49 protein-coding genes and 4 riboswitches are annotated in these 56,673 nt (G+C 69.9%); of the genes, 20 read left to right on the top strand and 29 right to left on the bottom strand.

What is annotated here, in order from left to right:
- Window positions 1-434: 434 nt before the first annotated feature.
- Complete coding sequence (locus HLK59_RS17105) at window positions 435-1,025, top strand: HD domain-containing protein (protein ID WP_346779748.1); 591 nt, start codon at window positions 435-437, stop codon at window positions 1,023-1,025.
- Window positions 1,026-1,135: 110 nt separating this feature from the next.
- Here HLK59_RS17105 and HLK59_RS17100 read toward each other — a convergent pair whose 3' ends face one another.
- Window positions 1,136-1,879 (bottom strand): methyltransferase domain-containing protein, encoded by a 744-nt coding sequence (locus HLK59_RS17100; protein ID WP_171142294.1) that lies wholly within the window; start codon window positions 1,877-1,879, stop codon window positions 1,136-1,138.
- 57 nt (window positions 1,880-1,936) lie between these two features.
- Here HLK59_RS17100 and HLK59_RS52390 point away from each other — a divergent pair, with 57 nt between their 5' ends.
- Window positions 1,937-5,017 (top strand): glycoside hydrolase family 18 protein, encoded by a 3,081-nt coding sequence (locus tag HLK59_RS52390; protein WP_171142293.1) that lies wholly within the window; start codon window positions 1,937-1,939, stop codon window positions 5,015-5,017.
- Window positions 5,018-5,095: 78 nt separating this feature from the next.
- Here the strand turns inward: HLK59_RS52390 and HLK59_RS17090 are convergent, their stop codons facing one another.
- Window positions 5,096-6,184, bottom strand: coding sequence for a lytic polysaccharide monooxygenase (locus HLK59_RS17090; RefSeq protein WP_171142292.1), 1,089 nt, complete (start codon window positions 6,182-6,184; stop codon window positions 5,096-5,098).
- A gap of 680 nt (window positions 6,185-6,864) precedes the next feature.
- Here HLK59_RS17090 and HLK59_RS17085 point away from each other — a divergent pair.
- Together HLK59_RS17085 and HLK59_RS17080 are read left to right on the top strand one after the other, a co-directional pair.
- Entirely contained in the window at window positions 6,865-7,722 is an 858-nt protein-coding gene (locus tag HLK59_RS17085; RefSeq protein ID WP_171142291.1) for a helix-turn-helix transcriptional regulator, read from the top strand.
- A 45-nt stretch (window positions 7,723-7,767) separates the two neighbouring features.
- Window positions 7,768-8,199: a hypothetical protein gene (locus HLK59_RS17080; protein ID WP_171142290.1), complete on the top strand. Its 432-nt coding sequence runs from the start codon at window positions 7,768-7,770 to the stop codon at window positions 8,197-8,199.
- 265 nt (window positions 8,200-8,464) lie between these two features.
- Here HLK59_RS17080 and HLK59_RS17075 read toward each other — a convergent pair whose 3' ends face one another.
- The 4 genes from HLK59_RS17075 to acnA all read right to left on the bottom strand — a co-directional run bounded on the left by HLK59_RS17075 (window position 8,465) and on the right by acnA (window position 14,053).
- Window positions 8,465-8,707 (bottom strand): DUF397 domain-containing protein, encoded by a 243-nt coding sequence (locus tag HLK59_RS17075; protein WP_171142297.1) that lies wholly within the window; start codon window positions 8,705-8,707, stop codon window positions 8,465-8,467.
- 253 nt (window positions 8,708-8,960) lie between these two features.
- Window positions 8,961-10,457, bottom strand: coding sequence for a HAMP domain-containing sensor histidine kinase (locus HLK59_RS17070; protein WP_171142289.1), 1,497 nt, complete (start codon window positions 10,455-10,457; stop codon window positions 8,961-8,963).
- Complete coding sequence (locus HLK59_RS17065) at window positions 10,454-11,179, bottom strand: response regulator transcription factor (RefSeq protein WP_171142288.1); 726 nt, start codon at window positions 11,177-11,179, stop codon at window positions 10,454-10,456. Before HLK59_RS17065 ends, HLK59_RS17070 begins: the two co-directional genes overlap by 4 nt.
- Window positions 11,180-11,338: 159 nt before the next feature.
- A complete protein-coding gene (gene acnA / locus HLK59_RS17060; protein ID WP_171142287.1) occupies window positions 11,339-14,053 on the bottom strand; it encodes an aconitate hydratase AcnA in 2,715 nt (904 codons plus the stop codon).
- A 279-nt stretch (window positions 14,054-14,332) separates the two neighbouring features.
- Here acnA and HLK59_RS17055 point away from each other — a divergent pair, with 279 nt between their 5' ends.
- From HLK59_RS17055 to HLK59_RS17045, 3 genes are all read left to right on the top strand, one after another.
- Window positions 14,333-15,124 carry a hypothetical protein gene (locus tag HLK59_RS17055; RefSeq protein WP_171142286.1) on the top strand — a complete coding sequence of 264 codons (792 nt, stop codon included), beginning with the start codon at window positions 14,333-14,335 and terminating at the stop codon, window positions 15,122-15,124.
- Window positions 15,125-15,162: 38 nt separating this feature from the next.
- Window positions 15,163-15,360: a DUF4236 domain-containing protein gene (locus HLK59_RS17050; protein ID WP_171142285.1), complete on the top strand. Its 198-nt coding sequence runs from the start codon at window positions 15,163-15,165 to the stop codon at window positions 15,358-15,360.
- A gap of 73 nt (window positions 15,361-15,433) precedes the next feature.
- The gene (locus HLK59_RS17045) at window positions 15,434-16,963 is read left to right on the top strand and encodes a UDP-N-acetylglucosamine 1-carboxyvinyltransferase (RefSeq protein ID WP_171142284.1); all 1,530 of its coding nucleotides are present in this window, start codon (window positions 15,434-15,436) and stop codon (window positions 16,961-16,963) included.
- A 143-nt stretch (window positions 16,964-17,106) separates the two neighbouring features.
- On the opposite strand, the gene HLK59_RS17040 is transcribed toward HLK59_RS17045, so the two are convergent.
- The 4 genes from HLK59_RS17040 to HLK59_RS17025 form a co-directional block, all read right to left on the bottom strand.
- The gene (locus HLK59_RS17040; protein ID WP_171142296.1) at window positions 17,107-18,327 is read right to left on the bottom strand and encodes a site-specific integrase; all 1,221 of its coding nucleotides are present in this window, start codon (window positions 18,325-18,327) and stop codon (window positions 17,107-17,109) included.
- 83 nt (window positions 18,328-18,410) lie between these two features.
- Window positions 18,411-18,713 carry a helix-turn-helix domain-containing protein gene (locus tag HLK59_RS17035; RefSeq protein WP_171142283.1) on the bottom strand — a complete coding sequence of 101 codons (303 nt, stop codon included), beginning with the start codon at window positions 18,711-18,713 and terminating at the stop codon, window positions 18,411-18,413.
- Window positions 18,714-18,835: 122 nt separating this feature from the next.
- Entirely contained in the window at window positions 18,836-19,537 is a 702-nt protein-coding gene (locus HLK59_RS17030) for a tyrosine-type recombinase/integrase (RefSeq protein ID WP_171142282.1), read from the bottom strand.
- Between the two features lie 616 nt (window positions 19,538-20,153).
- Complete coding sequence (locus tag HLK59_RS17025) at window positions 20,154-21,563, bottom strand: XRE family transcriptional regulator (RefSeq protein ID WP_171142281.1); 1,410 nt, start codon at window positions 21,561-21,563, stop codon at window positions 20,154-20,156.
- Between the two features lie 382 nt (window positions 21,564-21,945).
- Between HLK59_RS17025 and aceA the strand changes: the two genes are divergently transcribed.
- The 7 genes from aceA to folP all read left to right on the top strand — a co-directional run bounded on the left by aceA (window position 21,946) and on the right by folP (window position 31,632).
- Window positions 21,946-23,226, top strand: coding sequence for an isocitrate lyase (gene aceA / locus HLK59_RS17020; RefSeq protein WP_171142280.1), 1,281 nt, complete (start codon window positions 21,946-21,948; stop codon window positions 23,224-23,226).
- 106 nt (window positions 23,227-23,332) lie between these two features.
- The gene (gene aceB, locus HLK59_RS17015) at window positions 23,333-24,931 is read left to right on the top strand and encodes a malate synthase A (RefSeq protein WP_171142279.1); all 1,599 of its coding nucleotides are present in this window, start codon (window positions 23,333-23,335) and stop codon (window positions 24,929-24,931) included.
- Window positions 24,928-25,797 (top strand): 3-hydroxybutyryl-CoA dehydrogenase, encoded by an 870-nt coding sequence (locus HLK59_RS17010; RefSeq protein WP_171142278.1) that lies wholly within the window; start codon window positions 24,928-24,930, stop codon window positions 25,795-25,797. Before aceB ends, HLK59_RS17010 begins: the two co-directional genes overlap by 4 nt.
- A gap of 802 nt (window positions 25,798-26,599) precedes the next feature.
- Window positions 26,600-26,835: riboswitch (cobalamin riboswitch) on the top strand.
- 169 nt (window positions 26,836-27,004) lie between these two features.
- Window positions 27,005-29,323, top strand: coding sequence for a 5-methyltetrahydropteroyltriglutamate--homocysteine S-methyltransferase (gene metE, locus HLK59_RS17005; protein WP_171142277.1), 2,319 nt, complete (start codon window positions 27,005-27,007; stop codon window positions 29,321-29,323).
- An 86-nt stretch (window positions 29,324-29,409) separates the two neighbouring features.
- Window positions 29,410-29,817, top strand: a complete 408-nt coding sequence (locus tag HLK59_RS17000) for a hypothetical protein (protein ID WP_171142276.1) — start codon at window positions 29,410-29,412, stop codon at window positions 29,815-29,817.
- A 59-nt stretch (window positions 29,818-29,876) separates the two neighbouring features.
- Window positions 29,877-30,788 (top strand): methylenetetrahydrofolate reductase [NAD(P)H], encoded by a 912-nt coding sequence (gene metF, locus HLK59_RS16995; RefSeq protein ID WP_171142275.1) that lies wholly within the window; start codon window positions 29,877-29,879, stop codon window positions 30,786-30,788.
- 25 nt (window positions 30,789-30,813) lie between these two features.
- Window positions 30,814-31,632 carry a dihydropteroate synthase gene (gene folP / locus HLK59_RS16990; protein ID WP_171142295.1) on the top strand — a complete coding sequence of 273 codons (819 nt, stop codon included), beginning with the start codon at window positions 30,814-30,816 and terminating at the stop codon, window positions 31,630-31,632.
- 34 nt (window positions 31,633-31,666) lie between these two features.
- On the opposite strand, the gene HLK59_RS16985 is transcribed toward folP, so the two are convergent.
- The 3 genes from HLK59_RS16985 to HLK59_RS16975 are packed head-to-tail and all read right to left on the bottom strand — an operon-like array spanning window position 31,667 to window position 35,250.
- The gene (locus HLK59_RS16985; protein WP_171142274.1) at window positions 31,667-32,803 is read right to left on the bottom strand and encodes a bifunctional 2-methylcitrate synthase/citrate synthase; all 1,137 of its coding nucleotides are present in this window, start codon (window positions 32,801-32,803) and stop codon (window positions 31,667-31,669) included.
- A gap of 21 nt (window positions 32,804-32,824) precedes the next feature.
- Window positions 32,825-33,733 carry a methylisocitrate lyase gene (prpB, locus tag HLK59_RS16980; protein WP_171142273.1) on the bottom strand — a complete coding sequence of 303 codons (909 nt, stop codon included), beginning with the start codon at window positions 33,731-33,733 and terminating at the stop codon, window positions 32,825-32,827.
- Entirely contained in the window at window positions 33,733-35,250 is a 1,518-nt protein-coding gene (locus tag HLK59_RS16975; RefSeq protein ID WP_171142272.1) for an MmgE/PrpD family protein, read from the bottom strand. Before HLK59_RS16975 ends, prpB begins: the two co-directional genes overlap by 1 nt.
- A 224-nt stretch (window positions 35,251-35,474) precedes the next feature.
- Between HLK59_RS16975 and HLK59_RS16970 the strand changes: the two genes are divergently transcribed.
- Window positions 35,475-36,917: a short-chain fatty acyl-CoA regulator family protein gene (locus HLK59_RS16970; RefSeq protein WP_171142271.1), complete on the top strand. Its 1,443-nt coding sequence runs from the start codon at window positions 35,475-35,477 to the stop codon at window positions 36,915-36,917.
- Entirely contained in the window at window positions 36,914-37,495 is a 582-nt protein-coding gene (locus HLK59_RS16965) for a histidine phosphatase family protein (RefSeq protein ID WP_171142270.1), read from the top strand. Before HLK59_RS16970 ends, HLK59_RS16965 begins: the two co-directional genes overlap by 4 nt.
- 48 nt (window positions 37,496-37,543) lie before the next feature.
- Here the strand turns inward: HLK59_RS16965 and HLK59_RS16960 are convergent, their stop codons facing one another.
- The 11 genes from HLK59_RS16960 to HLK59_RS16910 all read right to left on the bottom strand — a co-directional run bounded on the left by HLK59_RS16960 (window position 37,544) and on the right by HLK59_RS16910 (window position 47,000).
- A complete protein-coding gene (locus tag HLK59_RS16960) occupies window positions 37,544-38,416 on the bottom strand; it encodes a CbtA family protein (protein WP_171142269.1) in 873 nt (290 codons plus the stop codon).
- A gap of 27 nt (window positions 38,417-38,443) precedes the next feature.
- Window positions 38,444-38,662 carry a CbtB-domain containing protein gene (locus tag HLK59_RS16955; RefSeq protein ID WP_171142268.1) on the bottom strand — a complete coding sequence of 73 codons (219 nt, stop codon included), beginning with the start codon at window positions 38,660-38,662 and terminating at the stop codon, window positions 38,444-38,446.
- Between the two features lie 43 nt (window positions 38,663-38,705).
- A riboswitch (cobalamin riboswitch) is annotated at window positions 38,706-38,852 on the bottom strand.
- Between the two features lie 48 nt (window positions 38,853-38,900).
- On the bottom strand, window positions 38,901-39,167 hold the full coding sequence (locus HLK59_RS51055; RefSeq protein ID WP_171142267.1) for a hypothetical protein: 267 nt from the start codon (window positions 39,165-39,167) through the stop codon (window positions 38,901-38,903).
- 151 nt (window positions 39,168-39,318) lie between these two features.
- On the bottom strand, window positions 39,319-40,080 hold the full coding sequence (locus tag HLK59_RS16945) for a CbtA family protein (protein WP_171142266.1): 762 nt from the start codon (window positions 40,078-40,080) through the stop codon (window positions 39,319-39,321).
- A gap of 22 nt (window positions 40,081-40,102) precedes the next feature.
- Window positions 40,103-40,324: a CbtB-domain containing protein gene (locus tag HLK59_RS16940; RefSeq protein WP_171142265.1), complete on the bottom strand. Its 222-nt coding sequence runs from the start codon at window positions 40,322-40,324 to the stop codon at window positions 40,103-40,105.
- A gap of 42 nt (window positions 40,325-40,366) precedes the next feature.
- A riboswitch (cobalamin riboswitch) is annotated at window positions 40,367-40,496 on the bottom strand.
- Between the two features lie 77 nt (window positions 40,497-40,573).
- Window positions 40,574-41,356, bottom strand: a complete 783-nt coding sequence (locus HLK59_RS16935; protein ID WP_171142264.1) for an enoyl-CoA hydratase — start codon at window positions 41,354-41,356, stop codon at window positions 40,574-40,576.
- Complete coding sequence (gene mmsB / locus HLK59_RS16930) at window positions 41,353-42,234, bottom strand: 3-hydroxyisobutyrate dehydrogenase (protein WP_171142263.1); 882 nt, start codon at window positions 42,232-42,234, stop codon at window positions 41,353-41,355. Before mmsB ends, HLK59_RS16935 begins: the two co-directional genes overlap by 4 nt.
- A complete protein-coding gene (locus HLK59_RS16925; protein WP_171142262.1) occupies window positions 42,231-43,298 on the bottom strand; it encodes an enoyl-CoA hydratase/isomerase family protein in 1,068 nt (355 codons plus the stop codon). The genes mmsB and HLK59_RS16925 overlap by 4 nt, the downstream gene beginning before the upstream one ends.
- The gene (locus HLK59_RS16920; protein ID WP_171142261.1) at window positions 43,295-44,434 is read right to left on the bottom strand and encodes an acyl-CoA dehydrogenase family protein; all 1,140 of its coding nucleotides are present in this window, start codon (window positions 44,432-44,434) and stop codon (window positions 43,295-43,297) included. Before HLK59_RS16920 ends, HLK59_RS16925 begins: the two co-directional genes overlap by 4 nt.
- A 3-nt stretch (window positions 44,435-44,437) precedes the next feature.
- Window positions 44,438-45,961 (bottom strand): CoA-acylating methylmalonate-semialdehyde dehydrogenase, encoded by a 1,524-nt coding sequence (locus tag HLK59_RS16915; RefSeq protein WP_171142260.1) that lies wholly within the window; start codon window positions 45,959-45,961, stop codon window positions 44,438-44,440.
- Window positions 45,962-46,141: 180 nt separating this feature from the next.
- A riboswitch (cobalamin riboswitch) is annotated at window positions 46,142-46,330 on the bottom strand.
- Between the two features lie 22 nt (window positions 46,331-46,352).
- Complete coding sequence (locus HLK59_RS16910; protein ID WP_171142259.1) at window positions 46,353-47,000, bottom strand: GntR family transcriptional regulator; 648 nt, start codon at window positions 46,998-47,000, stop codon at window positions 46,353-46,355.
- Between the two features lie 63 nt (window positions 47,001-47,063).
- Here HLK59_RS16910 and HLK59_RS16905 point away from each other — a divergent pair, with 63 nt between their 5' ends.
- From HLK59_RS16905 to HLK59_RS16890, 4 genes are read left to right on the top strand one after another with little or no spacing between them, the layout of a single operon-like run.
- A complete protein-coding gene (locus tag HLK59_RS16905) occupies window positions 47,064-48,428 on the top strand; it encodes an LLM class flavin-dependent oxidoreductase (RefSeq protein ID WP_171142258.1) in 1,365 nt (454 codons plus the stop codon).
- Window positions 48,421-49,623: a CoA transferase gene (locus tag HLK59_RS16900; protein WP_171142257.1), complete on the top strand. Its 1,203-nt coding sequence runs from the start codon at window positions 48,421-48,423 to the stop codon at window positions 49,621-49,623. Before HLK59_RS16905 ends, HLK59_RS16900 begins: the two co-directional genes overlap by 8 nt.
- A gap of 24 nt (window positions 49,624-49,647) precedes the next feature.
- A complete protein-coding gene (locus HLK59_RS16895; RefSeq protein WP_171142256.1) occupies window positions 49,648-50,580 on the top strand; it encodes a CoA ester lyase in 933 nt (310 codons plus the stop codon).
- Entirely contained in the window at window positions 50,561-51,040 is a 480-nt protein-coding gene (locus tag HLK59_RS16890) for a flavin reductase family protein (RefSeq protein ID WP_171142255.1), read from the top strand. The genes HLK59_RS16895 and HLK59_RS16890 overlap by 20 nt, the downstream gene beginning before the upstream one ends.
- A 1-nt stretch (window position 51,041) precedes the next feature.
- On the opposite strand, the gene HLK59_RS16885 is transcribed toward HLK59_RS16890, so the two are convergent.
- From HLK59_RS16885 to HLK59_RS16865, 5 genes are all read right to left on the bottom strand, one after another.
- On the bottom strand, window positions 51,042-51,797 hold the full coding sequence (locus HLK59_RS16885; protein WP_206327227.1) for an ECF transporter S component: 756 nt from the start codon (window positions 51,795-51,797) through the stop codon (window positions 51,042-51,044).
- 41 nt (window positions 51,798-51,838) lie between these two features.
- A complete protein-coding gene (locus HLK59_RS16880; RefSeq protein ID WP_171142253.1) occupies window positions 51,839-53,446 on the bottom strand; it encodes an ABC transporter ATP-binding protein in 1,608 nt (535 codons plus the stop codon).
- Window positions 53,443-54,585, bottom strand: coding sequence for a CbiQ family ECF transporter T component (locus tag HLK59_RS16875; RefSeq protein WP_171142252.1), 1,143 nt, complete (start codon window positions 54,583-54,585; stop codon window positions 53,443-53,445). The genes HLK59_RS16880 and HLK59_RS16875 overlap by 4 nt, the downstream gene beginning before the upstream one ends.
- Entirely contained in the window at window positions 54,582-55,475 is an 894-nt protein-coding gene (locus HLK59_RS16870) for a hypothetical protein (protein ID WP_171142251.1), read from the bottom strand. Before HLK59_RS16870 ends, HLK59_RS16875 begins: the two co-directional genes overlap by 4 nt.
- Window positions 55,472-56,673: prenyltransferase/squalene oxidase repeat-containing protein (locus HLK59_RS16865; RefSeq protein WP_171142250.1), on the bottom strand; the 1,202-nt coding region annotated here is incomplete at its 5' end. The genes HLK59_RS16870 and HLK59_RS16865, both read right to left, overlap by 4 nt.

The raw sequence follows: 56,673 nt of genomic DNA, 5'->3' as shown, positions 1-56,673 counted from the left end.
GTGAGGGGGGGGGGCGGGAGGCAGGCGACAAAGGTGGAGGGGGGGGAGGGGGCCGGACGGGCGGTGGGCTGGGAGGTGGAGGTGGGGGCGGGGTGGCGGGCGTGGGGGGTGGGGGGGGGCGCCAGGGCGGCCCGGGGGGCGGGGGGCGGCGGGGCGGGGGTTCTGCCACGCGGCGACGCCACCCGGTCGGGCCAACTCCAACTCGCTTGACTTCGCCGTCCATTGACACGATAGAGTGAGGTTTAGACCACTAGACAACGTTGTCCGAGGACGCGGTGTCTGTCGCCACGGACCAACCGACACCCGGGCAGGGACTCCCCCCGTTCTCCTGCCCGGCCGGCGGACCCGGTGGAGCTGTCCACCGGGTCCGCACAGGCCACCCCGCCTTCACGGGTCCGGACCCCTAGGTGCGCCCGCGCCCCTACCCTGTGCGGGTGACTTCCACCGGCCTCCTCCTCCGCGCCCTCGGCGACCCCGGCCGTCCACCGCTGCGCCCGCTGCCGGACCGGGCGGCGGAGCTGCTGCGGAAGGTCGACGCGCCGCCGCGACTGGCCGCCCATCTGAGGGCGGTGCACGACGTGGCGTACGAGATCGTCGAGTGGGTGTCGCCACGGCATCCGGCGCTTCCCCTCGACCGCGACGCGGTGCTGTTCGGCGCGGCCACGCACGACATCGGCAAGACGCTCCACGCCGCCGAGCTCTCCGGCCCGGGCTCGGCCCACGAGGAGGCCGGCCGCGAGCTGCTCCTGTCCCACGGCATCGCCCCTCACCTGGCCCGCTTCGCCGCCACCCACGCCTCCTGGACCCTGCCGGACCTCGACACCGAGGACCTGTTGGTGAGCCTCGCCGACAAGATCTGGAAGAACAAGCGGGTCCCGGAACTGGAGGACCTGCTCGTCAGAAAGCTGGCCGAGGTGAGTGGCCGGACGGTGTGGGAGGAGTTCCTGGAGCTCGACGACCTGCTGACGTCGGTGGGCGAGGGGGCGGATGCGCGACTGGCGTTCCAGGCGTCCTATCCGGTGTGAGACCGGTCGCCGACCTCGGGCGGCCGGTGGCAGCCGATCCCCCGGATCGGGCCGCTGATCGCGCGGGGTTCCGGCCCGGTCAACTCCCGTAGCCCGCGCGGGGACGTTTCTCAGTGGTCCGTCACCAATAGTCGGTAACCGACGTCGATGGCCTCGCGGTTGAGGAGGTCGGTGTGGTGGGTGTGCCAGTGGCCGGTGGTCAGGTCGTCGGCGAGGCGGGCCAGGCCGGGGGCGAGGGTGTCCTCGCCGGGTTGGGACAACAGGGAGATGCCCGCGCGCACTTGGGGGTCGAGATAGGCGTCGGGGCGGCGCCAGTACGCGGCGGCGAATCCGTCCACGCAGTCGTGGGGCACCGGCACCGGCAACTCGCGGGCCCCGCCGAGCAGTTCGGACAGCCGGTCGATCGGGATCGCGCGGTCGTCGTCGAACGCGGCGGCCTCGGGGAGGTACTCCCGGACGAGCCAGAACCGTTCCCGGAACACACGCTGGTCCCAGGTCAGTACGAGGACGCGTCGGCGGGCGACCCTGCGCAGTTCGGCGATCCCGGCCACCGGGTCGGTCCAGTGGTGGACCGTGAGCAGAGCCATGACCGCGTCGGCGGCGCCGTCCCGCAGCGGCAGGTGTTCGGCGACGGCCCGCACGACGGGGGCGGCACCCGGCGGACGTTGGGCAATCATGACCTGGCTGGGCTCGACCGCGAGGACGGTCCGTGACGGTTCGTAGGATCCGGTGCCCGCACCGACGTTGACCACGTCCGTGGCGTCGCCGAGGGCGGCGTGGATCCGTGCGGCGATGCGCGGATCGGGGCGCCGGGTGCGGGCGTAGGTCGTGCCGAGGGTGTCGTAGGTGGCCATGCCGGTCCTTGTCCGCTGAGCAATAAAGCGACAACACACCGCCGTTAGGCTCTGGCAGTGATTTTTCCCCCACGAAGAACAGACGATGCGTCAAGCATCTCCCCCTGGCGCCGGCATGCTCGAACCGGCCGAATACTGACCCTCGTCGCGACCCTCACGACCGCCGCCCTGCTGCTCGGCGGCATCGATCCGCCTCCGGCTCGGGCAGAGACGACGGCCACCGAGCAGGTCATCACCTTTGACGTCGAGGACACGGAACTGGCCGACGCGGTCCGCGAGAAGTTCACCGAGATCGACACGTCGGGAGACACCCTCAGCGATGTGCTGGAGGCACAGACCGAGGGTCGGCTGCACGACGTCCTGCCCGATCTGAGGTACGTCGACTTCGAGCACGACTGGACGGTCGAGGGCACGGTCGTGACCATCACCGCCAAGGCGCCCGAAGTCGAGGCGGACGCGTCGTTCTGGCAGGGTGTGGGCATCGTCGCGGGTGCCATCGTGATCGGTGTCGCCGCGGGCAAGCTCTGCTCGCGGATGGGCGGTCCGGTCCCCGCGTGTGCCGGTGTCGGCGCGTTCATGGCGGAGTTCTCGAACGGCTTCTTCAACCAATGGGCCGACGGCAAGCTGAACGACTCCGAAGAGTGGAGCAAGAACATCGGGAAGTCCATCACCGCGGGCATGACGGTGTTCCTGATCACTTGGGCCGGCACGGACCAGGCTCTGGTGTGGTTCAGAACGGTCAAGAACTTCATCGTCAAGGTGGCTCGGACCATTGAGGCCCTGATCGGTCGTTCGGGAGGAGCCGACAAGGTCGAGGAGGTCCTCAACAAGATCGAGGGATACCTTCCGGAATGGCTGCGCTCCGGCGTCGACGCCACCGGCATCTGCCGTGACCCGGCAGGCGAAGGATCGGCGAGTGAGTGGACCTCGCTGGGGCAGATCGTGGACAGCGCGGACAGTTCGCAGACCCGGTTCATGGATCTCGACGGTGACGGTGACGGCGACCGCACCATGAGCGGAGCGGACGGCCGGCTCTACACCTGGGTGAACGCCGGATGCGGGTCGGGGGGCGAGCGGGTGTGGCATCCGCTCGGCGACACCGCACCGACCGCCGCCACCGAGCTGCCGAAGACGGCGTACTTCGGCGACCTCGACCGCGACGGCCGCGACGACCTCGTCAACTTCCTGAGCGCGAGCGAGTCCGGCACGGGCTTCGCCGCCATGCGCGTCTGGCGCAACGAGTCCACCAGCACCGACATCAAGTGGGCCGCCCCGGTCATCGTCGCCAACGACCTCGGTGTGGGCGAGCCGATCTTCGCCGACATGGACGGCGACAAGGACGACGACCTCCTCCTCGTGGACCGGAACAACTTCGTCACCGCCTGGGAGAACACGGCGACCGGGATCCCGAGCCCCGGCGACTGGGACGAGATCTCCGGCTTCACACACCCGGCCGAGGGCCCGGTCGGGCAGCTCTACTTCACCGACATCACCGGCGACGGCCTCGCCGACACGGTCGTCGTCCAGTACATGACCGGCGACGTGCTCGCGTGGAAGAACACCGGCGACGGCTCCTGGAGCTCCACGTCCTCGGTGTCGACCCAGCTGGTCCGTACGGCGGACACGGCGGACACGGCCGAGACGGCCGCCGCGGCCGACATCGCCGGCTGGGAGTCGCTCGGCACCGTGCGCTCCGGCGACGCGTTCGGCGGTTCCGTCGGCGCTTTCGCCGACCTCGACGTCGACAAGGTCTCCGACTTCCTGCTGTTCAACAGCACCAGCAACGGTGTCGACGCCTGGCGGCTGCCCAACGTCGGTGACACCAGCACCGAGGCCCTCGACTGGGACGAGTCCGGCTCCGAGGCGGGTGTGCCGGGTGAGCGGGTGGCGTACTTCAACTCCTGGTCGATCTACGCCAACAACTACACCCTGAAGACGATGGACCAGAACGGCACCGCCGCCAAGCTGACCAAGCTCAACTACGCCTTCCAGAACATCGATCCGGTCAACCTGACCTGCATGGCGGCGAACAAGGCCGGTTCGAGCGACGAGAGCAACGGCGACGCCAACGACGGCGCGGGCGACGCCTGGGCCGACTACCAGAAGGGCTTCACCGCCGAGGAGAGCGTCGACGGCGTCGCCGACTCGTGGGGCGACTCGCTGAAGGGCAACTTCAACCAGATCAAGAAGCTCAAGGCGAAGCACCCGAACCTCAAGGTGCTGGTCTCGCTCGGTGGCTGGACGTACTCGAAGTACTTCTCGGACGCCGCCGCGACCGACGCCTCGCGCAAGAAGTTCGTCAAGTCCTGCGTCGACATGTTCATCAAGGGCGACCTGCCCAAGCTCGGTGACGACCCGGCCGGTGGCGACGGCGCCGCCGCGGGTGTCTTCGACGGCATCGACGTCGACTGGGAGTTCCCGGCCAGCGCCGACGGCCACACCGGCAACCACTACAGCGCCGCGGACACGGCCAACTTCACCGCCCTGCTCGCCGAGTTCCGCCCGCAGCTCGGTTCCGGCAAGCTGCTCACCGCGGCGCTGCCGGCCGGTCCGAGCAAGATCAGCAAGGTCGAGGTGGGGCAGATCGCCTCGTACCTGGACCTGGGCAACATCATGACCTACGACATGCACGGCGCCTGGGAGGGAGCGGGACCGACCAACTTCAACGCCCCGCTGTACCGCTCCTCGGCGGACCCGGCCGACGGGACCGGCATGACCTCGGACGACGCCATCACGACGTACCTCGGCAAGGGCTTCCCGGCGAGCAAGATCACCCTCGGGGTGCCCTTCTACGCCCGTGGCTGGGCCGGGGTGGCGAACGGCGGCAAGAACGGGCTCTACCAGCCGGCGACCGCATCTCCGGCGGCGTATCCGTACTCGCAGGCGCCGGGCGTCGCCTTCTACAAGGAGCTCAAGACGGCGGGCAAGCTGACCGACAGCACCGTCTTCTGGGACAGCAGGACCAAGACGACCTGGATGTACGACGGCAGCACGTTCTTCAGCATCGAGACCCCGAAGTCGATGACGGCCAAGCGGCAGTACATCAAGAACAAGGGTCTGGCCGGCGTGATGATCTACTCCCTTGAGGGAGATGACGCCGAGACCACCCTGCTCGAGTCGTCGACCGGCCTGAACTGAGCCGACTCCGCGCTGACTTGAGGTCACCTGAAGCGCCGGAACCGTCACCACGGTTCCGGCGCTTCTGTGCTGGGGCGTTCAGCCGACCCGGCAGGGCAGGGCCGTCGCCGTATCACCGCCGGTGCCGGAGACGACGTAGCCGAACGTCGTACTCTGCCCCGGACTCAACGAGCCGTTCCAGTCGGCGTTGTGGACCATCACCGCCTGGCCGTTGTACGTCGGGTTGCCGTTCCAGAGGCTGTTCACCGTCTGGCCCGCGGGAAGGGTCCAGTCGACCATCCAGCCCAGCATCGGGACGTCACCGGAGTTGGTGACGGTCACCTCGGACTGGTAGCCGCCGTTCCAACTGCCGGTCGTCCTACGGGTGGCGGTGCAGGTGCCCGGTACGGGCTCGGTCGGGTTTCCGGGCTCGTGGATCCCCGTCACCTCGCCGTTGCCGCCGTCGAAGACCACGTCGGAGCAGGAGTAGAAGGTCTCCGCGCTGTCCGAGCGCTGCCACACCATGTAGATGATGTGACGGCCCGACTTGTTCGCCGGAAGCTGCCCGGACCAGGAGTAGTTGGCCTCGACCGTGCCCGGGCTGCCGTTGAGCGGCGGGTGGTCGACGGAGAGGAAGGGCTGGGCCTCCATGTCGTTCCAGGTGAGGGTCCGGGTCGCGTCGAAGCCGTCCTTGGTGACGTAGACGTAGAACCAACCCGGGTGCGCGGCCCAGGCGTTGTAGGAGAAGTCGACGGTCGCGCCCGAGGTGAGGTGGGTCAACGGCCAGTCGTTGCGGGCGGCGTTGAAGCCGGTGAAGTTGGTGTTGCCGCCGCTGCACAGCTCGCCGTCCGGCACGAAGCCGCGGGTGCGGCCGGCGCCGTCCGAGCGCAGTACGGAGAACCAGTTGTAGAACGGCGTGGTGCCGCTGACCGCCTGCGCGTTCTTGCAGGCCGGGTTGACCGGTTTGATCTCACCGGTGTCGGTCAGCCCGTCCTGCCAGCACAGGAAGGTACGGCTGCCGGGCTTCATGGGGGTGCCGTGGGCCTCCGCCTCGCCACCGGTCGACATCACCAGCGTGATGGCCGGGATCGTGGCGAGCAGCGAGACCAGGACGAGGAAGAGGGCTCTGGCGCGGGTGGGGAGCGCTAATCGGCGCCGCGGGGACGCCGCTGACTTTGTCAGGATCATGACAGTCCAGTCCGTTCCTTGAGGTACGGGCCGTGCGGATGCGTGTGTGCGGATGAGCGGGGTGGGGATTCCTTGGGGGTGGGTTCCGGTCCATCCGCATGGGAGCGCTCCCACCCCGCCTGTTGCGGAAGTTAGCGCGGATGGGGGCGGCTGTAAACGGGTGGCGCGTGAGGGTGGACTGTCGATAGCGCGCCCCCGCACGTTCGGGTGACTGTGTCTCCGTGCGGACAATCACGTCATGTGTCGGCGTCCGGGCCGGCTCCTTGAACAGCGGTCGCCTTCCGTCTCGATGGCCTCACCGGAAGTGCGCGAACCCCTCGGTCTCAGGTCGTACACCTCGAGCGCCGTTTTCGTGCGCCTAGCGCAACTCGGCGCACCTGGAGGGGATTTCGTGCGCCCTTCGAGCCCCCACGCTTCGACACCTCGGAACCGGAGTACGCCTCTTCGGAGCACACACACCCGTTCCGACGTTCTCTCCTACGCGGAGTCCGGATCGCACGGCCGCAGCTCAAAGGTCCTCATGGAGCCGACGCCGCCTCATCGGCACCACCCCGCGAACGCGCCAGGGGCTTTCAGCTCTATCCTCTTTGCTAGAGGCATAATGGGAGGAGCCAAGAGCTAGGAACTTTCTGTGCATGGCCGATCAGGTTCAGGGTACGTGCACGGGCGAAGGAGCGGCGATGACCCCCGTGGACCCCAGTCTGAACCGGCGCAAACTACGTCTCGCACTGCGACAGGCGCGCGAGCGCGCCGGTCTGACTCAGCGCGAGGCAGCCGAACAGGTGGAGTGGTCCCAGTCGAAACTGATCCGGGTGGAGACGGGTACGGTCAGCGTGTCTGTCAGCGATCTGCGCGCGTTGGTGACGCTCTATCACATCACCGACCCTGGCGAGGTGGACGAACTCGAGCAGGCGGCCCGGGGCAGCAAAGGGGCGAGTTGGTGGTCGAAGTACCACGACGTGGTCACCCCGCAGTTCGCCCAGTACCTGGGCTACGAGAGCGCCGCCGTGTCCCTGCACACGTACCACCCCATCGTCGTCCCCGGCCATCTGCAGACCCGTTCGTACGCTGAGGCGCTCCTGGCCCCCCGCGGCCTCGCGCCCGAGCGGGCCGAGCGGGTCGTGGACCTGAGGATGGAACGGCAGGAGCGGATGTTCGACGCCTCCGGCGGCCCGGTCACCACGTTCGTCCTGGACGAGGCCGCGGTGCGACGACAGATCGGCGGAAAGGAAGTCCTGGATGGGCAGTTGGATCAGTTGCTCGACTTCGGCACCCGTGACGGCATCACGCTCCGCGTCCTGCCGTTCGAGGCCGGGGCGCACTACAGCACTCTGGGCAGCTTCGTTCTGCTGAGCTTCCCCGACGACGACGATCTGCTGTATCTGGAGCATGCCGCCGGCAGCATGACCGGCGGCGAGGACCTGGAACTGCTGGCCCGTTACCAGGAGTGTTTCCACACGATCGCGGAACTGGCGCTCGGCGACGCCGAGTCCCGTGACCTGATCGATCGCATCAAGCAAGACCTCGGGGCCCGCTAGATCTGCGGCGCCCATGGCTGGCGGTGAAGCCAGGGGAGGACCGACGTGGTCGTCAGGTCGATATCTCAGGGCCTACAGCAGTGGGTCACCACTCTGCTCGGCGGAGCGGCAGGACTGAACGACGAGGAGCTCAAAGCACAGGCCATCAAGAACCAGTCCGAGACGGACCGCCTGGTCCAGATCGAGAACGCCCGCGGCGCCGTGAAGCTGAGGCTCATGACGCGGCTCGGCATACTCGCACTGGTCGCCCTCGCGATCGTGGTCGGGGCGATGGTGGTGATCATCCAGGCGGCCGGAGACCTGGAACTGCCGTGGTCGCGAATAGGCACAGCCGTGCTCACGTTCCTCTGCGCGTCCGGACTCACCGGCCTGGCGACACGGTGGTTCAAGCGCCGCCGCGCGGCCGGCACACCTACCGCGGCGTCCGCGTCCCAGACCCCTCCGGGAGGCGACCCGAACCAGATGACGTCACCATGACGTGACCGGCCTTCCACACTCCCGCCCCCACGGACACGCCGACTGCCACGGTCACCCACAGGATCCGCTTGGCGAGCAGGCTGTCGACGAGCAGGGAGGCGAGGGCGGCAGCCAGCGTCGCCAGCGCACCGGCAGCGAGCGCGAAGGCCAGGGCGCCACCGATGAGCGCCTCCCGTTTCCCCCTCTTCTTCCCCGAATGTTGCACCGCAGATGCCTCGGCTCCCATACAGGCCCCCTACCTAATGCCGATGGCTGTTCAACAACATCACGAACCCTCTAACGCCCCTTGGTTCACCGCACGAAGGAACCGCGTCCAGACGGGAGCGGTGAATCGCAGAGGCGAACGACGGGGTTCCTTGGAGTCACGGGCGAGCACTCGGTCCTCACACACAGCGACCTCCACGCACTCCGACTCATTGCCACACCTGCTGCTCCTGCGCCACAAGGGTTTCCCCCTATGCACCACCTCAGCCCTCCCGCTCCCCCGATACGCCTGGGCAGTGCCCATCCATGCTAGTAGGCGGTCGAGCACCACCGCAGGCAAGTGCCCCCGAACGTCAAGCCAAAGAACCACACATGGCACCCGCAAGACTACGCACAGCTACTAATTGTTCAGCGTAAGTGATCCCAGCCCGCCACAGCCATACCCGAACCTGTCGATATGCCATACGTCATTGCGACCGCCACGTCTCACATCAAGTGGCCGCTTCGTCGGCGTTCCCAACTACCCTCCCCACAAACCATCTTGAGTATCTGTTGGCTCAAGTGCTCACAGTTCTTGGCGAGTTGACATGGCTCAGCACCCCCACGCTCTCGCCCGCGAGCGGCAGCTCGATGCGGAACTCCGTACGCCCCGGCTCGCTCCGCACATCGATCCGCCCCCCGTGCGCCGCCGTGATCGCCGCCACGATGGCCAGCCCCAGACCCGAACCGCCCTCCAGCCCTCCGCTGCGGGTCCGGGAGACGTCCGCTCGGGTGAAGCGTTCGAAGACTGTCGGCAGGAGGGTGGGCGGAATGCCCGGGCCGTCGTCGCGGACGCGAACGACGCAGGTGTCGCCGCTCGCCTCGACGACCGCCACCACCCGCGTCCCCGCCGGTGTGTGCACCCGCGCGTTGGCCAGCAGATTGGCGATCACCTGGTGGAGGCGGCCCTCGTCGCCGACGATCAGGGGCGGGGCGTCGAGGCACAGTTCCAGCTGCCAGTCATGGTCACCGCCCGCGGCCCGCGCGTCCCAGACCGCCTCGGCGACCAGCGCGGCCACATCGACCTCGGCGGACTGCAGGGGGCGGCCCTCGTCCAGCCGGGCCAGCAGGAGCAGGTCCTCGACCAGCCCCGTCATCCGCGCCGACTCGGCGGAGACCCGGCGCCAGGCCAGTACCGGTTCGATCCGGTCCGTGCCGCGGTTCATCAGTTCGGCGTAGCCCGCGATGGAGGCCAGGGGCGTACGCAGCTCATGGCTGGCGTCGGACAGGAAGCGGCGCATGCGTTCCTCGGTGCGCTGGCGTTCCGAGAGGGAGGACTCGACGTGGTCGATCATGCGGTTCAGCGCGGCACCGACCTGGCCCGCCTCGCTCCCGGGGTCCGTGTCCCCGGCCGGGACCCGGGTGAGCGCGGCGACCTCGCCGCGGTCCAGGGGCGCCCGGGAGACCTCGACCGCGGTGGCGGCGACCCGGCCGAGGGGGCGCAGCTGGCGGCGGATCACCACGGCGCAGACGCAGCCCGCGACAGCGAGGCCCGCCGCCGCCACGACCGCTTCGACCACGACCAGGCCGTTGATCATCTGCTGGACGTCGTCCATGGGGAGGCCGGCCAGGACCCGTACCCCGTCGCTGTCGACCGCCGTGATCCGGTAGGTGCCGAGGCCCGGAACGTTCACGGTGTGCATCGAGCCGTCCGCCGCGATGCCGTCGAGGGCGGTGCGCTGGGTGTCGCTCAGGGCCGTCGGCGCGGCGTCCTGGCCGACCACCTCGGCGGTGAGGACGCCGCCGCCGTCGTCGAGGCGGGCGGCGAGCATGCCGGAGGGGTGGCCGCTCTCCATGAGGAAGGCGAGGCTGCTCTCCTGGTCGGGGTGGAGCCGGGCGCCGCCGAGGCTGCGCTGGGCGGCGTTGTCGACCCGGTCGTCCAAGTTGCCGAGCAGGTAGGAACGTTGGACGAAGACCGTGGTCAGCGCCATCGCGACGCACACCACCGCCAGGGTGACGCCGATGAAGACGAGCAGGCGGGTGCGCAGGGAGCGCAGGCGCCGGCGGGCGGTCATCTGCCGTCCTCCACCGGGCGGATGGTGTAGCCGAGGCCGCGCACGGTGTGGATCATCGGGGCCCGACCCTTGTCGATCTTCCGGCGGAGGCTGGAGATGTAGACCTCGACGAGGTTGCCGCCGCCGTCGAAGGAGGTGCTCCAGACGTGGTCGAGGATCTGCGCCTTGCTGAGCACCTGGCGCGGGTGGCCCAGCATCAGGCTGAGCAGGTCGAACTCCTTGGCGGTGAGCCGGACCGGCGTACCGGCGCGGTGCACCTCGCGGGTCTCCTCGGTCAGCACGAGGTCGCCCAGGACGCGCACCGAGTCGTCTGCGCGGGCGTGTTCGGCCCCGGCCCGGCGCAGCAGTCCGCGCAGCCGCACGACGACCTCCTCCAGGGAGAAGGGCTTGGTGACGTAGTCGTCGGCGCCCGCCTCCAGGCCGTCGAGCCGGTGTTCCAGGGCGTCGCGGGCGGTGAGCATCAGGACGGGGAGCTTGGGGTTCTCGTAGCGCAGGCGGCGCAGCACCTGGAGGCCGTCCAGGTCGGGCAGCATCCCGTCGAGGACGACGGCGTGCGGGGCGCAGCCGCGCGCGGTCCGCAGCGCGCTCTGTCCGTCGAGCGCCGGATAGGCACGCCAGCCCGCCTCCTCGACGGCCACGGAGAGCACGTCGGTGAGCGCGGGCTCGTCGTCGACGATGAGCACGCGGACGCGGCCGTTTCGGTACCCAGCGGTGCCAGTCATGTCCCGATCGTGTCCCGGTGGGCTGAGGGAATCCTGTGCTCCACCTGAGGATGGGTGATGACCTGGGGCTTTCGCGGGCGGGTACGGCGAAGGGCCGTGCCCCCGTCACCGGGTGCACGGCCCTCACAGGCCCCTTGGGACTACTTGGGGCTACTGGGACTACTTGCGGATCAGGCTGCGCAGCACGTACTGCATGATGCCGCCGTTGCGGTAGTAGTCGGCCTCACCGGGGGTGTCGATGCGGACGACCGCGTCGAACTCGACGCCCGTGTCGGTGGTGACCTTGACCGTGCGCGGCGTGGTGCCGTTGTTGAGCTCCTCGACGCCGGTGAAGGAGAAGGTCTCCTCGCCGGTCAGACCGAGGGACTCGGCGTTCTGGCCCTCCGGGAACTGGAGCGGCAGGACGCCCATGCCGATGAGGTTCGAGCGGTGGATGCGCTCGTACGACTCGGTGATGACGGCCTTGACGCCGAGGAGCGCGGTGCCCTTGGCGGCCCAGTCGCGGGACGAGCCGGAGCCGTACTCCTTGCCGCCCAGGATGACCAGCGGGATGCCCTGGTCGATGTAGTTGCGCGAGGCGTCGTAGATGAAGGAGACCGGAGCACCCTCGACCGTGAAGTCGCGGGTGTAGCCGCCCTCGGTGCCCGGCGCGAGCTGGTTGCGCAGGCGGATGTTGGCGAAGGTGCCGCGGATCATGACCTCGTGGTTGCCTCGGCGGGAGCCGTAGGAGTTGAAGTCACGACGCTCCACACCGTGCTCGGTGAGGTACTTGCCGGCCGGGGTGTCGGCCTTGATCGCACCGGCCGGGGAGATGTGGTCGGTGGTGACCGAGTCGCCCAGCTTGGCGAGGACGCGCGCGCCGGTGATGTCGGAGACCGGGGTGGTCTCCATCGTCATGCCCTCGAAGTACGGGGGCTTGCGGACGTACGTCGACTGCGGGTCCCACTCGAAGGTGTTGCCAGTCGGGATCGACAGCGCCTGCCACTGGGCGTCGCCCGCGAAGACGTCCTGGTAGGACTTGTTGAACATGTCCTCGCCGATGGCGTTGGCCACGACGTCGTTGACCTCGGCCTCGGTCGGCCAGATGTCGGTCAGGTAGACCGGCTTGCCGTCCTGGTCGACACCGAGCGCGTCGCGCGTGATGTCCACCTTCATGGAGCCGGCGAGGGCGTAGGCGACGACCAGCGGCGGGGAGGCCAGGTAGTTCATCTTGACGTCGGGGTTGATACGGCCCTCGAAGTTCCGGTTGCCGGAGAGGACCGAGGTCACGGCGAGGTCGTGGTCGTTGACGGCCTTGGAGACCTCCTCCGGCAGCGGGCCGGAGTTGCCGATGCAGGTGGTGCAGCCGTAGCCGACGAGGTTGAAGCCGACCTTGTCGAGGTAGGGGGTGAGGCCCGCCTTGTCGAAGTAGTCGGTGACGACCTTCGAGCCCGGGGCGAGGGTGGTCTTGACCCACGGCTTGCGGGTCAGGCCCTTCTCCACGGCCTTCTTCGCGACGAGCGCGGCGGCGACCATGACGTACGGGTTCGAGGTGTTGGTGCAGGAGGTGATGGCCGCGACCGTCACCGCGCCGTGGTCGATCTCGTAGGTCGAGCCGTCGGGGGCGGTCACGGTGACCGGGTTGGACGGGACGCCGTTGCCGGCGGCCGGGGCGTCGGAGGCGGGGAAGGACTCCTTGCCGGCCTCGTCGGCGGTGTCGACGTAGTTGCGTACGTCGGACTTGAACTGCTCGGCGGCGTTCGCGAGGACGATACGGTCCTGCGGGCGCTTCGGGCCGGCGATCGACGGGACGACCGTCGACAGGTCGAGCTCCAGCTTCTCGGAGAAGTCCGGCTCGGCCTGCGGGTCCAGCCAGAGGCCCTGCTCCTTGGCGTACGCCTCGACGAGCGCGAGCTGCTGCTCGGAGCGGCCGGTGAGCTTGAGGTACTTGATGGTCTCGCCGTCGATCGGGAAGACCGCGGCGGTGGAGCCGAACTCCGGCGACATGTTGCCGATGGTGGCGCGGTTCGCGAGGGAGGTGGCGGCGACGCCCTCACCGTAGAACTCGACGAACTTGCCGACCACGCCGTGCTTGCGGAGCATCTCGGTGATGGTGAGCACGAGGTCGGTGGCGGTGGTGCCGGGGGTGAGCTCACCGGTCAGCTTGAAGCCGACGACGCGCGGGATGAGCATGGAGACCGGCTGGCCGAGCATCGCGGCCTCGGCCTCGATGCCGCCGACGCCCCAGCCCAGCACACCGAGGCCGTTGACCATGGTGGTGTGCGAGTCGGTGCCGACGAGGGTGTCGGGGTACGCCTGGCCGTTGCGGACCATGACCGTACGGGCGAGGTGCTCGATGTTGACCTGGTGGACGATGCCGGTGCCCGGGGGGACGACCTTGAAGTCGTCGAAGGCGGTCTGGCCCCAGCGCAGGAACTGGTAGCGCTCCTTGTTGCGGCCGTACTCCAGGTCGACGTTCTGCTTGAAGGCGTCGTTGGTGCCGAACTTGTCGGCGATGACGGAGTGGTCGATGACCATCTCGGCCGGGGAGAGCGGGTTGACCTTCGCCGGGTCGCCGCCGAGCGCCTTGACGGCCTCACGCATGGTGGCGAGGTCCACGACACAGGGCACGCCGGTGAAGTCCTGCATGATCACGCGGGCGGGCGTGAACTGGATCTCCTGCGACGGCTGGGCCTGGGAGTCCCAGTCGCCGAGGGCGCGGATGTGGTCGGCGGTGATGTTCGCGCCGTCCTCGGTACGGAGCAGGTTCTCCAGCAGAACCTTGAGGCTGTACGGAAGGCGAGCCGAGCCTTCCACCTGGTCCAGCCGGAAGATCTCGTACGACTCGTCGCCCACGCTCAGCGTGGCACGGGCGTCGAAGCTGTTCGCCGACACGACAGTCTCCTTCATTGATGTGCGCGTACTCACCACGATCCTGCCGCTACGGCATCTTGGCCGATCCGCTAAGGTAAGGCTAAGTTAGGTAAGCCTTACCCCTGCGAGGGTGATGCGGGCGGCTGCGGTGCGCCAGGCAGATATCTCGATGTCGAGATAACTCTAGTACACGGGCGCGGAATGGTCATGCCCCGCCTCCGTTTGTGATGTCCCACACGGCTAGGCTCACTCGGTGATTATCTGGCCGAACGCGACCTTCGGCGCGGGCAGGGGCTCGGCGTGACCGGACCCGACTTCTCCTGGGACGAGGACGCGTACGCCTGGACGGCACGGATCACCCTGCCGCCGGAGGCCTGGGCGGCCCCGACGGAACCCGTCCCGCTCCACTACGCACCCGAGGGCCGGGAGGAGCACCCTCTGGACGACGCCGAGCTCGCGTCGGCGACCTGGGCGGTCGAGCGTCTCCCCGCCCTGCTGGGCGCCGCACGGCGGACGGTCCACGCCCACGCGGTCCGCACCCTGGAGCCGCAGGACCAGCCGCAGGACCTGGCTGCCGCCTCCGCACTCGACGACGGCGTGCGCGTCGACGCCGTGTACGTCCACCCGGTCTCCCGAGACCGCGTCCCCTATGTGGGCGTCGCGTTCTCGTGCCCGTGGGACGAGGAGCACGGCCTGGGAGTGCTTCTGCACGGCACCCGCGTCGTCGACATCGGCGGCGCCGACACCGCGTTCCTCCTCTGGATCGCCGAACGGGACGCCACGGATCCGCGCACCGGCCTGGACGAAGCGCTCCTCGGCCACTGGGACAGCTCCCCCTTCGAGTACGGGGTGATGGAGGCGTCCGAGTTCGAGCTGCGCGCCGACGGCAGGGGATGGAGCCTGCTGGCCAACCTCGCCGGGGAGTACGTCACCCGGTTCTCCTGGCGGTGCCCGGACGCGGGAGTGCTGGAGTTGCGGGACGAGGACGGTCTCGTGTCACGGCACCCGTACGTCGTCACCACCGCACCGGTGACGTCGGTCACCTTCGAAGAGCCCGTCGAGTTCGGCCATCAGTACGCCAAGTCGGGGTAACCGGGAGGTACGTTCCGCCACTCGGACAGGAGGCACAGATGCCCCTCACATTCCGCAAGAGCTTCCGGATCCTCCCGGGCGTCCGGCTGAACATCAACCGGCGCTCCTGGTCCCTCACCACCGGCGGCAGGCACGGGCCGAAGCACACCCACAGCAGCACAGGACGTCGTACGACATCGGTGGATTTGCCCGGACCTTTCGGATGGCGTCGCACCCGTAACGCCAGGCGGCGTTGACGCACCATCAGATCCGTCACCCGGACGGACCCCCCGGAATGCGCCATCTCATATCTGAGATAGCCTCAACCCCATGGCAGACGATTACCTCGTACGCATCGGCAAGCTCATCCGTGACGCCCGGCAACACCGGGGCTGGACACAGTCGCAGCTGGCGGAAGCTCTCGGCACCAGCCAGAGCGCTGTGAACCGCATCGAGCGTGGCAACCAGAACATCAGCCTTGAGATGATCGCTCGAATCGGTGAAGCCCTGGAGAGCGAGATCGTCTCCCTGGGCTACGCGGGCCCGATGCATCTGCGGGTGGTCGGCGGCCGCCGGCTCTCCGGCGCCATCGACGTCAAGACGAGCAAGAACGCGTGCGTGGCACTGCTGTGCGCCTCGCTGCTCAACAAGGGGCGCACGGTGCTGCGTCGCGTCGCCCGCATCGAGGAGGTCTACCGCCTTCTGGAGGTGCTCAACTCCATCGGGGTGCGCACCCGCTGGATCAACGACGGCGTCGACCTGGAGATCGTGCCGCCGGCCGAGCTGGACATGGGCGCCATCGACGCGGACGCGGCCCGCCGCACCCGCTCGATCATCATGTTCCTCGGCCCGCTGCTGCACCGCATGGACAGCTTCAAGCTGCCCTACGCCGGTGGCTGCGACCTCGGTACGAGGACCATCGAGCCGCACATGATCGCGCTGCGCCGGTTCGGTCTGGACATCGCCGCGACCGAGGGGCTCTACCACGCGCAGGTGGACCACTCGATCTCCCCCGACCGCCCGATCGTGCTGACCGAGCGCGGCGACACCGTGACCGAGAACGCGCTGCTCGCCGCCGCCCGCCACGACGGCGTCACCGTCATCCGCAACGCGTCCTCCAACTACATGGTCCAGGACCTGTGCTTCTTCCTGGAGGCGCTCGGCGTCAAGGTCGAGGGCGTCGGCACCACCACGCTCACCGTGCACGGAATGCCGACCATCGACGTCGACGTGGACTACTCCCCCTCCGAGGACCCGGTCGAGGCGATGAGCCTGCTGGCCGCGGCGGTGGTGACGGAGTCGGAGCTGACGGTGCGCCGGGTGCCGATCGAGTTCCTGGAGATCGAGCTGGCGGTCCTGGAGGAGATGGGCCTCGACCACGACCGTACGCCCGAGTACTTCGCGGACAACGGTCGTACGCGTCTGGTGGACCTGACGGTCCGCCCCAGCAAGCTCGAAGCCCCGATCGACAAGATCCACCCGATGCCGTTCCCGGGCCTCAACATCGACAACGTCCCGTTCTTCGCGGCCATCGCGGCCGCCGCGCAGGGCAAGACGCTGATCCACGACTGGGTCTACGACAACCGCGCGATCTATCTGACGGACCTCAACCGCCTCGGCGGCCGCCTCCAGTTGCTGGACCCGCACCGCGTCCTGGTCGAGGGCCCGACCCGCTGGCGCGCCGCCGAGATGATGTGCCCACCGGCCCTGCGCCCCGCCGTGGTCGTCCTCCTGGCGATGATGGCCGCGGAGGGCACGTCCGTGCTGCGCAACGTGTACGTCATCAACCGCGGCTACGAGGACCTCGCCGAGCGCCTCAACTCGGTCGGGGCGCAGATCGAGATCTTCCGGGACATCTGATACGGCGATGCCGCCGCACCCCGTCTGACCTGCTACTTAGCGGGTCAGGGAGGGGTGCGGCGGCTTCTCTGGGACTTCTCTGGGACTTTGGGCCTGCGGCGGGCTACGGGCCACACTCCACGGCCTCTGCCGAGCGGCCGTCGCTACGCGAAGATCGCGTCGATGGCGGCACTGCCTCGTGCGCCGGCTCGGGGCAGGAAGTGGGAGTACTTCCGCAGCGTGAACCCGGGGTCGGAGTGCCCCAGCCAGCGTGCCAGGGAGACGATCGATTCGCCAGCCTCCAGCTCCTCAGAGGCGAAGAAGTGACGCAGGGCATGGAAGCCGTGCTCCCGGGACGGCTCCCACACACGAACACCGTCAGCGCCGCCCTCGTCCAGCGGGGCGATCACGCCCGCTGCGGCCAGCGCGGGCTTCCACACGTAGGAGTTGAAGTAGTTCCGGTTGATGGCTTTCCTCTCGCGTCCGGTCACCAGGAGGTTGTAGGTCCTCGGCCGCCGGTGCTTGGCCTCCACCGGCGTCTCGGCCGGAGTCGGGTCGTCCCAGGGCAGCGTGACCGGCACCGGCGCGAACTCCTTCATGTGCTGCCGGATGGCCCGTGCCACGCTGGCCGGCAGCGGTACGTCCCGCACTTTGCGCCCCTTCGGAAGCGCGAAACACAGCTTCGCCCGCACCATCTTGACCTGCCGCCGGACGTGGACGACTTCCTTCTCGAAGTCGATGTCGTCCGCTGAGAGCCCGAGCGCCTCTCCTTGACGGAGCCCGAGACCTGCTCCGATCACGAGGAGGAGCCGGTAACGGTCCGGCAGGACCTCCCGTACCGCCAGGACCCGTTCGGGCGGCCACGCCTCGACCCTGCCAGGCGCCGCGGGCGGAGGCCCGACCGTGCTGGACCGGCATGGGTTACGTCCGAGGCGACGGTCCTCGACCGCGGCCTGGAGGATGCTGGAGAGCGTCGCCCAGACCAGACGGATCGAGGTCGGACCGAGGTCCTTCTCCAGCCGCTTCTTCCAGTGACGCAGGACTTCCGTACCGATAGCGTTGAGCGGCTGAGCCCCCAGGTGGGGAACGATGTGCCGGCGGACCCTCTGTTCGATTCGCTCGATGGTGGACGGGTCACCGCTCTGGGTAGGCCACCAGTGGGTCGCGATGTAGTCCTTGAGGGAGATGGCTCCGTCGCGGGGATCCACGAACTCGCCTCGGCGTGCGTCGGTCTGGGCCTGGGCGAGCCAGGTTTTGGCGTCCTGAAGGGCGTCGAAGGAACGGTCCTTGACACCGGGGATGCCCTTGACCCGGTAGCGGGTGCACTTGCCGTACATGGCGGTGCGGTCGCGCTTGCCTGTTTTCGGGTTCGGTCGCTTCTTCAGCCATCGGTCTTCTATGTAGCCGGCCAGGTGGAACTCCTTTGCAATGGGGGTGACGGCTGCGTTCTACGGCGCAGTGGGCCGTGTCAGGCAGTGGTGAAGCGGGCGGAACGCTCCTGAGGTCGGAGGCTGAGCGGGTTGAGGACGGGGTTGGAGCGGGAGTCGGCCTGCTCCTGTTCGCGGACCCAGGCGTCGAGGGCTTCCACCCGGTACATGACGCGACCGCGGGGTCCCATGCGGAAGCTCGGCGGTCCCTGACGGCGGTGGCGCCAGACGTAGAGGGTGTGGGGTGAGAGGCCGAGGTAATCGGCGGCGTCCTTCACGGTCAGGAATGCCGTGCGTACGGCCGTGGATGACGCAGTGGAGGCAGGCAAGGATCGTGCAGGCATCTGGGGTTCTCTGTGAGGGACGGGAGAGGGGAGCCCGGCTGGGCGGAAACGGGTACTCCGCCCAGCCGTTGCCTGCCGTGAGGCAGGAAAGAATCGCGGAGAAACCGCGACCCGGAGTACCGCTACGGACGCCGTGCGATTGGAGTCGGCTGGCTCGGTAGGTCAGGAAGGGCCAAGGCGGCTTCGAGTCGGTCCCACGGGATTTCGGTCCGTGTCGGCTTGCGAAAGCAGTATGCGAAGCGTTCTGCGAGGCGGGGAGCGCTCATTCCGGCGCATTCGGCCACCGCAAGGGTGTGCGCCGCTGTCTGGTCGCCGTTCTTCAGCCACGCCGCGATGCGTGCGTCACGGAGTGCCGAGACATGCCTGCCGAGCGGCGAGTCGAGTTCATGCGCTTGCAGAACCGCCGCCCGCGCTTGCCGCCAGACCTTCCGGTAGACCTCGGCGGTCAGCGGCCGTCCATCGTCAAGAACGAATATCGCGTCATCCGGGTGGAGATCGCGACGGATTGTCTCCTCCTTCAGGATCGCCGCCAACGCGCGGCAGACGGGAACACGCCGTACGGCGCCCGCGCGGTCCGAATCTTTCTCGCGGCGCTCTTGTGCCTGAGGGTGGACCAGGAGCCAGGTGGCGCCGTCTTCTGCGATTTCCACGTCTCGAACGCGCAGCGCCAGGGCTTCCCCCGGACGCAGTGCCGCGAGAGCGATGGAGGCCAGGAAGGCCCGCAGAACGAGGCCACTCTGCGGCCGTTCGGCGGCCCAGTCCAGGATCGCGAAGCTCTGCCGATCGGAAAGATGAAACGTTCCTTCACTAACAACTGCGGCCATGGGCAAGCTCCTTGGAGTGAGGGTGGGGATAGACACAGCCGTCCGGCCATCGCATGCAAATCGCACGGCGACCGGACTTCTCCAATGGTCCGGAGAATCGCCGGTTTGGCTAACCGGCGATCGTCGGCTATGTTGCCCCGCTCACGCACACACTCTTCCGCGAGCTGATCTAGGTTCGCTTGCTTCGCCGCACGATTCCAGTCCCTTCCGGGATCAATATGTCTGCCGTCGGCGAACTACACGACAAACCACCACGCCGGTACCGAAATCACCAGGATCGGCTCATCGACTACTCGGCCCTGAACGGGCGAAAACGTTGTGACAGAGCAGGTGCCTTCTAAGCGCCTGCTCCATTGCACACGCCCTGTCGCCACTTATGGGTGCCGTTGCACGTCGATTACGAGCAGGTGCTGTAGGCGACCGGAAAGGAGAACAGTGGCAGCACCAAGACACCCGCGTTCGGCGCACAAATCCTCCCTGGCCCTTTCCAGTCGAGGCAGGCTCCGCCGTTTCACCGATGACGGACCGAGCTATTGGACGCTGCGTTGTTCTACGCCGTTCGGCGACCGTCGCGCCCCGTCGTCCGTACAGTCACGCGGCCCCGTCGTCCGTACAGTCACGCGGCTCCGTCGTCCTGGACCGGATACGGCACGAACGTGCTGCTGTTCTGGTCGATGAGCAGGGGGCGGCCCAGCGGTGGCACGGCCCTCTGGGAACAGCCCAGGCGTTCGCAGACCCGGCAGCCCATGCCGATCGGTGTCGCGGCGGAGGCGTTGGCGAGGTCGAGGCCGTCGGAGTAGACGAGCCGGTGGGCGTGGCGGATCTCGCAGCCCAGGCCGATGGCGTAGGTCCGGCCGGGTTCGCCCCAGCCCCCGCGGTGCCGGGTGACGGCCCGGGCGGTCCACAAGTACCGCTGCCCGTCGGGCATTTCGGCGATCTGGACGTGGATGCGGCCGGGCGCGGCGAACGCCTCGTAGACGTTCCACAGCGGGCAGGTGCCGCCGGCCCGCGAGAAGTGGAAGCCGCTCGCCGACTGGCGCTTGGAGAGGTTGCCCGCCCGGTCGACGCGGACGAAGGAGAACGGGACGCCGCGCAGCCGGGGCCGTTGGAGGGTGCTGAGGCGGTGGCAGACGGTCTCGTAGCCGAGGCCGTAGTGGTCGCAGAGCCGTTCGATGTCGTAGCGGGCGTCCTCGGCCGCCGTGTGGAACGCGGTGTACGGCAGGATCAGCGCGGCGGCGAAGTAGTGCGCGATGCCGATGCGGGCCAACGCGTGGGTGGGTGAGCCGGGTTCGAAGTCCTCGGCGGCCTGGCGGTCGAGGTCGACGCCGTGCTCCAGCAGGGCGAGTTGGGTCGCCATGCGGAAGGCCCGCCGACCGGGTCGCAGGCGGGCGGAGAGGTGGAGGGTGCGGCTTCTCTCGTCGTAATGGTGCAGCCGATCGCCCGGTTCCGTGTCGAGCCGGATGCCGTGGGCGTCCGCGAGGCGTGCGGTGAGGGCCCCGATCACCTCACCGGGCCGGACGCCGATCCGCGCGGCCAGCCGCTCGGCCGCGAGGTCGGTGTCGTGGAGGTAGTTCTGCCTGCGGTAGAAGAAGTCCCGGATCTCCTCGTGGGGCGAGCGCGGCGGTTCCACACCGATGTCACGGCCGTCGGCCGCCCCCGCGAGCCGTTCGGCCAGCTGCTGGTTGCGGTTGCCGAGATCGAGGAGAACCTGCGCGACCTCGGGCATCCGTGAGGCCAGCTCGGCGAGGTCGGACGGGGAGACCCGGGCGGCGGCGATCTCTCCCGTCAGTGCCTCTCGCAGGTCGGCCACGAGCCGGGCCGTGTCGCGCTCGGAGAAGAAGCTCGCGTCGACGCCGAAGGTCTCCGTGAGCCTGAGCAGGACGGGCACGGTGAGCGGGCGGGAGTCGTGCTCCATCTGGTTCAGATAGCTCGGGGAGATGGCCAGGACCCGGGCGAGCTCCGCCTGGCTCATCCGGCGTTCCTCGCGCAGCCTCCGCAGCCGCACCCCCGCGTAGATCTTGCTCACCCTGTGCTCCTCCGGGCCCGGGACGCATGCGGGTCAGCGTACGGGAAACGGTCCCCGTCCAGCCCTTCGCAAGATTGGCAAACTCCGGCGAGAAGATTCGCAGGACTTGGCACGCGTCCACGCTTGATGGCACTCAGTGCCAATGCCACAGTTCTTGTGCGGCCCGCCGGACCCGGCGGGCACCACCCGCACCCGGGGCGCGATTCCTGCCCTGACGTCGGAGATCCCGGCAGTGGTGGCGCCTTCACGCCGGCAGCATTGCTCACCTTCACCCTCCGGGGCGGCGGCGGGCCGCATCCCATAAAGCGACACGCAGTGCCACCCCTGTCGAGAACGACCCGGGATTGGCAGACACAACAAGACCGAGGAGACGGTGACAGCCATGGCAGAGGCGAGCACGCAGGCGGCCGAGGAACTGACGCGGCGCTGGGCCACCGACCCCCGCTGGCAGGGCATCGAGCGCACCTACAGCGCCGAGGACGTCGTACGGCTCTCCGGCAGCGTCCGCGAGGAGTCCACCCTGGCCCGGCGCGGCGCCGAGCGGCTGTGGCGCCAGCTGCACGAGCAGGACTACATCCACGCGCTCGGCGCGCTCACCGGCGGCCAGGCCGTGCAGCAGGTCAAGGCCGGGCTCCAGGCCATCTACCTGTCCGGCTGGCAGGTCGCCGCCGACGCCAACCAGGCCGGACACACCTACCCCGACCAGAGCCTGTACCCGGCCAACTCCGTTCCCCAGGTGGTCCGTCGGATCAACAACGCCCTGCTGCGGGCCGATCAGATCGCCGTCAGCGAGGGCGACCGCACTGTCGACTGGCTCGCGCCGATCGTCGCCGACGCGGAGGCCGGGTTCGGCGGTCCGCTCAACGCCTTCGAGCTGACCAAGGCGATGATCACGGCGGGCGCGGCCGGCATCCACTACGAGGACCAGCTCGCCTCGGAGAAGAAGTGCGGGCACCTCGGCGGCAAGGTCCTGGTCCCGACCTCCCAGCACATCCGCACCCTCAACGCGGCCCGCCTCGCCGCCGACATCGCCGACGTGCCGACCGTGATCATCGCCCGCACCGACGCGCTCGCCGCCAACCTGCTCACCACCGACGTGGACGAGCGCGACGCCGAGTTCGTCACCGGCGAGCGCACGGCGGAGGGCTTCTACCGGGTGCGCAACGGCATGGCCCCCGTCATCTCGCGCGGCCTGGCCTACGCCCCGTACGCCGACCTGATCTGGGTGGAGACCGGTACGCCGGACCTGGCGCAGGCGCGCGAGTTCGCCGAGGCGATCCACGCTCAGTACCCGGACCAGATGCTCGCCTACAACTGCTCGCCGTCCTTCAACTGGAAGGCGGCTCTGGACGATGACCAGATCGCCAAGTTCCAGCGGGAGTTGGGGGCGATGGGCTACCGCTTCCAGTTCATCACGCTGGCCGGGTTCCACTCCCTCAACCACGGCATGTTCGACCTGGCCCGGGGTTACGCCGAGCACGGCATGACCGCGTATGTCGACCTTCAGGAGCGGGAGTTCGCGGCGCAGGCGCACGGCTTCACCGCCGTCAAGCACCAGCGTGAGGTCGGGACGGGGTACTTCGACCTGGTCTCCACGGCCGTCAACCCCGCCTCCTCGACCACGGCGCTGGCCGGGTCCACGGAGGAGGAGCAGTTCCACTAGGCCAGCCGCATGGCGGACGTCCGGTCCGCCGCCGGCCGAGCGGGGGTCGCACGAGCGTCTCCGTCCGCCCCCGCTCCCCTCCTCTTCCCTCGCGCAGGAGAAACCGATGTCCACCAGTGCCCTCACCCACCAGGTCCGCGTCCTCGCGGCTCCCGGCGACCGTCACGACGAGATCCTCACCCCCGCCGCCCTCGACTTCGTCGGGCACCTGGCCGCGGCCTTCGGTGAGCGTCGGCGGTGGCTGCTCAAGGAGCGCCGCCGCCGGGTCCTGCGGCTGGCGAGCGGTTCCCCGCTCGATTTCCCGATGGTCACGGCCGCCGTCCGCGCCGACTCCGACTGGCGGGTCGCCCCGCTCGCCCCCGGGCTGACGGACCGGCGAGTGGAGATCACCGGCCCGCCCGAGCGCCGTATGGCGGTCAACGCGCTCAACTCCGGCGCCAAGGTGTGGATGGCGGACTTCGAAGACGCCACCGCACCCACCTGGAACAACATCGTCGATGGCCAGCTCACCCTGCTGGATGCCATCGAGCGCCGGATCGACTTCACCACGCCCGAGGGCAAGGAGTACCGGCTCGGCGACAGCGCCAGGCTCGCCACCATCATGGTGCGCCCGCGGGGTCTGCATCTCGAAGAGGAGCACCTGGAGTACGACGGACGGCCGGTACCCGCCGCGCTCGTCGACTTCGGCCTGTACTTCTTCCACTGCGCGCAGCGGCAGATCAACGCCGGGCACGGCCCGTACTTCTACCTGCCCAAACTGGAGAACTGCTACGAGTCCCGGTTCTGGAACGACGTCTTCGTCACCGCACAGGAGCTGCTCGGCATCCCGCGCGGCACGATCCGCGCCACCGTCCTCATCGAGACGATCACCGCCGCGTTCGAGATGGAGGAGATCCTCCACGAACTGCGCGAGCATAGCGCCGGACTCAACGCGGGCCACTGGGACTACCTCTTCAGCCTGATCAAGACCTTCGGGCACCGCACCGACTTCCTGCTCCCCGATCGGGCGAAGGTCACGATGACCGCCCCCTTCATGCGCGCCTACACCGAACTCCTCGTCCGTACCTGCCACCGGCGCGGCGCCCACGCCATCGGCGGCATGGCCGCCCAGGTGCCCGGCAAGGACCCGGCCGCCAACGAGGCCGCCCTCGCCACGGTCCGCCTCGACAAGGAACGCGAGGCCGAGGACGGCTTCGACGGCTCCTGGGTCGCCCACCCCGCACTCGTGCCGGTCTGCCGTGAGGTCTTCGACGGCGTCCTCGGCGACCGGCCCCACCAGCTCGACCGCACCCGGGACGACGTCGAGGTGGCACCGGCCGACCTGCTGTCGGTGCGGCGGATCAGCGGCCCGCCCACAGCAGACGGGGTGCGGACCAACATCGCCGTCGCGCTGCGGTACTTCGCCGCCTGGTTGCGCGGCCAGGGCGCGGTCGCCGTCGACGGGCTGATGGAGGACGCCGCCACCGCCGAGATCGCCCGCGTGCAGATCTGGCAGTGGCTGCGGCACCGCGTGATCGACCGGGCGAGCGTGGAGCGGATACTCGACGACGAGGTCGTGGCGCTCGGTGCCGAGTGCCCGTGGGCGCCCGTCGACGACATCCGCGCCCTCTTCGAACGCACCGCGATGACAGGCGAGTTGCCGCTGTTCTTCACCCCGGACGCCTACACCCGACACCTCGTCAAGCGGGCGGAGGCCCAGGCATGAGCACCGTGATCGAGCGCGTCGGCGTGGTCGGCGGCGGGCAGATGGGCGCCGGTATCGCCGAGGTGTGCGCCCGGGCCGGCCTCGACACCGTGGTCTGCGAGGTGGACGCAATCGCGGCCCACGCGGCACGGGATCGCGTGGCCGCCTCGCTGGACCGTGCCGTACGACGCGGCAAGCTGGCCCCTGACGCCGCCCGCGACGCACTCGCCCGGCTCGCGTTCACCGGCATCCTGGACGACCTCGCCGACCGGCAGCTGGTCGTCGAGGCCGTCATCGAGAACCCGGATGCCAAGACCGAGATCTTCGCGGCCCTCGACAAGATCGTGGCGGACCCGGCCGCCGTCCTGGCCACCAACACCTCCTCCCTGCCGATCATGCGGCTCGGCATGGCCACCGGCCGCGCGGACCGGGTCGTGGGCCTGCACTTCTTCAACCCGGTCCCCGTCCTGCCGCTCGTCGAGGTGGTCACCTCGCTGCACACCTCGGTGGAGACGACCGAGACGGTCGAAGACTTCGCGACCCGTGCGCTCGGCAAGACCGTGATCCGCTCCCAGGACCGCGCGGGCTTCGTCGTCAACGCCCTGCTCATCCCCTACCTGTTGAGCGCCGTCCGGATGGCCGAGTCCGGCTTCGCCACCGCCACCGACATCGACGCCGGCATGGAACTCGGCTGCGCCCACCCCATGGGCCCGCTCAAGCTCGCCGACCTGATCGGCCTCGACACTGTGGCCTCCATCGCCGAGTCGCTCTACGACGAGTTCCGCGAACCCCTCTACGCCCCGCCGCCGCTGCTCCAGCGGATGGTGGAGGCCGGACTCCTCGGCCGTAAGACCGGCCGCGGATTCCACACCTACGGCCAGGACTGAGGGCCTGGCACGACACGGGCTGAGGGGCCCGCACCACCGCAGGGACGAGGGTCCTGGGCGGTGACACTGGGAAGGGCGGGAAGCGCGAGGGTGGCGCTTCCCGCCCCGTGTCGTTCCGGTCGCGCGCAACAGGTCTCTCGCCATCGCCGAGGAACAGTCGGGGGACAGCCCGTCGGCGAGCCGGAGCCGCCTCCCGAGGAGGAGCCGCGAACAGCCCCGGCCCTCGTCCCCACGGCCGGTTCGCGAGGATGTCGACCCGCCCTCCCCCAGCCGTAAGGACCGCCTCACGCGAGATCCGTGACCCTCGGGGGGCACGGACCTCCAAGCGCGCGATCGCCGTCGCCGACCCAGGGCAGCAGCGGCTCTTTCACTGTCCCAGCCTCCGGCCCCGCCGCACGCGCCCCTTCCTCAGAATGGCGCCTTCCCCTCGCCCACGAAGGACACCACCAGCCGACTCCGCCTGTCGAGGCGAGGTCTTCCAGCCATATGGATCCGCCGCTCCTGCCCGGAGGGAAGGCGGATCCGGGCACCGCTGCGACGCATCGCGGCCGCCAGACGCATCGGCACCCCCAGCAGGAGACCACCCCACCCAGGCTCTCCGGAGGGGATGAGAAGACCCAGATCGGCCTCGACCGCGACCTCGTCCACACCCACCACGAGCACCACAGGACCAACCACAGACGGGCACACGCCTCCAGGATCTCCCGCCCCGCGTGCCGTCGCGAACCGACACCCCCTCGCGGTGCCCCACGTCACCTTCCGGATCCTGGACGGCTCTCCTCCATCCGGAGCGACACCCCGTAGGGTGGAGACTGCAGATGGTTCGCCCTGTCCGCCAGACAGGGCGTCGCAAGAGGGAACCCGGTGGGAATCCGGGACTGCCCCGCAGCGGTGAGTGGGAACGACCGCCGTCATACGCACTGGGCCCGACGAACAGGGCCTGGGAAGCGACGGCCATTAGGTGTCCCGTACGGCTTCGTCCGTACGACAGGGACGCGCCCACGAGTCCGAAGACCTGCCAGCTGCCCGCGCGCGGACCACTCCGTGCGCGGACATCCCGGTGACCTCGTGGGCGGGTCGGCGTACATACCAGACGGAACGACCGCGCCTTTGCCGCGCGGGGTCGCTGCCGTCCGGTTCGTCATTCCCTTCGCGCCCTCGTCCCGTCGCCGGGATCTCAGGGATTCATCTCGCGAAGGAGATCTCCGTGACAGCGAAGTCCGCAGCCGCGGCAGCACGGGCCACCGTGTACGGCTACCCCCGCCAGGGCGCGAACCGCGAACTGAAGAAGGCCATCGAGGGCTACTGGAAGGGCCGCGTCACCGCCGACGCCCTCCGCTCCACCGCCGCCGAACTGCGCCGCGCCAACTGGCAGTCGCTGGCCGGGGCCGGCATCCACGAAGTGCCGACCGGCGACTTCTCGTACTACGACCACGTCCTCGACACCTCCGTCATGGTCGGCGCGATCCCGGAACGTCACCGAGCCGCCGTCGAGACGGACGTCCTGGACGGTTACTTCGCGATGGCCCGCGGCACCCAGGACGTGGCGCCGCTGGAGATGACGAAGTGGTTCGACACCAACTACCACTACCTGGTCCCGGAGTTGGGACCCGACACCCAATTCACCGCGAACTCCGCCAAGCAGGTCGCGGAACTCAAGGAAGCTCTGGCCCTCGGGCTCGCGGCCCGCCCGGTGCTGGTCGGTCCGGTCACCTACCTGCTCCTGTCCAAGCCGGCGCCCGGTGTAGCCCCCGACTTCGATCCGCTGACCCTGCTGGACCGGCTGCTGCCGGTGTACGCGTCCGTCCTCGCCGACCTTCGCGCGGCAGGCGCCGAGTGGGTGCAGCTCGACGAGCCCGCCCTCGTCCAGGACCGCACCCCGGCCGAGCTGAACGCCGCCGCCCGCACCTACCGCGACCTGGGCGCCCTCACCGACCGCCCGAAGCTGCTGGTCGCCTCCTACTTCGACCGGCTCGGCGACGCCCTGCCCGTGCTGGCCAAGGCCCCCGTCGAGGGGCTCGCCCTGGACTTCACCGAGTCCGCCGCCGCCAACCTGGACGCCATCGCGGCCGTGGGCGGACTGCCCGGCAAGCGCCTGGTCGCAGGGGTCGTCAACGGCCGCAACATCTGGATCAACGACCTCCAGAAGTCCCTCACCACCCTCGGCACCCTCCTCGGCCTCGCCGACCGGGTCGACGTCGCCGCCTCCTGCTCCCTGCTCCACGTGCCGCTGGACGCCGCCGCCGAGCGCGACATCGAACCGCAGATCCTGCGCTGGCTCGCCTTCGCGAAGCAGAAGACCGCCGAGATCGTCACCCTCGCCAAGGGCCTGACCCAGGGCACCGACACGATCACCGCCGAACTGGCCGCCAACCGGGCCGACCTCGCCTCCCGGGCCACCTCCCCCATCACCCGGGACCCGGCCGTACGCGCTCGCAGTGAGGCCGTCACCGACACCGACGGCCGCCGTTGCCAGCCGTACGGCGAGCGGGCCGCAGCCCAGCGCGCCCACCTCGGCCTGCCGCTGCTGCCGACCACCACGATCGGCTCGTTCCCGCAGACGAGTGAACTGCGCACCGCCCGCGCCGACTTGCGGGCAGGCCGGATCGACACGGCGGGCTACGAGGAGCGCATCAAGGCCGAGATCCAGGAAGTCATCTCCTTCCAGGAGAAGACCGGCATCGACGTCCTCGTCCACGGCGAGCCCGAACGCAACGACATGGTCCAGTACTTCGCCGAACAGCTCACCGGCTACCTCGCCACCCAGCACGGCTGGGTCCAGTCCTACGGCACCCGCTACGTCCGCCCGCCGATCCTGGCCGGCGACATCTCCCGCCCCGAGCCGATGACGGTCCGCTGGACGTCGTACGCCAACTCGCTGACGGAGAAGCCGGTCAAGGGCATGCTCACCGGACCGGTCACCATGCTCGCCTGGTCCTTCGTCCGCGACGACCAGCCCCTCGGCGACACCGCCCGCCAGGTCGCCCTCGCTCTCCGCGACGAGGTCAACGACCTTGAGGCGGCAGGAACTTCGGTCATCCAGGTCGACGAACCCGCGCTGCGCGAGACGCTCCCGCTGCGGGCGGCCGACCGTGCCGGGTATCTGGGGTGGGCGACCGAGGCGTTCCGGCTGACCACCGCGGGCGTGCGTCCGGACACGCAGATCCACACCCACATGTGCTACGCGGAGTTCGGCGACATCGTCCAGGCCATCGACGACCTCGACGCCGACGTCATCAGCCTCGAAGCCGCCCGCTCCCACATGCAGGTCGCCCGCGAACTCGCGGCCCACGGCTACCCGCGCGAAGCGGGGCCGGGCGTGTACGACATCCACTCCCCGCGGGTGCCGAGCACGACTGAGGCAGCGGCCCTGCTGCGCAAGGGACTTGAGGCGATCCCGGCCGAACGGTTGTGGGTCAACCCCGACTGCGGCCTGAAGACCCGCGGCTGGCCCGAGACCCGGGCCTCCCTGGAGAGCCTGGTCGCCGCGGCGCACCAGGTGCGTGGGGAACTGTCCGCCTCCTGATCTCAGGTCCCAGGGGCCAGGACGCCACAAGCGTCCCGGCCCCGCCGAGGAGCACGCCTTGACCCAGGCACGAAGGGGGACCATCAGTGCGGAGGAAACCGCAGCAGATCGTTGTGGACGGCACGCCCATGATCGCCGTGTCCACAAAGGAGTTCGAGAGCCTGCTCGCCACGCGCAGACAACTCGGCAGCCAGACCGCGAAGTCGCGGGTGCTGCGCGACACGCTCATCGACATGGCCGAGTTCCTGGACACCCTCGTCGAGGAATTGGCCGGCGAGGCGCTGACCGAACCGCCAAAGACCCCATCGCCTTCCGGCTCTCCACACCCCCGCCAGGCACTGGTCGCGGAGATACGGCAGCGCGTACACCACGTACGCGCCATCACCGGTGGAGGACGAGCCGGGCACGCTACCCGACCGAGCGAGACCGAGCTGAGGCAACCGGCGCTGATACCGGGCCACCGCGAGTCAAATCCGAATGTCCTGAATTCCTGACCGATATCACCAATCGGACATCCCCCATGTAGACTTGAAAGGACCGGTAGCCTTCCATCATGGCCCTCGGTATCCCCAGTACACGGGCGGACAGTGCGGCTTCCATTCACAACCTGCTGGCTCGGGGCGGCCGCTCCTACTCATTCGAATTCATGCCGCCCCGCAGCGAGGCGGCCGAGGCCGGACTGTGGACGGCTATCCGGAAACTGGAGGCGCTGTCACCGACTTTCGTCTCGGTGACCTACGGAGCAGGCGGCTCGACGCGCGGTCGGACCATCGATGTCACGGGTCGGATCGCCCAGGAGACGACCCTCACCCCCGTCGCCCATCTCACCGCGGTCGAACACAGCGTCGGCGAACTGCGCAACATCCTCGGCCACTACGCCGACCAGGGCGTACGCAACATCCTGGCGCTGCGCGGTGACCCGCCCGGCGACCCCCTCGGTCCGTGGACCGAGCATCCGCGGGGAGTCCGGTACGCGGCCGAACTGGTCAGCCTGATCAAGGAGTCCGGGAACTTCTGCGTGGGGGTGGCCGCTTTCCCCGAGATGCACCCGCGTTCGTCCGACTGGGACAGTGACATGCGGCATTTCGTGGACAAGTGCCGGGCCGGGGCGGATTATGCCATCACGCAGATGTTCTTCGACGTGGAGGATTACCTGCGTTATCGCGACCGGGTGACAGCCGCGGGCTGCGCCATACCCATCATCCCGGAAATCATGCCGGTCACCACGATTCGTTCACTTCGCCGTATTCCCTCCCTCTCCACAGCGGTCGTCCCCGAGCGGCTCGCCGAGCGAATGCTGGCCGTCGAGGACGACCCGAAAGCGGTCAGGTCCCTGGGAATCGACCACGCCACCGAGATGTGCCGCCGCCTGCTCGCCGAAGACGCACCCGGACTGCACTTCATGACCATGAACTTCTCCACGGTGACGACGGAGATCTACCAGAACCTCGGACTCCATGAATAAGCTTCCAGATACCTCCCCCGTGGGAATCCACCGCCCTGTGCTGGTCGGGATTGTCAACATCACCGCCGACTCGTTCTCGGACGGGAACAGATTCCTGGCCCCGCACGCCGCGGTGGACCACGCTCGCCGGCTGCGCTCGGCGGGGGCCGACGTCATCGAACTCGGGCCCGCCGCAAGCCATCCCGGAGCACAGCAGGTCAGCGCCGCCGAGGAGATCAGGCGGCTGACCGACGTGATCGAACCTCTGATCGACGAGGGCGTCCCGGTCTCGGTCGACTCCTATCAGCCCGCGACCCAGAGGTTCGCCGCCGCACACGGCGCCGCCTACCTCAACGACATCCAGGGCTTCGACGATCCCGCCCAGTACGAGGAACTCGCCGCCAACGCCTGCCGGCTCATCGTCATGCACTCCGTGCAGCGGCACGGCCCCGCCACCAAGGTGCACACCGACCCCACCGCGGTGTGCCGAGGAATCGAGGAGTTCTTCGCCGATCGGCTGGACGCTCTGGAGGCGGCCGGTATCGCTCACGACAGGCTGATCCTCGATCCGGGACTCGGGTACTTCCTGGGCAGCAGTCCCGAACCGTCGCTGAGAACCCTGGCCGGCCTGGAGCGGCTGAAAGCCCGCTTCGACGTACCGGTGCTCATCTCGCCCTCCCGTAAGTCGTTCCTGCGGACGCTCACCGGTAGCGGCGTCGCCGCGATCGGTCCGGCCACGCTGGCGGCGGAGCTGTACGCCGCGCGCAGTGGGGCGGACTTCATCCGCACCCACGACGTCGGCGCCCTCCGCGACGCGCTCACGGTCTTCGAAGCCCTGGAAGCCGCCAAGGAAAGGGGTTGGTGACACGACGATTGGCTGCTCGCATCCTGCCCGAGTGCTACCCGGCCGCCGGTACCGTCCGCTGGTCCGGTCCCGCGTAGGAGGCGAGGGGCCTGATCAGGGCGTTGTGGGCGAGCTGTTCGGTGATGTGGGCGGTCCAGCCGGTGATGCGACTCATCACGAAGATCGGGGTGAAGGTGGGGGTGTCGAAGCCCATCAGGTGGTAGGCGAGGCCGGCCGGGTAGTCCAGGTTGGGGTGGATGCCCTTGCGGGTGACCATCGCGTGCCGCAGAGCCGCGTGCAGCGTGGCCAGGCGGGTCACCTCGGGGTCGCCGGCGCGGGCGACCAGCCGGTCCAGCGCCTCCTGCATGATCGGGACACGGGAATCGCCGTTCTTGTAGACGCGGTGACCGAAGCCCATGATCTTCCGCTTGGACGCCAGGGCCTCGTCCAGCCACCCCTCCTCGCGCTGCGGGTCGCCGATCTCCAGCAGCATGTGCATCACCGCTTCGTTGGCGCCGCCGTGCAGCGGGCCCTTGAGCGCGCCGATGGCCGCGGTGACCGCGCTGTAGAGGTCGGAGAGGGTGGAGGTGACCACGCGGGCGGTGAACGTCGAGGCGTTGAAGCTGTGTTCGGCGTACAGGGTGAGGGAGATCTCGAAGCAGCGGACCACCTCCGGTGCCGGCACGGCGCCGAAGCACATGTGGAAGAAGTTCTCGGCATAGCCGAGTTCGGGGTTCGGGGGGATCGGGCCGAGGCCCCGGCGGCGGCGCTGGTCGGCGGCGACCACGGTGGGCAGCTTGGCGAACAGGGTCAGTGACTTGGCGAGGTTGGCGGCGGGGCTGCCGTCGTCCTCGGTGGGGTCCTCGGCACCGAAGAAGCTGACCGCGGTGCGCAGCACGTCCATCGGATGGCAGGTCTCGGGCAGCCGGGTCAGCAGTTCCAGGGTCGTGCGGTCGAGCGGGCGCAGCGCGCGCTCCCGGGCCTGAAAGTCCGCCAGTTGGCGGGCGTCGGGGAGTTCGCCGTGCCAGAGCAGGTACGCGACCTCCTCGAAGGAGCGCCGGGCTGCCAGGTCCTGGACCGGATAGCCGCGGTAGGTGAGGGAGTTGGTCTCCTGGATGACGGTGGAGATCTCGGTGGTGTCGACGACGACACCGGCGAGGCCGCGGTGGATCGCGGGTGCGGTGGTGGTCATGGGGTGCCTGCCTTCGGTGGGTCAGGTGCCGGGGGGAAGGGTGAAGTCGAAGACGGCCGAGTCGTAGGCCGAGTACTCCTCGTAGCCGAGGAGTTCGTAGAGGCGGGAACGGGTCTGCATGCGGGGCAGCAGGGACTCCTGCGTGCCCTCGGCGGCGATCGTGCGCAGGCCGTCCTCGACGGCGCCCATGGCGATCCGCAGGAGCGTGACCGGGTAGAGCGCGATGTTGTAGCCGAGGTTCTCCAGGGTGCGGGTGTCCAGCAGCGGGGTCTTGCCGAACTCCGTGAGGTTGGCGAGCAGCGGGACGTCGACAGCCTTGCGGAACGCCTCGTACTCGGCCTCATCGGCCAGTGCCTCGGGGAAGATCGCGTCGGCGCCCGCGCCGACGTATGCCTTCGCACGGTCGATCGCCGCGTCCAGGCCCTCGACCGAGCGGGCGTCGGTGCGGGCCATCAGCAGGAAGTCCGGGTCGCGGCGGGCGTCGACCGCGCCGCGCAGTCGGCGGACCATCTCCGTGCGGGAGGTCAGGGTCTTGCCGTCGAGGTGGCCGCACCGCTTGGGGTTGACCTGGTCCTCCAGGTGGAGTCCGGCCAGGCCCGCGTCCTCCAGCAGTTGCACGGTGCGGGCCGCGTTCATCGGTTCGCCGAACCCGGTGTCCGCGTCGATCAGGACGGGCAGGTCGGTCACCCGGGTGGTCTGCTGGGCGCGGGCCGCGATCTCGACGGAGGTGGTCAGGCCGATGTCGGGCAGCCCCAGGTCGGCGGCGAGCACCGCGCCCGACAGGTAGACGGCGTCGAAGCCGGTGTCCTGGATCAGCCGGGCGGAGAGTGGGTTGATCGCGCCCGGCATGCGCAGCAGCCGTCCGGAGGCGAGCTGTTCGCGGAAGGCGCGGCGGCGCTCGGCGGGGGTGGTGCGGGTGTGGAGCAGCATCAGAACAGGCCCTTCGGGAGCCGTGCGTCGTACGCGGCGACGGCCTCCGTGTCGACGGCCGGGAACAGGCCGTCGAGGTCGGCCGTGCCCAGTTCGGCGAGGTGCTCGGCGGCGGCCAGGAAGCGGTCCTGGTCGGCGGAGGTGACGACGCCCTCGGCCAGGGTGCGGAACTTGCCGATGTAGCCGGACCGGTCGAAGGGCCGCGCGCCGGCCGGGTGCGCGTCGGCGACGGCCAGTTCGTCCTCTACGACCGGCCCGTCCTCCAGGGTGATCACCGCCCGGCCGCCGAAGGCCCGGCGGTCCGGGTCGGGGTCGTGGTAGCGGCGGGTCCACTCCGGGTCCTCGACCGTGCTGATCTTCCGCCACAGCGCGACGGTCTCCGGGCGGCGGGCCCGCTCTGGGGCGTAGGACCGCTCGTGGTGCCAGGTGCCGTCCTCCAGGGCTACGGCGAAGATGTACGGCACCGAGTGGTCGAGGGTCTCCCGGCTGGCCGAAGGGTCGTACTTCTGCGGGTCGTTCGCGCCGGAACCGATGACGTGGTGGGTGTGGTGACTGGTGTGCAGGACCACCGAACGCACCTTCTCCAGCGGGCCGGTCTTCTCCCGCAGCCGCCGGGCCAGGTCGATGATCGCCTGGGCCTGGTACTCGGCGGAGTGCTCCTTGGTGTACGTGTCGAGGATCGCCCGGCGCGGCTCCCTCGGCTGCGGGAGCACGACCGTGTAGTCGGACTCCGGACCGTCCAGCATCCAGGCCAGGAACCCGTCCTCGCCCTCGTAGATCGGCGACGGCGAGGTCTCACCGCGCATCGCCCGGTCCACAGCCTCGATCGCGGCCTTGCCGGCGAAGGCCGGGGCGTACGCCTTCCAACTGGAGATCTCGCCCTTGCGGGACTGCCGGGTCGCGGTCGTGGTGTGCACCGCCTGCTGGACCGCCTGGTACACCGTCTCGGTCGGCAGCCGCAGCAGCGCGCCCAGACCGCACGCGGTGGCCGCGCTGAGGTGGGCCACGTGATCGATGCGGTGCTCGTGCAGACAGATGCCCTTGACCAGGGCGACATGGATCTCGTACGCCGCCACGACGGCCCGCAGCAGGTCGGCGCCGGTGCGGCCGGTGTGCTGGGCGACGGCGAGCAGGGGCGGGATGTTGTCGCCGGGGTGGGAGTAGTCGGCGGCCAAGTAGGTGTCGTGGAAGTCGAGTTCGCGTACGGCGGTTCCGTTCGCCCAGGCCGCCCACTCCGGGGAGACCCGGGCGCGGGTGCCGAAGACCGAAGCGCCCGGGGTGTCCGGGGTGCCCGTGCGGTGGGCGGTCGCCTGGGCGCGGGCGACCGCGACCGGGCGTCGCAGAAGGGAGGCTACGGCGACCGAGGCGTTGTCGATGACCCGGTTGACGGCCATGGCCGCGCTGTCGGGATCCAGCTCCTGTGTCGCGGTGGCGACGGCCGCGAGTTTCCAGGCGAGCTGGTCCTCGCGGGGCAGCCGGTCGGTGCTGGGATGGACTCGGACGCGGTGCTCGATCACGGGACTCCTCGCGGATGCGGTGCGGGACGGACGGACGGTCGGTCGGCCGGCGGTCGGTCTGATGTGATCGAGCCTGCCCGGCGCATGAGGGCTGGGCCACCGCTCCAATCTGCGGAATCCGTACAGGACAGGGCTACGAATCTGCGAATGTTGCGAATTCGGCGGATGCTATATTCGCAAGTATGTGCAGGTAGCGACCCGGATTCCGTGAGGAGGCGCCCGCCATGCCCCGACCGCCCGCCGACCGCAAGGTCTACGCCCACGCCAAACTGCGCCGACTGCGCCGCGAGCACGGCATGAACCAGGTCGACATGGCCCACGCCCTCGGCATCTCCACCAGCTACGCCAACCAGCTCGAACAAAGCCAGCGTCCTCTCACGGCGTCCGTGCTGCTGCGGATCGCGGAGGTGTTCGGCGTCGACGCGGAGTTCTTCTCCGAGGCGGCGGAGGACCGGCTCACCGCCGACCTGCGCGCGGCCCTCGCCGACGAGGCGTGCGGGGTGGAGTCGCCCGCCGCCGAGGAGATCGCCGAGGCCGCCCGCGACCATCCCGAGGTGGCCCGCGCCCTGGTCGCGCTGCACCGCCGCTACCGGGACGCGGCCGAGCAGACAGCCGTCCTCTCCTCCGGCGGCACACTGCCGGTTCCGGGAGATCCGCATGACGAGGTACGGGACTTCTTCTACGCCCACCACAACCACTTCGAGCCGCTGGACACCGAGGCCGAACGCACCGCTGAAAAACTGGAGTTGCGGCCCGGCCGCTGCGCCGACCCGCTGACCGTCCGCCTCGCCGACCGGCATGGCGTCCGAGTGGTACGGGCCGCGGCGGGCCGCTCCATCGACGCCCGCCGCTACGACCCCGACTCCGGACTGCTGTTCCTCTCCCCCTGGCTGAGCGACGGCCAACGCGCCTTCCAACTCGCGACCCAGCTCGCTCTGTTGGAGCACGCCCCGCTGCTGGACCAGCTCGCCGGAAGCGCCGCCGAGCTCACCCCCGCATCCCCGGCCCTGGCTCTGGCCCGCATCGGCCTGGCCAACTACTTCGCGGGCGCGGTCCTCATGCCGTACACCCTCTTCCACACCACGGCCGAAGAGGTGCGCTACGACATCGAGCTGCTCTCCGCCCGCTTCGGCGTCGGCTTCGAGACCGTCTGCCACCGTCTGAGCACCCTCCAGCGCACCGGGCGGCGCGGCGTGCCCTTCTCCTTCCTCCGCGTCGACCGGGCCGGGAACATCTCCAAGCGGCAGTCCGCGACCGACTTCCACTTCTCCCGGCTCGGCGGCACCTGCCCGCTGTGGACGGTGTACGAGGCGTTCTCCGCGCCCGGCCGGATACTCACCCAGGTCGCCGAAATGCCGGACGGGAAGCGGTACTTCTGGATCGCGCGGACCATCACCCGGGGCGGCTTCGGGCATCACGCGCCGCGCGCCGAGTTCGCCGTCGCGCTGGGCTGCGAACTGCGCCACGCCCACCGGCTCGTCTACGCCGAGGGCATCGCCCTGGACGACCCGCGCGCCGCCACCCCGATCGGTCTCGGCTGCCGGATCTGCGAACGCCGGGACTGCGCGCAACGGGCCAGACCTCCGGCCGGTGGGCGGCTCGCCGTCGACCCGGACCGGCGTACGTATGTGCCCTACCCGGTAGAGACAGGAGGCCCGGTCACGTGACCAGCCGCGTCATCCTCATTTCCCCCGCCATGAACCCGGCACTGCGCCAGGCCCGCTTCGACGACGGCACAACCTCGCTCGACGAGAGCGGGGCAGCGGCGGCCCGTGCGGCCGCCGGGGACCTGCGTCCGCCTACGCGGGTGTTCACCTCCCCGAGTGCGCGCTGTCAGGAGACGGCCGTGGCGCTCGACTTCGACGGCGTGGCGGTCCCGGACCTAGGTGGTCTGGACGCGGGTCGCTGGCGCGGGCTCACGCTCGACGAGGTGGCCGCCAACGAGCCGGAGGCCGTGGGAAGTTGGCTCGCCGACCCCGACGGCGCACCGCACGGCGGGGAGTCCGTACGGGACGTGTGCGAGCGGGTCGGGCGCTGGCTGGACATCGCACGGGACGCGGACGGCCGTACCCTCGCCGTGGTCGAGCCGGACGTCGTACGGGCCGCGGTCGTGCATGCGCTCGGTCTGCCGGTGTCCGTCTTCTGGCGGCTCGACGTGGCGCCGTTGACGGCGACGGAGCTCAGTGGCCGGGCCGGACGCTGGAATCTGCGGGTGGGCTCTGCCCTGACCGCGGGGGAACTCTGAGTCCGAAGGCCGCGTGCGCCGCGAAGGGCGACGCGGCCCTCAGGCCCGTCAGACCGCGCCAGCCGGCTGCGGCTGCTTCGGCGCGCGCTCGGCGGCGGCCCTGATCGCCGGGTCGAGCAGTCGCTCCGCCAGCGGGCCGAAGACTAGGGCCAGGGTGGTCCACAGCAGGGCCTGGGCAGCGACTGAGTAGAAGCGGAAGGAGAACAGAACGTCGGCGGGGAAACCCGGGTAGACGATCGTGCCCTTCGAGTTCTTCAGCGGCAGGGGCGTCTCAGTGGCGTGGTGGCCGTACTGCGCCACGTTGGAGGAGAGTTCGCCGAGCTGCGGGAGTACGGCCATCACGATGCCGATCGCGACGACGTAGGCGCCGGCGGCGAGCAGGGTGGCGTTCCAGTTGCCGAAGCGTGGCTGGAGGCGTTTGCCGAGCCACACGGCTGCGACGAGGAAGGCCACCGAGCACAGGACCATCAGGAGATAGAGGTTGCCGCGGTCCTTGATGGTGTCGGGGTGGCCGATCGAGGGCGGGTTGGCCGGGTACTTCACGAACGGCACGAGGTACATGCCGAGGAAGCCGCCGAGGGCGACCAGCAGGGCGAGGTTACGGGGGCGGAGGTTGCCGACCCGGCCGAGGCAGACGGCGTAGGCGACGGCGAAGAGAGCGCCCATGGCGATGCCGAAGAAGACCATGCCGACGCCGATGCCGACGTTGGCCTGGATGGTCCGGCTGAAGATGTCGGGGCCCGCCGCTTCGGGGGTGATTCCGGCGGCCTTGTCGAGGGCCGACTGGGCGGCGTCGCGCCCGCTCTCGTAGTCGATGGCCTTGGCGATCTGGGGCTCGGCGAAGATCCGCGCGAAGACGAACGCAAGCAGGCCGGCGACTGCGCCGGCGATGACGCCGCGCAGGATGAGTCTCTTTTCCATGTTCAGCTGTCCCGTGCTCGTGGTTGGTCAGTGGCAGGGGAAGCCGAGGAAGTGGCGGGCGTCGTGCACGAACTCGTGGACGTGCATGTCCTTGCCGAACACCGAGTAGGCGCCCTGGTCGACGCCGATGAAGTAGTAGATCGCCAGCGCGATCAGCGCGGTGCCGACCAGCCAGAGAACGGCTTTCGAGGCCGGCAGGACGACGGGGGTGGGCAGCGCGGTGGGTGTTGCGGACATACTGCTCATGGCGAGGCGCCTCCTTCAGGGATCGTGCGTCCCTTGCTTCAGTGGAGCGTCGCGATGGCCCGGTGTCTGACTTCAACCCCGCCTTCCGGAGGGGCTGTTCACAGTGGCGCGACCGTGCCGGATTCCCACCGGCTTCCTTAGGCCATCACTACATCCGGAGCGTATGGACACCTGCGACCTGCGATCAATCAAGCAATGTCCAAGGAACGGTATTTCTGAGGAACAGCATTTCCGACGCTCAGGAGTCCGCGTCCCGGTGCCGGCGCACCAACTCGGCGATCGCACGGCGAAGGCTGTCGACATCCGCGTCCGCCGCGATCAGGGTCTCCAGTTCCTCCAGGAACTGTTCGGTGCGCTTCGCCTGGAGCGCGAGTACCCGTACCCGAGCGCTCTGGCCGCCGATCTGGCGGCGGCTGGCGATCAGCTGCTCGTACTCCTCCATCGTGAGGGCGACGGCATCGCGGCCACCGAGGGTGATGTGCCGCGGCTGGGGTCGTCTGGCCACGCGGTTCCTCCGCTCCTCGCCCGGGTGGTCCCCGTCTAATCGATCCGTTCCGTGGGTCATGTCCATGGTCCGATGGCGTCGGTGTCCGATGAACGCGAGAGGGCCCCCGGATGGTTCCGCGGGCCCTCGTGCGTGTTGCGGGACATGTCAGTCAGTTCGGGGCGGCGACCGGCCGGCCCGCGACAGCGGCCTTCGCGGGCCGGGGGTTCAGCACCCGCTCGGCCAGCTCTCCGAAGGCGAGGCCGAATGCGGTCCACAGCGTGATCTGGATGGCCAGCGCGGAGAGCCGGAAGCGCCACAGCACGGTGGCCGGGAAGTCGCCCGGCACCTCGTTGATCACGGGCAGGAACTCATAGGCGAGCCCGATCACGACGGCGAAGGCGGCCACCGCTACGACAGTCGCCCACCAGTTCCCGAGGCTCGGCGCGAGGCGCTTGCCCAGGATGGTGGCGGCGACCGCGAGGAGGACGCTGAGCACCATCATCAGGAGGTACAGGGTGGTCCGCTTGCCGATGGTGTCGCCGTTGCCGACGGCGGGCGGGTTGGCCGGGTACTTCAGGAACGGGACGACATACACGGCGAGCAGGGCGCAGCCCGACAGCAGCAGCGCGGTGGCCCGGGGGCTGAAGCGGCCTACCCGGCCGAGCGCGAAGCAGAAGGCGAGCGCGGCGATGCCACCGAAGGCGACCCCGTAGATCAGGACACCGGTGGCCAGGCCCGCGGTCGACTGCAGGGAGCGCGAGACGAGTTCGACCTCGTGCTCGTGCGCGGCGGCGTGGGCCTCTTCGAAGGCGATCGCCTTGTCGACGTTGGGTTCACCGAGGACATAAGCGACGACGAGGGCGAGCAGGCCGGCGGCGAGGCCGGCGAGCATGCCCCGCACCAGGAGGTTTCTTACCGTTGCGGAATTCATGAGAGTGCTGGTTCCCCTCGGGTCAGTGGCAGGGGAAGCCGAGCAGGTGGCGGGCGTCGTGCACCCACTCGTGGACGTCCTCGCCGGCGACGACGGAGGTGGCCCCCTGCTCGGCGCCGACGAAGTACAGCAGGACCAGCATCAGGATGCCGAAGAAGACCGCCCACGGGACGATCGCGCCGATCGGCAGTTTGGCGGGGAGTGCGGGGGCGTTGGCGGTCGGCGGGGCGACATGCTGCGCCATGGCAGGGCCTCCTCTGGGAGTTCGCGTCCCATCTCGGTGGTGCACATGACGACGGCTACGGGTCTGACTCGCCCCCCTCTCGCCGAGGGGTGGCACACAGTGGCGCGACCGTTCCGGATTCTCACCGGCTTCCGTCCTGCCGTCGTCGACAACCCACCGAAGGTACCGCGTGGCGGGTACATGGCCAAGACCGCGCCACCTGGCGTGACCGATCTGTCATCGCAGGTGGCGGGTCCTGTGCGCAGTGGTTCAGCGGTGACGGAACGCGGGTGGGCGCTTCTCGACGAAGGCGCCCATGCCCTCCTTCTGGTCGGCGGTGGCGAACACCGCGTGGAAGAGCCGCCGTTCGAAACGGACGCCTTCGGCGAGCGTCGTCTCGAAGGCCCTTGCGACCGCTTCCTTGGCCATCATCGCCACCGGCAGCGACATCTCGGCCACGGTCCCGGCGACGGCGAGCGCCTCACCGAGCAGTTCGTCGGCGGGCACCACGCGGGAGACGAGTCCGGCGCGCTCGGCCTCGGCCGCGTCCATCGTGCGCCCGGTCAGGCACAGCTCCATGGCCTTGGCCTTGCCGACCGCCCGCGTCAGGCGCTGGGAGCCGCCGATGCCGGGGATCACTCCGAGCTTGATCTCGGGCTGGCCGAAGACCGCGGTGTCGGCGGCCAGCAGGATGTCGCAGAGCATGGCCAGCTCGCAGCCGCCGCCGAGCGCGTACCCGGCGACCGCGGCGACGGTCGGGGTGCGCAGCTGTGCCAGCCGGTCCCAGGCCGCGAACCAGTCGGCGAGGTACATGTCGAGGTAGCCCTGCGGCTGCATCTCCTTGATGTCGGCTCCGGCCGCGAACGCCTTCGCCGACCCGGTGATCACGATGCAGCCGCACTCCGGGTCCCGGTCGAACTCCTCGGTCGCCGCGACGACCTCCTCCATCACCTGGAGGTTGAGGGCGTTGAGCGCCCCCGGCCGGTTGAGGGTGAGCAGGGCGGTACGGCCCTTGCGCTCGACGAGGATCGTCTCGTACACGTCCGTGCTCATGCCTGCTCCCTGCTCTGGTCCCGGATGGTTCGTACGATGCCCGAGAAGTCCTCCACCGCTCCCACGCGCTCGGCGTAGGAGGCGTACAACTCGGCTGCGCGCAGGCCGAGTTCGGCGTGCACACCGCCGTCACGGACGGCGTTGGCGGCCAGCCCCAGGTCCTTGGCCATGAGGGAGGCGGCGAAGCCCGGACTGTAGTTGCGGTTGGCGGGGCTCGCCGGGACGGGCCCGGGGACCGGGCAGTTGACGCTGAGCGCCCAGCACTGTCCGGACGCGGTCGACGCCACGTCGTACAGGGCCTGGTGGGAGAGTCCGAGGCTCTCGGCGAGGACGAACGCCTCGCTCACGGCGATCATGGAGACGCCGAGGATCATGTTGTTGCAGATCTTCGCGGCCTGTCCGGCGCCCTCCGCACCGCAGTGGACAGCCCTCTTGCCCATGACCTCCAGCAGCGGTCGGGCCTCGGCGAACTCCGTCTCTCCCCCGCCCGCCATGAAGGTGAGCGTGGCCGCCTCGGCACCGACGACCCCACCGGAGACCGGAGCGTCCAGTGCCCTCATACCGGCCGCGACGGCGCGTTCGTGGACGGCCCGCGCGTCAGAGACGTCGATGGTGGAGCAGTCGACGAAAAGGGTGCCCGGGCGAGCGACGGGGAGGATCTCGTCGTAGAGACCGAGGACGTGACGGCCGGCGGGCAGCATGCTGAACACGATGTCCGCGCCCGCGACGGCCTCCGTGGCGGAGGCGGCGGGCTCCAGTCCGGGGCCTGGCGTGACGACGAGGTCGTAACCGCGCACCCGGTGACCGGCTTTGACGAGGTTGGCGGCCATCGGGCCGCCCATGTGTCCGAGTCCGATGAACGCGACGGTACGGCTCACCAGGCCACCTCCTCGGTGGTGTCGGGTCCGGCGAGCCCGAGTTCCTGCTCGCCGAGCGGGGCGAAGAAGTATGCGACGTCGGCGTCGGTGACCTCGGCGAGGGTGGCCGGGGACCAGCGGGGGTCGCGGTCCTTGTCGATGACCTGGGCTCGGATGCCCTCGACCAGGTCGGGAGCGGTCAGGGCCCGGCAGGAGACGCGGTACTCCTGATCCAGGACCCGCTCCAGCGGACCGAGTCGGCGGGCGCGGCGCAGGGCGGCGAGGGTGACTTTGAGGGCGGTGGGCGACTTGGTGAGCAGGGTCTCCGCCGTCTCCTTCGCGGCCGGATCGCCGTCCGACAGCAGCCGGTCGACGATCTCCTCGACCGAGCCGGCCGAGTAACAGACGTCGATCCACCACCGCTGCGCCGCCAACCGCCCGTCCGGCGGCTCCTGCACGAACCGTTCGAGGGCTTCGCGTACGGGCATGGCGGCCAAGTCGGCGAGCAGGCACGGGAGTTCGGCGGAGGGGACGTAGTGGTCGGCCAGACCGCACAACAGGGCGTCCTCTGCCCCGAGTTGGGCGCCTGCGAGGGCGAGGTGGGTGCCCAGTTCACCAGGGGCCAGGGCGAGCAGGTAGGTGCCGCCGACGTCGGGGACGAAGCCGATGCCTGTCTCCGGCATGGCGATCCGCGACCGCTCGGTGACGATCCGGACGCTGCCGTGCGCGGAGACGCCGACCCCTCCGCCCATCACGATGCCGTCCATGACGGCGACGTACGGCTTCGGGTAGCGGGCGATGCGGGCGTTGAGGTGGTACTCGTCGCGCCAGAAGGCGGCCGAGGCGGTGCCGTCGCCGTCGCGGGCGTCGTCGTGGATGGCGCGGATGTCGCCGCCCGCGCACAGGCCGCGCTCGCCCGCACCGGTGATGACGACGGTCTCGACGGAGGGGTCGTGCTCGTACTCCGTCAGCGCCTCGGCGATCCGCAGCACCATGGCGTGGGTGAGGGAGTTGAGGGCCCCCGGCCGGTTGAGCGTGATGTGGGCGGCCCGGCCCTCCGTGCGGAACAGGACGTCGTCGTTCATCGGAACGCCTCCGTCAGGCCGCGGGCCACGATGACGCGCATGATCTCGTTGGTTCCTTCCAGGATCTGGTGGACCCGCAGGTCGCGGACGATCTTCTCGATGCCGTACTCGCTCAAATAGCCGTATCCGCCGTGCAGTTGCAGGGCTCGGTCGGCGACGGAGAAGCCCGTGTCGGTGGCGAACCGCTTGGCCATCGCGCACAGGTACGGCGCCTGCGGGTCACCCTGGTCCAGGGCCTGGGCGGCCTGCTGGACCAGGGCGCGGGCCGCGGCGAGTTCGGTGGCCATGTCCGCCAGCCGGAAGCGCAGCGCCTGCGCGTCGAGGAGCCGGGCGCCGAACGCCTCCCGGTCGGCGAGGTGGGCGAGGCTGCGGTCCAGGGCGCTGCGGGCGCCGCCCAGGGAGCAGGCCGCGATGCCGAGCCGACCGCCGTTGAGGCCGTTCATGGCGATCCGGAAGCCCTGGCCCTCGCGCCCGAGCAGCCGGTCGGCGGGCAGGCGTACGCCGTCCAGGATCACTTGGCGGGTGGGCTGGGCGTTCCAGCCCATCTTCCGTTCGTTCGGGCCGAAGGAGAGTCCGGGGTCTTCCTTGTCGACGACGAACGCGGAGACGCCGCCGGGTCCGTCGTCGCCGGTGCGGGCCATGACGACGTAGAGCTGTGAAGCGCCCGCGCCGGAGATGAACTGCTTGACTCCGGTGAGGATCCAGCCGTCGCCGTCCCGTACGGCCTGGGAGGTCAGGGCGGCCGCGTCCGATCCGGCGCCGGGCTCGGTCAGGCAGTAGCTGGCGAGGTCCTCCATGGCGCACAGCCGGGGCAGCCATCGCTCGCGCTGGGCGGGGTCGCCGTAGCGGTCGATCATCCAGGTGACCATGTTGTGGATGGAGAGGTATCCGGCGATGGACGGGCAGCCGGAGGCGAGGGTCTCGAAGACGAGGACGCCGTCGGCGCGACTGAGACCGGAGCCGCCGGCCTCCTCACGGACGTAGACACCGCCGAGTCCGAGCCCGGCGGCCTTGCGCAGGACGTCGACGGGGAAGTGCTTGTCGCGGTCCCAGTCGAGGGCGTGCGGGGCGAGGTGGTCCTGGGCGAAGTCGAGGGTGGTCTCGACGAGGGCCTGCTGGTCCTGGGTCATGAGCATGGCTCAGCCCATCGTCGGGATCGTGAAGCTCGCGCCCTCGCGCAGGCCGGCGGGCCAGCGTGAAGTGACCGTCTTCGTACGGGTGTAGAAACGGATCGCGTCCGGGCCGTGCTGGTTGAGGTCGCCGAATCCGGACCGCTTCCAGCCGCCGAAGGTGTGATAGGCCACCGGTACCGGGATGGGCACGTTGACGCCGACCATTCCGGTGTTCACGCGGCGCGTGAAATCGCGGGCGGTGTCGCCGTCCCGGGTGAAGATCGCCACGCCGTTGCCGTAGAGGTGCTCGCTGGGCAGGCGCAGGGCTTCCTCGTAGTCGGCGGCCCGTACGACGGACAGCACCGGGCCGAAGATCTCCTCCTGGTAGATGCGCATCGCCGGGGTGACCCGGTCGAAGAGGGAAGCGCCGGCGAAGAAGCCGTTCTCGTGGCCGGGGAGCGTGAAGCCCCGTCCGTCCACGACTAGTTCGGCGCCTTCCTCGACGCCGAGGTCGACGTAGGAGCGAACTCGGTCGAGGGCGTCCTTGCCTACCAGGGGGCCGAAGTCGGCGTCGGGGTCGTCGCTGCGACCGATCCGCAGCGTTCCGATGCGCTCCTTCAACCGCGCCACCAGGGCGTCGGCGGTGTCCTCGCCGACCGGGACGGCCACCGAGATCGCCATGCACCGCTCGCCCGCCGAGCCGTAACCTGCGCCGATCAGGGCGTCAACAGCCTGATCGAGATCGGCGTCCGGCATCACGATCATGTGGTTCTTGGCGCCGCCGAAGCACTGAGCGCGCTTGCCGTGGGCGGCGGCGGTGGCGTAGACGTGCGCGGCGATCGGGGTGGAGCCTACGAAGCCGAGGGCCGCGACTCGCGGGTCTTCGAGGAGGGTGTCGACGGCGTCCCGGCCGCCGTTGACGACATTGAGGACGCCGGGCGGCAGGCCCGCTTCCAGGAAGAGTTCCGCGAGCCGCAGCGGGAGGGAGGGGTCCCGCTCGGAGGGCTTGAGGATGAATGCGTTGCCGCAGGCCAGAGCCGGTGCGACCTTCCACAGGGGAATCATCGCGGGGAAGTTGAAGGGCGTGATCCCGGCGACCACACCGAGCGGCGCGCGCAGCGAGTGCACGTCGATGCCGGTGCTGGCGTTGTCGGTGAACTCGCCCTTGAGCAGATGCGGGATTCCCGCGGCGAACTCGACGACCTCCAGGCCGCGTTGCAGGTCACCGTGGGCGTCGGCGACCGTCTTGCCGTGCTCGGACGACAGGAGCCGGGCCAGGGACTCCTTCTCGCCTTCGACGAGTTGGAGGAACCGCAGCAGAACACGGGCCCGGCGCTGCGGGTTCCACTCCCCCCACTCACGCTGCGCGTGTACGGCGTCGGCGATCGCCGCCTCCGTCTCGGCGCGGCTCGCGAGGGGCACGCGGGCCTGGACCTCTCCGGTGTTGGGGTCGTACACATCGCCGAAGGCCCCCGAGGTTCCCGGGGTGTGCTTGCCGCCGACGAAGTGGGTCAACTCGCGCACGGAGGCGCGTTCGTGCTCGCGGACCATGACTGCCTGCTCTCGTCAGGAGGGATCCGGGGATGGCGTGCCGCTCCCGCACGCGGACGCGGAGGGCGTACGAGTGCCGGGGGCGCGAGATCGCGTATGGCCGAAGCTCCGTCAGACTGCGGGCTCACCAGGGTCGTGGGTGCGCACCGATGCCATGCGTGTCAGCTCCATCCTCGTGGAAAACACGGAACATCCCGCGGCCGGTATCCTGACTCCCGGATCAGCGCGCGCCGTCCGCCTTCCCGACATCCAGCTCGTCAGTGGCGTCCTGCTCGACGACGTACTCCCCGGTCACAGTGGCGGGACCGCGCCGGAATCACACCGGCTTCCCTGCACCGCGGGCCTTGTACCCCGACTATATAGTTGGACGTCCTAGTAAATCCAGTGCGACTCATCCAACACGGGCACGAAGCCAGTCCGTGAGCGCCTCGCCCGCCGCCAGGACGTGCTGTTCCGCCACCGTCCTGGCCCGCCCGGCGTTGCCCTCGCGCAGACAGTCGAGCAGCTCGTCGTGCTCCTGCTGGTTGTGGACCGGAATGACGGCCAGGAAGTTCGAGGGGATCAGTCGCACTGCCTGCCTCAGCAGGGGCAGGAGGTGCGGCACCCCCGCAGAGGTGTTGACGATGTGGTGGAAGCGCCAGTTGGCGTCGATCAGATCGGGACCGGCGGGCGTCGCCGGCAGCGCCTTCGCGAGGTCTTCCAGTTCACCGAGGGCGCTCGGCGTGATCCGCCGCGCCGCCCACTCGGCGGCCTTGCCGCTGAGCGTGGCCAGGATCGCGAAGTTGTCCAGCGTCTCCTCGGGCGTGGCCCCGACCACGATGACCCGGCTGCGCGGAGCGACCTCCACGAGACCCTGAAAGGACAGCTCCAGCAGGGCCTCGCGCACGGGCGTGCGGCTGATGCCGAACTCCTCGCAGATCCGGTCGAGATCAAGGCGCGTCCCGGCCGGCAGGGCCCCGGTGAGAATGCGGTCGCGCAACTCCCGCTCCGCGCGCTGCCGTACGGTTCCGCCGATCTCCTCGGCCAGCCTCTGCCTCATGCCAACAGGCTATCAGCGGTGGGGTATTGAATCTGATATTTCAGATGTGGCATCGTCGAGCACATGAGCCGACAGTCAGGCGACCGGTTGGCACTGGTCGCGTTCATGCAGGCAGGCAACACGTCCGTCTACGCAGGATCCTGGCGCCACCCGGCGACCGAACACCGGTATCTCGACGCTTCGTACTACGCCGACCTGGGCCGACTCCTGGAACGCGGCCTGTTCGACCTGATGTTCTTCGACGACCGTCTCGCGATGCCGGGCATCCACGGCGGCTCCGTCGCCGACGCGGTCCGTTACGGCGCCCGGCCGGTCAAGCTCGACCTGAGCTTGGTCCTGGGCGTCCTCAGTCAGGCGACCTCCGACATCGGCCTGGGAGCCACCTACTCCACCACGTACTACGCGCCATACCACGTCGCCCGCACCTTCGCGACGCTCGACCATCTCAGCGCGGGGCGAGCCGCCTGGAACGTCGTGACCTCGGTCAACGACCGCGAGGCCCAGAACTTCGGCGTCGCCAGCCACCTGAACCCGGCCGAACGCTACGACCGCGCCGACGAGTTCCTGGAAGTGGTCACGGGGTTGTGGGACACCTGGGAGGACGACGCCCTCGTACGCGACCGGGCCTCCGGCGTCTACGCGGATCCCACCCGGGTTCACGAACTCGACCACCACGGCGCCCACTTCGACGCCCGAGGCCCGCTGACCGTCCCGCGCGGCCCACAGGGCAGACCGGTCATCCTCCAAGCGGGCTCGTCCGGGCGAGGGCGCGACTTCGCCTCCCGCTGGGCTGAGTTGATCTTCACCGGCGATCCGGGCATCCAGATCGCACGCGAGCACTACGCCGACCAGAAGCGCCGGATCGCCGAGGCAGGACGCGACCCGGCGACGGTGAAGATCTGCCCCATGGCCTACACCGTCATCGGCGAGTCGGCCGCCCACGCCGCCGAGCGCGAGCGGATGTTCCTTGACGACCTGGTCCATCCCACGGCGTCGCTGACCCTGCTGTCCGAGCTGATGAACTACGACTTCTCGGTCCACCATCTCGACGAACCGATCACCGACGAACTCATCGAGAAGTCGACCGGAATCCGCGGCCTGGTGCAGAATCTGCGCGCCCACATCGGCGACACCGTGCGCATCCGCGACCTCGCCGGCCACCGGGCGACCCTGCTCCAGGGGCCGCGCTTCGTCGGTACCGCTACCCAGGTCGCGGACCAGATGGAGGAGTGGTTCACGACGGACGCCTGCGACGGATTCGTCCTCGCCGCGACCCATCTCCCCGGCTCCTTCGAGGACTTCGTACGCTTGGTGGTCCCGGAGTTGCAGCGCAGGGGCCTGCACCGCACGAGGTACACCGGCTCAACTCTCCGCGACCACTTGGGACTTGAGCGCCCCTCGGTCTCCAGGGGACCCGCCCATGTCTGAGCCACCCTCCGCCCTGAGCGGCATCCGGGTCGTCGACGCGGCCACACTGGTCGCGGGGCCCATGGTCGCCACCCACCTCGGCGAACTGGGCGCCGAGGTCATCAAGGTCGAACAGCCGGGCAGCGGCGACCCGTTGCGCACCTGGGGCGATCTGAAGGACGGCTGGGGCCTGGTCTGGAAGAGCGTGAGCCGCAACAAGAGGTGCGTCACGCTCAACCTCCGTACGACGGACGGGCAGGAGCTGCTGCACCGGCTCCTCGACCACTCCGACGTGCTCATCCTGGGCAGCCGCCCCAGCGCGCTGGCCCGCTGGGGCCTGACCCCCGCCGACCTCGTGGCCCACCATCCCCGGCTGGTCGTCCTGCACGTCACCGGATACGGCGCCGGTGGCCCGCACAGCGACCGCCCCGGCTACGGCACCCTCGCCGAGGCCATGAGCGGCTTCGCGCACCTGGTGGGCGAACCGGGCGGCACACCGTCCCTGCCCCCGTTCATGCTGGCCGACGGCGTCGCCTCGCTCGCGGCCACCCACGCGGTGCTGGCCGCGCTCTACCACCGTGACGTCCACGGCGGTACGGGCCAGGTCGTCGACGTCAACCTCATCGAGCCGCTGGCCCGCCTGATTGAGTCCGCGACCCTGGCCTACGACCAGCTCGGCGCCTCACCCGTGCGCTCCGGCAGCCGCTTCGACGCGAGCGCGCCGCGCAACTGCTACCGCGCCGAGGACGGCGGCTGGCTCGCTCTCTCCTCGGCCTCCCCGCGCATGGCGCAGCGGGTCTTCACCGTCGTAGGCCGCCCCGATCTGGCCGCCGACCCCGACTACTACGAACCTGCGGGCCGCGCGGCTCGGGGTGACGAGATCGACAAGGTGGTCGCCGACTGGGTGGCCGGCCAGACCCTGGCCGACGCTGTGGCCGCCTTCGAGACCGGCGGCTGCGCGGTGGCCCGTGTCTACGACGCCGAGGCGCTGCTCAACGACCCGCACCTCACCGCCCGCGGCACGTACCCCTCCTTCCAGGACCCCGACCTGGGACCGATCCGCGTCCAGGCCCCCACCGCACGCCTGAGCGCCACCCCCGCCACCGTGCGCGCCCTCGGCCGGGCGCTCGGCGCCGACAACGACCACGTGTACGGCGACCTCCTCGGCCTCGACGCCACCCGGCGCGCCGCACTGCGCGCCGCCGGCACCATCTGAGCCATCCCACCAGGAGCCCTTCTGATGACCAGCCGTGACCTCCGAGTCCGCCGCTCGGAACTGGCCACCCCCGCCAGCAGCGAAAAGATGCTCGCCAAAGCACCGACCACCGGCGCCGACCTCGTCTTCATGGACCTCGAAGACGCGTGCGCGCCGAGCGCGAAGATCCAGGGCCGGGCGAACATCGTCAAGGCCCTCAACGAGTACGACTGGGGCGACACCGTCCGTGCGGTCCGCGTCAACGGACTGGACACGGTCTGGTGCCACGACGACGTCATCGAGGTCGTGTCGGCCGCCGGACACAACCTCGACGTCATCATCGTCCCCAAGGCCCGTACCGCCAGGGATGTTTGGTGGTTCGACACCCTGCTCGGCCAGTTGGAGGCCAAGCTCCGACTCCCCCACCGCATCGGACTCGAAGTCCTCATCGAGGAGGCCGAGGGACTCGGCAACGCCTACGAGATCGCCAAGGCCAGCCCGCGCCTTGAGGCGATCATCCTGGGCGCGGGCGACCTGTCGGCGTCCCTGCGCGCCCGCGTCGACACCAACTTCCAGCCGGTACGCGGCTATCCGGGCGACTTCTGGCACCACGCGCGGGCGACGGTCGTCGCCGCGGCCCGTGCAGCGGGCATCGACGCCATCGACTACCCCTTCCCCAACTACCGTGACGAGGAGGCGTACCGGCGCGACTGCGACACCGCGTCGATGCTCGGCTTCGACGGCAAGTGGTGCATCCATCCCAGTCAAGTACCGCTCGCCAACACGGCGTTCAGCCCCACGCCGGAGGAGATCGAGTGGGCGACCGGCACCCGGGACGCGTACCGCGCCGCGGAGTCCGCGGGCACCGGAGCGATCGCGGTCGACGGAATGCTGGTGGACGCGGCCCATATGCGGCACGTCGACACGATCCTCAGCCGGGCGCGACGGAAGGACCGCGATGCCCACGGTCACCAGTGACGAGTACCGCGACCTCATCGGCCGCTTCGCCAGCGGCGTCACCGTGGTCACGACGGTCGACAACGGCATCCCCTACGGCACCACGGCCAGCTCGGTGGCCTCCGTGTCCCTGGACCCGCCCACGCTGCTGGTCTGCATGAACAGGTCCTCCGCCACCGGGCGGGCCATCGCCGCGAGCCGTCACTTTGCGGTGAACGTGCTCGCGGAGGACCAGTCGGCGCTCTCCCGGCACTTCGCCCGTCGGGGCTCCACCTTCGACACGTACCGCTTCCACCCCGGGCGGCGCGGGGCTCCCGTGCTCCCCGACGTCCTGGCGAGCTTCGAGTGCCGGGTCACCGACGAGGTCGTCGCGGGGACCCACGTCGTGATCGTCGGGGAGGTCGAGGAGGCGGGAGGACGTGCCGGGCTGCCGCTGGCGTACTTCCGGGGGCGCTTGGGCCGGCTGTCCGTCGGCGACTGACTCAGGTCCGCCGGGGTTCCGCGAACCGCACCGGCGCCCGGAACCGCGCCTTTCTCGCGGCCCGCCGGAAGGTGGTGAGCACCGCCGGGCCGGCCAGCAGCACGCACACGAAGTTGGTGACCGCGCGGCCGGTGTCCCAGCCCAGGGATGTAGCGAGGTCGAAGGCGAGGTAGCGGTGCCACTGCTCGGTGAACGGCAGGCCGGGCAGGTAGGCGATGGAGCTGTTCGGGTCCAGGGAGAAGGGCCAGAAGGAGAGGTTGAGGAGAAAGCCGAAGAGGTAACCGGACAGCGACCCGTAGATGGCGAGCATCAGGACCTCTCGGCGGCCGGTCGCCCGGGGCAGGAACCCGGCCAGCATGCCGACGAACGCGCAGCCGAACATCTGGTACGGCATCCAGGGCCCCACTCCGCCCGTGATCAGCGCGGAGGCGAAGAGCGAGGTGCAGCCCAGCGTGAAGCCGAAACCGGGGCCGTAGACGCGTCCGGCCAGGACCAGGACGAAGAAGACGGTCTCGACACCGGCGGTTCCGGCGCCCAGGGGGCGCAGGGCCGCGTTGACGGCGGACAGCACGCCGAGCATGGCCAGTGCCTTGGAGCCGATGCCGCCTTCGGCGATCTCCGACAGCACCACGCACAGGACGAGTACGAGCAGTACGCCGAAGATGAGCGGGGGCGCGTAGTTGGAGCCGAACTTCCCCGGTGCTACGACGAACGGCCAGAAGAACGCGACGGCTCCAAGGAGGGCGGCGAGCGTCATGACGACGCCAACGCGCGGCGTGAGCCGGATGGCGGCGGCAGTCACGACCGGGCCGCCTTGACCTGGTTGACCGTCAAATACGGTAGCGGGGCGAGGATTTTTGCGGTCTGTGGCGCGAACACCGGTGAAGAGACGATGACTTCGGTGGTCGGGCCGTCGGCGACGACGTCTCCCTCCGCCATGACGACGACGCGGTCGGCTGCCCGTGCCGCGAACTCGACGTCATGCGTGGAGATCACGACCGCCCTGCCCTCCTCCGCGAGGGAGTCGACGATCCCGATCAGCGCCGTCTTGGCCCGGTAGTCCAGGCCGCGCGTCGGCTCGTCCAGCAGGACGACCCTTGGGGCGGCGGAGAGTTGGATGGCGAGGACGAGGGCGAGTTTCTGTCCCTCCGACAGGTCGCGGGGGTGGGTGGCGTCGTCGATGCCGGGCGCGAGCCGGTCCAGGACCGCGCGTGCCGACACGGCGGTGCCCGACTCGCTGTCCGCCTGGTCTAGTTCCTGCTTCACGCTCTCCAGGTAGAGCAGGTCGGCCGGGGTCTGCGGGACCAGCCCGACGAGTCGGCGGGCCTGTGCGGCGGACACGTCGTGCGGATCGGGTCCGTCGGCGATCTCCACGGTTCCGGCACGGCGCGGACCGGACCCCTGGAGTGCCCACAGCAGGGAGGACTTGCCCGATCCGTTGCGGCCCATCAGGGCTGTCACCTCGCCGGCGTGCAGATCGAGGTCGACCTCCCGTACGGCGGGCACGCCCCGGTAGGTGACGGTGACACCGCGCGCCGCGAGCAGCCGGGACCGCTCCTGCGCCGGGGGCGGCCGGACGGGTTCCGGCGTACGGTCGGCGAGTTCGGCGCGCAGGGGTGCGGCGGCGCGGCGGGCGTCGCGGATGGACAGGGGCAGCGGGGACCAGCCTGCCGCGCGGCCCAGTTCGACGATCGGCGGCGCGATGGTCGACGTACGGAGGATGTCGGCGGCCGGGCCGATCAGGGCCTGGCCGTCGCCGGGGAGGTGGATGACGCGGTCCGCGTACTGGACGACGCGTTCCAGACGGTGTTCGGCCATCAGGACGGTGACGCCGAGGTCGTGGACCAGGCGGGTGACGGCGGCGAGGACTTCCTCGGCGGCGGTCGGGTCCAACGCGGAGGTGGGTTCGTCGAGGACCAGCACCCGGGGGTGGGCGGTGAGGACGGAGCCGATGGCGACGCGCTGTTGCTGACCGCCGGAGAGTTCGTGCAGGGCGCGGTGGCGCAGGTCGGCGAGGCCGAGCAGATCGAGGGTCTCCTCGACGCGCTTGCGCATGGTGCCCGGCGGGATCGCCAACTGCTCCATGGCATAGGCGAGTTCCTCCTCCACCGTGTCGGTGACGAAGCCGTCGATCGGGTCCTGGCCCACCACCCCTACGACGTCGGCGAGTTCACGGGGCGGGTGGTGGGCGGTGTCCCGGCCGTCGACGGTGACCCGGCCGTAGAGGGTTCCGCCGGTGAAGTGCGGCACGAGCCCGTTGACCGCACCGAGGAGCGTGGACTTGCCGACGCCCGTGTGCCCGACGACGAGGCACAGCTCGCCCTCCTCCACCGTGAAGTCGACGTCCCGCAGGGCTGGTTCGGGGACGTCTTCGTACTGGACGGTGACCTGGTCGAAGGTGATCACGGCGCTCCAGGCGGGGGCGAGAGGAAACCGGCGGTGCCGGCGAGGAGGATCGCGGCGGTGGGGACCAGGGGCAGGTCCGGCCAGGTGAGGGGGTAGAAGGTGGGGTTGAGCTGGGCGGGGTCGTAGCCGAGGTTGGTCAGGAGCAGAACGGCGGAGAGGACGCCGCTGCCTGCGACGGCCCACTCAGGCAGCCGCCAGGGATCGGGGCGGTAAGTGGTGCGGGTGACGCGCCGGCCGCCCAGACGCAGGCCCGCCAGACACAGGGCGGCGCCGAGGCCCATGGCGGGCAGGCCCAGGAAGGCGGGGGCGGTCGCGTCCAGGAGGCCGTACGCCCCGGCACACAGACCGCACATGCCGAGCAGTATCAGCGCGCCGGTGATCCGGCGGGAGCCTCGGGTGGCGGTGCCCGCGCGGCCGTAGCCCCGGGAGTCCATGGCGGCGGCGAGGCGCAGGGAGCGTTCCAGGGCGTCCTCCAGGACGGGGACGGCGATGCCCCGCAGCGCCCGCATCCCCTGGGTGCGCCCAGCTCTCAACTTCCTTGCACGCGAGACGCGTTGAACGCTCTGCACCAGCTGCGGGGCCACACTGATCGCGACCGTGACGGCGACGCCGAGCTCATACAGGGCACCGGGCAGCACGCGCAGTGCCCGCTTGGGGTTGGCGAGGGTGTTCGCGGCGCCGATGCAGCACAGCATGCAGGCCAGGCGCAGTCCGTCGGTCGCCGCCGAGAGCAGTGCCTCCAGCGAGACCGGGCCGCCGATCTTGATGCCCGCGTACCAGTCGGGGGTGGGGATGCGCGGTAGGGAGAAGAGGAAGTGGTCGTGGGGTGTGATGCCGGTGGCGAAGACGGCTCGGAAGACGACCCGGATCGCTACGACCGTCAGGGCCAGGTAGAGGTAGTACTTGAACCCGCGGGCCCACGGGGCCTCGGTGCGCCGGGCGGTGACAACGTAGCCGAGGACGGCGAGCACGAGGAACAGCAGCAGCGGGTTGTTGGTGCGGCTGACGGCGGTGGCCAGCGCCAGGGCCCACACCCACCAGGCCACCGGGTGCAGGACGCGCGGCAGCCGGCGCCCGCGTGCGTCCGGCGAGGGGCCGGCCACGGGCGCCTCCACGGTCGTACGGGACAAGGCGGTCACTCCGTACGACGGCGTCGGCGGGCTGCGAAGACCGCCGCGCCGCCGATCACCGCGACCAGCGCGGCGCCGACGGCCACCGGGGTGAGCGAGCCGGAGTCGTGCGGGGCGTCGGCGGCGGGCGCGGCGTCGACAACGCTGGCGCTGGGGCGGGGGTTGGACGTTTCGGCGGCCGGTGCGGAGGAGGCCGGTGTCGCCGAGGGCGATGCGCTGGGCTCGGTCTTCTTCGGTGACGGCTTTGGCGTCGGTGTCGGTGACGTGGTCCGGGGCTGTGCGGGCGCGGGCCCGGTGTCCACGTCGGGCGGCAGTGCGGGGGCCTTGCCGGTGGAGGGGGGTTTAGCGGCGTCGCCCTGCGGGCGGGTGTTGTGGGCGCGCAGCTGGTCGGGGGTGATCGTCGGGCGCCCCTCGGTGCCACCGACGTCGGTGCCGCCGAAGATCCACAGGTCGACACTGCCCGGCTTGGGCTTGTAGAGCATCGCGCCGAGCTGGCTGTAGGTCCAGTCGTCGTCGCCCGGGTCGGCGTGCCAGTAGGACCAGTAGGCGGAGGCGGGCGGGGTGAGGACGCAGTCGTCCTCGGCGGCGGTCGGATACTGCTTGCCGCTCTTGTGACCGCTGTAGCCGATACGGCAGATGAACGCCGGCCCGTCGTGTCCGGTGCCTACGGTGCGCCAGCCGCCCTGGTTGAGCAGCTCGTAACCGGTGGTCGGGGTGGTACCGCAGGAGCGGTAGACCGGGCCGCCCCAGTGGCTGAAGTCGACGGCGAGGACGACCCCGGCCGTGGTGGTGCATCGGCCCATGGGCTGCGGGTCGGCCACGGCGGGGGTGACCGCGGCTCCGAGCGCGGCGGCCGTCAGTCCGAGCGCGGCCCCGGCCCGCAGAAGCCGCCCGGTCATCGCCCGGCTCCGCTCGCCGCGCGCCTGCGGGCGACGACGACGGTCCGCCAGCCCGAGAGGGTGAGGACGAGGGCGATCGCGGCGAGGGCTCCGACCTGCGCGCCCGTCGATGCCATGGCACCACCGCCGCTGCCGGATCCCGCCGTGTCACCGCCCGGCGTGACGATCTGCGGGGCGCTGCCGCTCGGGCTGGGCGTCGGCTGCGGCGAGGTGCCGGCCAGGCTGCGCTCCAGGGTGCCGAAGCTGATACCGGTCGCACCGCCGACGGCCTGGGTGGAGGCCCGCAGGTCGGACCCGTCCTGCCCCTCCTTCGCGACCCGGAACCCGCCGTCGCCGTTCTGCTGCGCGGCGAGGAACTTCCGGGCGGCGGCGATCTCGTCCGCGTACTTCTCGGCGTCCAGGGACAGCCCCTGCACCGCGAGCGCGGCCGAGTTGACCGAGTTCCCGGCAGCACCCGGGAAGCCACCGTCGGCCAGCTGCTTGGACGCGAGCCAGGTGAGCGCCTGGTCCACGGCCTTGTCCGCCTTCTCGCCACCGGCCAGGCCAAGGGCCATGGCGGCGATCGCCGTGGAGTCGACGTCCGAGTCGTTCGTGGCCGGGATCAGGCTCGGCCACGCACCGCTGTCCCGCTGAAGGCTCTCCAGGTAGGCGACCGGCTCCTCCGCCTTCTCCCCGGCCCTCAACTGCGCGATCACCGCAAGGGATTGACCGAACACGGAAGGCGCGTAGGTGTAGGCACCCTTGGCCGCACACGAACGGTCGGGCGCGGTGCTCGCCTTCGCGCATACGGCCTTGTCGAGCGCGGCGATCAGGTCGTGCCCGGCGAAGTCGCGCGGGTCGCGGCCGACCGCCTCGGCGAGCAGGGCCGTCTTGCCGATCGAGCCGCCGGCGGCGTAGGAGGTGCCGATGCCGGTCCAGTCGTTGACCGTGCGGCCCTCGCCGTCCTTGCCCTCGTGGTCCAGGAAGTCGACGACGCCACGCAGCTTGGCGTTGTTCAGGCCGGTGGCGGCGAGCGCGTAGGCGCCGTCAATGGTCAGGCCGAAGTCGGCGCGGGACATCCCCGGACCGGCAGCGTAGTACTGGCCCTGTTTGAGGTTGGCGGCGCTGGTGAGGTAGGCGACGCCCTTCTTCAGGTCGGGGCCGACGCCCGGGGCCGGGTTGGTGGTCGGGGGCGCGGTGGGGGTCGTCGGCCCCGACC

It is taken from the genome of Streptomyces sp. S3(2020) (assembly GCF_013044505.1).
GTDB lineage: Bacteria > Actinomycetota > Actinomycetes > Streptomycetales > Streptomycetaceae > Streptomyces.
Note: the sequence above shows the minus strand (reverse complement) of the source record. Positions and strands in the feature narration are given on the sequence as shown.

Bases quoted from the DNA above. Each gene is read 5' to 3' on its own strand.
- HLK59_RS17100 (WP_171142294.1), bottom strand. From the start codon at position 1,879: ATGGCCACCTACGACACCCTCGGCACGACCTACGCCCGCACCCGGCGC.
- HLK59_RS17090 (WP_171142292.1), bottom strand. From the start codon at position 6,184: ATGATCCTGACAAAGTCAGCGGCGTCCCCGCGGCGCCGATTAGCGCTC.
- HLK59_RS17085 (WP_171142291.1), top strand. From the start codon at position 6,865: ATGACCCCCGTGGACCCCAGTCTGAACCGGCGCAAACTACGTCTCGCA.
- HLK59_RS17075 (WP_171142297.1), bottom strand. From the start codon at position 8,707: ATGGGCACTGCCCAGGCGTATCGGGGGAGCGGGAGGGCTGAGGTGGTG.
- HLK59_RS17070 (WP_171142289.1), bottom strand. From the start codon at position 10,457: ATGACCGCCCGCCGGCGCCTGCGCTCCCTGCGCACCCGCCTGCTCGTC.
- HLK59_RS17065 (WP_171142288.1), bottom strand. From the start codon at position 11,179: ATGACTGGCACCGCTGGGTACCGAAACGGCCGCGTCCGCGTGCTCATC.
- HLK59_RS17050 (WP_171142285.1), top strand. From the start codon at position 15,163: ATGCCCCTCACATTCCGCAAGAGCTTCCGGATCCTCCCGGGCGTCCGG.
- HLK59_RS17045 (WP_171142284.1), top strand. From the start codon at position 15,434: ATGGCAGACGATTACCTCGTACGCATCGGCAAGCTCATCCGTGACGCC.
- HLK59_RS17035 (WP_171142283.1), bottom strand. From the start codon at position 18,713: ATGCCTGCACGATCCTTGCCTGCCTCCACTGCGTCATCCACGGCCGTA.
- HLK59_RS17030 (WP_171142282.1), bottom strand. From the start codon at position 19,537: ATGGCCGCAGTTGTTAGTGAAGGAACGTTTCATCTTTCCGATCGGCAG.
- aceA (WP_171142280.1), top strand. From the start codon at position 21,946: ATGGCAGAGGCGAGCACGCAGGCGGCCGAGGAACTGACGCGGCGCTGG.
- aceB (WP_171142279.1), top strand. From the start codon at position 23,333: ATGTCCACCAGTGCCCTCACCCACCAGGTCCGCGTCCTCGCGGCTCCC.
- HLK59_RS17010 (WP_171142278.1), top strand. From the start codon at position 24,928: ATGAGCACCGTGATCGAGCGCGTCGGCGTGGTCGGCGGCGGGCAGATG.
- metF (WP_171142275.1), top strand. From the start codon at position 29,877: ATGGCCCTCGGTATCCCCAGTACACGGGCGGACAGTGCGGCTTCCATT.
- HLK59_RS16985 (WP_171142274.1), bottom strand. From the start codon at position 32,803: ATGACCACCACCGCACCCGCGATCCACCGCGGCCTCGCCGGTGTCGTC.
- prpB (WP_171142273.1), bottom strand. From the start codon at position 33,733: ATGCTGCTCCACACCCGCACCACCCCCGCCGAGCGCCGCCGCGCCTTC.
- HLK59_RS16970 (WP_171142271.1), top strand. From the start codon at position 35,475: ATGCCCCGACCGCCCGCCGACCGCAAGGTCTACGCCCACGCCAAACTG.
- HLK59_RS16960 (WP_171142269.1), bottom strand. From the start codon at position 38,416: ATGGAAAAGAGACTCATCCTGCGCGGCGTCATCGCCGGCGCAGTCGCC.
- HLK59_RS16955 (WP_171142268.1), bottom strand. From the start codon at position 38,662: ATGAGCAGTATGTCCGCAACACCCACCGCGCTGCCCACCCCCGTCGTC.
- HLK59_RS16945 (WP_171142266.1), bottom strand. From the start codon at position 40,080: ATGAATTCCGCAACGGTAAGAAACCTCCTGGTGCGGGGCATGCTCGCC.
- HLK59_RS16940 (WP_171142265.1), bottom strand. From the start codon at position 40,324: ATGGCGCAGCATGTCGCCCCGCCGACCGCCAACGCCCCCGCACTCCCC.
- HLK59_RS16935 (WP_171142264.1), bottom strand. From the start codon at position 41,356: ATGAGCACGGACGTGTACGAGACGATCCTCGTCGAGCGCAAGGGCCGT.
- HLK59_RS16925 (WP_171142262.1), bottom strand. From the start codon at position 43,298: ATGAACGACGACGTCCTGTTCCGCACGGAGGGCCGGGCCGCCCACATC.
- HLK59_RS16920 (WP_171142261.1), bottom strand. From the start codon at position 44,434: ATGCTCATGACCCAGGACCAGCAGGCCCTCGTCGAGACCACCCTCGAC.
- HLK59_RS16915 (WP_171142260.1), bottom strand. From the start codon at position 45,961: ATGGTCCGCGAGCACGAACGCGCCTCCGTGCGCGAGTTGACCCACTTC.
- HLK59_RS16910 (WP_171142259.1), bottom strand. From the start codon at position 47,000: ATGAGGCAGAGGCTGGCCGAGGAGATCGGCGGAACCGTACGGCAGCGC.
- HLK59_RS16905 (WP_171142258.1), top strand. From the start codon at position 47,064: ATGAGCCGACAGTCAGGCGACCGGTTGGCACTGGTCGCGTTCATGCAG.
- HLK59_RS16900 (WP_171142257.1), top strand. From the start codon at position 48,421: ATGTCTGAGCCACCCTCCGCCCTGAGCGGCATCCGGGTCGTCGACGCG.
- HLK59_RS16895 (WP_171142256.1), top strand. From the start codon at position 49,648: ATGACCAGCCGTGACCTCCGAGTCCGCCGCTCGGAACTGGCCACCCCC.
- HLK59_RS16890 (WP_171142255.1), top strand. From the start codon at position 50,561: ATGCCCACGGTCACCAGTGACGAGTACCGCGACCTCATCGGCCGCTTC.
- HLK59_RS16885 (WP_206327227.1), bottom strand. From the start codon at position 51,797: ATGACGCTCGCCGCCCTCCTTGGAGCCGTCGCGTTCTTCTGGCCGTTC.
- HLK59_RS16870 (WP_171142251.1), bottom strand. From the start codon at position 55,475: ATGACCGGGCGGCTTCTGCGGGCCGGGGCCGCGCTCGGACTGACGGCC.